This is a genomic window from Kitasatospora sp. NPDC088264, assembly GCF_040685715.1.
In the GTDB taxonomy this organism is placed as follows: domain Bacteria; phylum Actinomycetota; class Actinomycetes; order Streptomycetales; family Streptomycetaceae; genus Kitasatospora.
Map to the genome: position 1 here is coordinate 1 of NZ_JBFBIR010000022.1, position 57671 is coordinate 57671.

Here is a 57671-nt window from a genome sequence, read left to right on the forward strand (position 1 = left end):
GGGGGGGGGGGGGGGGGGCGCGCGGGGGGGGGGGGGGGGGGGGGGGCCGCGGGGGGGGGGGGGGGGGGGGGGGGGGGCGGCCCCATGCCGTCAGGCCGCCGCGAGGGCCGCCCTGACCGCGGCGCCGACCTGCTCGGTGGTGAGGGAGCCGCCGAGGTCCGGCGTGCAGGCGCCCTCGGCCACGGCCGTGCCGACGGCCAGCTGGATCGCCTTCGCCTCGGCGGCCCAGCCCAGGCGCTCCAGCATCAGCGCGGAGCTGAGGATGGCGCCGAAGGGGTTGCCGATGCCCTGGCCGGCGATGTCGGGCGCGCTGCCGTGCACCGGCTCGTAGAGGCCGAACCCGGTGTCCGGGTTGATGTTGGCCGAGGCCGCGTTGCCCAGGCCGCCGGCCAGCATGGCCGCCAGGTCGCTGAGGATGTCGCCGTACGAGTTGTTGGTGACGATCACGTCGAACTGTGACGGGTCGGAGATCAGCTTCATCGCGGCGGCGTCGACGTAGAGGTGGGTGGAGCTGATGGCGGGGTGCTTCGCGGCGGCCTCGCGGAACACCCGCTGCCACACCTGGCCGCCGTGCCGGACGGCGTTGGACTTGTCGACCATGCAGACGCCGCGCTCGGCGATCGAGTACGCGTACTCCATCACCCGCGAGACGCCCATGTAGGTGCTGACGTCCGCGTCGACGGCCATCTCGTGCACGGTGTTCCCGCGCAGCACACCGCCGATGTCGGTGTAGAGGCCCTCGGTGTTCTCCCGGACGATCACGGCGTCGATGGCGCGGGTCCGGGCGTCGCGCAGCGGGCTCAGCCGCTCCTGGAGCAGGGTGGCCGGGCGGTGGTTGACGTACAGGTCGAGGTCGAAGCGCAGGCGCAGCAGGACGCCGCGGCCGTAGTCCGAGGTCTTCACGCGGGGGTCGCCGATGGCGCCGAAGAGCACCGAGTCGCTCGCCTTGATCCGCTCGAAGTCCTCGTCGGACAGGGAGACCCCGGTCCGCAGGTAGGTGTCGGCGTTGACGTGGTCGAGCACGTCGACCGCGAGGTCCAGGCCCAGCGACTCGATGGTCTCCAGGGCCTCCTTGGTCACCTCGGGGCCGATGCCGTCACCGGGGATGACGGTCACTGTCTTGGTCATGGGTCTCTCACCGTTTCTGGGGTGGGGCCGGCCGGTTGTGGGTCGGGTCGGCCGGGCCGGGGGCGTCGGGCAGGGTCACCGCCGCGCGGCCCTGGGAGCTGCGCCGGGGGGTGCGGTCGTCAGGAGGCCCGGCGCTGCTTCGCGGTGTCCGGGGAGGAGAAGGCGCCGCGGGTGATGCTGGTCATCCAGGCCGGGCGGCCCTGCTCGAAGGCGGCGATCGCGTCGGCCTTGCGCAGGGTGACGTCGATGTCGTCGAGGCCGTTGAGCAGCAGCCAGCGGGCGCGGTGGTCGGCCTCGAACTCCCAGGTCCCGAGGTCGGTGCCGACGGTCAGCTGCTCCAGGTCGACGGTGATCTCGAACTTCGGGTCGGCCTGGGCGCGTTCGGCGAGGTCGGCGACGACGGGCACCGGCAGGGCGACGGCCAGCAGGCCGTTCTTCAGCGCGTTGCGCAGGAAGATGTCGCCGAAGCTGGTGGCGATGACGGCCCGGAAACCCCAGTCGCGCAGGGCCCACACGGCGTGCTCGCGGGAGCTGCCGGTGCCGAAGTTGTGGCCCGCCACCAGGACGCTCGCGTCCTGGTGCTGCGGCTGGTTCAGGACGAACCCGGGCTCCTTGCGCCAGTGCCCGAACAGGGTGTCGGCGTAGCCGGTCTTGGTCAGCCGCTTGCAGAACTCGGCCGGGATGATCTGGTCGGTGTCGACGTCGTCCCGGGACAGGGCCACGGCCTGTCCGGTGTGCGCCGTGAGCGGCTCCCTCATGCCTCTGCCCCCTGCTGGTCGGTCTGGCTGCGGTCGGTCGAACGGGTCGAACAGGCCGGTCGGGTGGAACGGGTCGGGCGGGTCGGGCGGGTGTGCCCGGCGGGCGCGGTCACAGCTCGGTCGGCGCGGCCAGGCGGCCGACCACGGCGGTGGCGGCGGCGACGACGGGCGAGACCAGGTGGGTGCGGGCGTGGGTGCCCTGCCGGCCCTCGTAGTTGCGGTTGGAGGTGGACGCGACCCGCTGGATGCCCTGGAGGCGGTCGGCGTTGATGCCCATGCACATCGAGCAGCCGGAGAGCCGCCACTGCGCGCCCGCGTCGAGGAAGACCTGGTCCAGGCCCTCCTCCTCGGCCTGGGCCCGGACGGCCATCGAGCCGGGGACGACGAGCATGGTGATCCGGTCGGAGACCTTGCGGCCGCGCAGCACGTCGGCCGCGGCCCGCAGGTCCTCGATCCGGCCGTTGGTGCAGGAGCCGAGGAAGACCGTGTTGATCTCGACGTCCCGCAGGGCGACGTCCGGTTCGAGGCCCATGTACTCCAGGGCGCGGCGCGCGGCCTGCTGCTCGGCGGGGGTCGCGAAGGTCTCGGGCGCCGGCACCGCGGCGTCCAGCGGGACGGCCTGGCCGGGGTTGGTGCCCCAGGTGACGAAGGGCTTGAGCCCGGTGACGTCCAGTTCGACCACGCGGTCGAAGGCGGCGCCCTCGTCGGTGCGCAGGGACTGCCAGTAGCGGACGGCCTCGTCCCAGTCGGCCTCAGCGGCCGGGTCCCAGCGCTCGCGCAGGTAGGCGAGCGTGGTGTCGTCGGGGGCGATCAGGCCGGCGCGGGCGCCCGCCTCGATGCTCATGTTGCAGACCGTCATCCGCCCCTCCATGGAGAGGTTCTCGACGGCCTTGCCGCGGTACTCGATCGCGTAGCCGTTGGCGCCGTTGGCGCCGATGTGCGCGATCAGCGCGAGGATCAGGTCCTTCGGCGTGACGTCGGCCGGCGGCTCGCCGACGAACTCGACGGACATCGTCCGGGGGCGCTGGAGCGCCAGCGTCTGGGTGGCGAGCACGTGCTCGACGTCGCTGGTGCCGACGCCGAAGGCGAGCGCCCCGAAGGCGCCGTGCGTGGAGGTGTGGCTGTCACCGCACACCACGGTCATGCCGGGGCGCACGAAGCCCAGTTCGGGCGCCACCACGTGCACGATGCCCTGCCGGTCGTCGCCGAGCGAGAACAGCTCGATCCCCTGCTCCTCGCAGTTCTCGCGCAGGCGCTCCAGCTGGGCGCTGCCCATCGCGTCCTTGACCAGCAGCGTGTTGGTGGGCACGTTGTGGTCCTCGAGGGCGAGCGCGAGGTCGGGCCGGCGGACCCGGCGGCCGGCCAGCTGGAGGCCGTCGAAGGCCTGCGGGGAACTCGCCTCGTGGAGCAGGTGCAGGTCGATGTAGAGCAGGTCGGGCTCGCCCGGTGCCTGGTCGACGACGTGGCTCTGCCAGACCTTCTCGATCAGGTTGCGCTCGGTGCCGCCCATCAGCTGGCCACCGCCATCTCGCTGGTGCGCTCCAGGCGCTCGGCGATGATCTCGCGCAGCTCGCCCAGTTCGATGCAGGTGCCGTCGGCGCGGCCCGCGATGTAGGTCTCGTAGATCTCGTCGAGCAGGTCGCGCTCGGCGCCGATTCCCATCTGGTCGAACAGGTTGCGGACCACATTGCGCCCGGAGTGCCGGCCGATGAGAATTCCGCGCTCCCGGCCGAAGCTGTGCGGCTCGACGTATTCGTAGGTCACCGGATTGCGCAGCATTCCGGCCTGGTGGATTCCGGCCTGGGTGGCGAAGGCGTTCTCCCCGAATATCGCCTTGTTGCGCGGCGTCGACATTCCGATGATCCGGGCCAGCAGCTGGTAGGCCTCGTAGAACTTCTCGGTGCGCAGCCGGCTGGTCAGGCCGAGCTGCTCGCCCTTGTAGAGCAGTACCGCCGCCAGTTCCTCCAGCGGGGTGTTGCCCGCGCGCTCGCCGATGCCGGCGATGGTGGCCTGCACCTCGTCCGCGCCCGCCTCGACGCCGGCCAGGGCGTTGGCGAGGGAGAGCCCGAGGTCCTGGTGGCAGTGGGTGGACAGGATGATGTGGTCCGGGATCCAGGAGCGGACCCGCGCCACCTGGGCGCCGAACTCGGCCGGGATCAGGCAGCCGGTGGTGTCGGCGAGCGCCACCGTGCCTGCGCCCTCCTCGATGCCGGCCTCGATCATCGGGCGCAGCAGGTCGTCGCTGCCCCGGCTCGCGTCCTCGATGCCGAGCGTGATGTCGGTGAAGCCCAGCTCGCGGGCGAACCGGATGCTGTCGATGATCTCGTGCAGGCCCTCGGCCCGGGTGAGGCCGCGCTTGTGCTCCAGGTGGACGTCGCTGCCGGTGGCCATGATCTGGACCTGGTGGCGCTCGACGCCGCCGGCCTCGGCGGCCAGCTCGATGTCCGCGCGGACGGCCCGGTTGAGAGTCGCCACCTTGGCGGTGGTGAGCGCGCCCGCGATCAGTCTGGTCGCCTCGAAGTCACGCGGTGAGGAGCTGGGGAAGCCGGCCTCGATGGTGTCCACGCCGGTCGCCTCGATGGCGAGGGCCAGCTCCAGTTTCTGGTCGGGGTTCATCGCGTTGCCCGGGGCCTGTTCGCCGTCGCGCAGTGTCGAGTCGAATACCCGGAGCCGCCGTGCGGTGGGGACGGATTTCGGAGACATGGATTTTCCGCCTCTTTCGGGAACGCCGCCGGACGGGCGACCGGACGGGAGGTCGCGGTGTGCGGCGGCGGAGGATTGTGGCTGGCAGCGGTGACTTTACTGGTCCGGAATCACTGCCCGTCAAGACTTTTCGAACAAATAATCATTCGATGGCGGGCCGATAGCGGGACCCCTGACAATAGGCTTGACGCGCCCTTTTCCCAATGCATCGTGTACTGAGGCAAGGAGTGGTTTTCATGCGAGATATCCCGTCCGAGGAACGTCCGCCGGCCCGGTTACCGCGCCCGGGGCGGGTGGGCTGATGGCGAGGGTCATCGTCGAAGCGCTGGACAGCGTCCACGGGCGCACCGCCGTCGGCCTCGACGCGAGACTGGAGTCGCTGGTCGACAACGAGTGGGTGCCGGTGGTCGAGCGCAGAACGGACGCGAGCGGCCGGATCGAGGAGTGGGGCGGGACGGACGGCGGGCGCGGCCTCTACCGGCTGGTGTTCGACGTCGACCGGTACTTCAGCGGGCTCGGCCTGTTCACCGTGCACCCCGAGGTGGCGGCCACCTTCCGGGTCTCCGACGGCGAGTCGGGGCACCGGGTGAGCCTCACCCTCTCGCTGAACCACTACGCGGTGGCCTTCATCGCCGACTAGGAAGGTGGACCCGGGCCTGCGGGGGGCTCCGGGTCGCCGGCGGCCAGCCGGGCGGAGCGCAGCAGGTCGAGCGTGCGGGCCTCCTCGGCGGGGGTCCGCATGAGGCGGAACACCAGCCGGGCCCGCCGCAGGTGCTGGACCGCCAGGTCGGCCTCCCCGGTGCCGAGCGCCAACTCACCGAGGGTGACGAGGATCCGGCCCATGATCAGCCGCTCGTTGGAGCCCTCCGCGAGGAGCAGGGCGCGGTGCAGGGCGTGGGCGGCCTCGCCGCTCTCGCCGAGCCGGTGGCGGGCCGCCCCGATGCCGTGCAGGGCGTAGATCTCGCCGGTGTGGTCGCCGATCAGCCGGACGACGTCGAGGGCGCGGGAGAAGGCCTCCAGGGCCCGGTCGTAGCCGCCGCGTTCCAGGTGGCTCTGGCCCATCCGGTGCAGCACCTGGGCCTCGACCCGCCGGCCGCGGCCCTCCCGGCTCAGCCGCAACGCCTCGTCGAGGAGCTCTCCGGCGCCCTCCTCGTCGCCCTCGCCCAGTTTGAGCTGGGCCAGGTTGTGCAGCACGTAGGCGACGGCGACGGAGCCGCCGCTCGCCCGCAGGACGGTGAGGGCGGCCTGGTAGTGGGCGGTCGCCTCGTCGATCCGGCCGTCCACCCGGGCGAGGTAGCCGAGGCCGCGGGCGGTGAGGGCGGAGCCGAGGTCGTCGCCGAGGTCGGTGAAGATCCCGGCGGCCTGGCGGAAGCGCTCCTCGGCGGCGGCGAAGTTCTGCCGGGTCAGCGCGAGCGAGCCGAGGGAGTGCAGTGCGGCGGCCTGGCCGAGCCGGTCGCCACCCTTGCGGGCGGCCGCGAGGGCGAGTTCGTGGGTGTCGCGCCAGTCGTCGAGCCGGCCGTGGGTCTCCAGGAACGTCACGGCGGTGACGGCGAGTTCCCAGCAGTGCGCGGTGAGGCCCATCATGGCCGCCTGTCTGACCCGGGGCACGAGCATGGGCCGCTCCCGGGCGAACCACCGCAGCGGCTCGGCCAGCAGCCGGTCCACCGTCCGGGCGGGCAGCGGGTGCAGGGCGGTGCCGCGGCCGCGGATCAGCACGTCGCGGCCGTACTCGCGCTGCCTCGCCTCGATCAGCAGGTAGAGGAAGCAGCCGATCACCCGGGCCAGTGCGGACTCCCGCTCCTCGACGCTCTCCTCGTCGACGAGGCGTTCGCGCGCGAAGACCCGGACCAGGTTGTGCAGCCGGTACTGGGTGTGGCGTCCGGGCGCGGTGCCGACGGCGTCCAGCAGCTGGGCGTCGGAGAGTTCGTCGATCAGGTCCTGGACCTGGTACTCGGGCAGGTCGAGCAGCGCCATGCCGACCCAGGTGGAGAACGGCCCCTCGTCGATCAGGGCGATCCGCCGCAGCAGCCGGCGGGCGTCCTCGCTGACGCTCTCGTAGGTGAGCGAGAGGCCGGCCCTGATGCCGACGTCGGCGTACTTGAGCTCGTCGAGCCGGCGGGTCCCGTCCTCCAGCCGCTCCACCAGTTCGGTGATCTCCCAGTGCGGCCGGGCGGCGAGCCGGGCGCCGGCGATGCGCAGCGCCAGCGGCAGGTGGTCGCAGAGTTCGGCCAGCGCCTTCGCCGCCTCCGGTTCGGCCGCCACCCGCGCGGGGCCGGCGATCCGGCCGAGCAGTTCCGCGGACTGGTCGGGGTCGAAGGTGTCGACGTCCACCCGGACGGCTCCGGCGAGGCTGCCGATGTGCCGCCGGCTGGTGACGATCACGGCCGAGGTGGGCTTGCCCGGCAGCAGCGGGGTGATCTGGCTCTCGGTGGCGACGTTGTCGAGGACGATCAGCACCCGGCGCTCGGCGAGCAGGGCCCGGTACATCTCGGCCCGCTCCTCCAGCCCGTCGGGGATGGCGGTGCCGTTGACGCCGAGGGCGCGCAGGAAGCGCTCCAGCACCTGGGCCGGGCCGACGGTGTCGGGGGCCCCGGCGTGCAGGTCGGCGAAGAGCTGCCCGCCGGGGAACTCGGCGGCGATCTGGTGGGCCGCGTGGACAGCCACGGCGGTCTTGCCGACCCCGGCCTTGCCGACGACGGAGACGATCGGGACGGCGAGCCGGGACTGGTCGTGGGAGGAGAGCAGCAGCCGTTCGCGCAGGCCGGCGAGCAGGTGCTCGCGGCCGGTGAAGTCGGCGAGGTCGGCGGGGAGCATCTCCGGGACGGTGACGGGGGCGGCGGTGGCCACGGGCGGCGCGGCGGCGGACTCGGCGGCCGGGGTGGCGTGGGCGGCGGCCGGACGGCCGTCGGGCAGGTCGAGCCGGGGGTCGCCGGCGAGGATGGAGAGTTCGAGCCGCTGAAGCCGGGGGTCGGGTTCGACACCGAGTTCGTCGATCATCCACTGACGGGTGTCGCGGTAGACCTGGAGCGCCTCGGTCTGGCGCCCGGAGCGGTAGAGCGCCAGCATCAGCTGGCCGCGCAGCCGCTCCCGTAACGGGAACTCGTCGACCAGGCCGATGAGTTCGCCGACGGCCGCGCCGTGCCGGCCGAGTGCGAGTTCGAGCTGGACGCACTCCTCGGTGGCGCCGACCCACTGCTCGGTGAGCTGGCCGGCGGCGGACCGGAGCGCCTCGCTGGGCAGGCCGCCGAGGGGGTCGCCGCGCCACAGTCCGAGCGCCTGCCGGAAGAGGGCGGCGGCCTCCGCCTTGCGGTCGCGGTCCTCCGCCGTCCGGTCGCGGTCCGCCGCCTTCCGGTCGCGCAGCGCCCGCGCCTTCCCGACCAGGTCGCGGGCCTGGAGCAGGTCGAGCTGGGCGTCCGCCGCCTTCACCATGTAGCCCTGCGGGTGGGTGGTGATGACGTCGGAGAGGCCGTGCACGGCGAACAGCCGGCGCAGGGCGGAGACGCTGATCTGCAACTGCGCGCGGGCGGTGGCCGGCGGGGCCTCCTCGTAGAGGGCGCGGACCAGGCGGTCCACGCTGACCACCCGGTTGACGTCGAGGAGCAGCGCGGCGAGCACCGTCTGCTGCCGGATCCCGCCGAGGTTCAGCGGCCTGGCGTCGACGAGCGCTTCGAGCGGGCCGAGAATGCGGTACTCGACCCGGGGCACGGGTGAGGAACTGCCGTCGTGGCGTATGCCGGAACCAGGTCGGTACCCCACCGTTTCCACTCCCCCCAGAGGAATAGGCGCAGGATCGCAAGGCACTCTAAGGACGGCCCGGTCAATGGGTCAACGATATTCAGTTCTCCCCAAAAGACGCCGCCTGACGGACTGCGATCGGCGTCCGCGCCCCCGGGTGACCGACGGGGAATCGGCGCGGAAAAGCCGGTTGGCCGGATCGGCGCGCACCGATCCGGCCAACCGCGGCCCGGGGCGGTTCTCAGGCCTTCATCAGCTCCGCCACCCGGAAGGCGAGGTCGAGGGACTGGCGGTGGTTCAGCCGTGGGTCGCAGGCCGTCTCGTAGCGCTGGTGCAGGTCCTCGGCGCGGACCTGGTCGCCGCCGCCGAGGCACTCCGTGACGTCGTCGCCGGTGAGTTCGACGTGGATGCCGCCGGCGTGCGTGCCCAGCTCCCGGTGCACCTCGAAGAAGCCGGCGACCTCGCCCAGGATGTCGTCGAAGCGGCGGGTCTTGCGGCCGTCGTCGGTCTGGACGGTGTTGCCGTGCATCGGGTCGCAGATCCAGGCGACCCGGGCGCCCTCCGCCGTGACCTTCTCCACCAGCGGCGGCAGCAGTTCGCGCACCCGGCCCGCGCCCATCCGCACCACGAAGGTCAGCCGGCCGGGCCGGCGGTCGGGGTCGAGGCGGTCGACGTAGCCGAGGACCTCGTCCGCGGTGGTCGTGGGGCCGAGCTTGACGGCGATCGGGTTGTGGATCCCGGCGAAGTACGCAATGTGCGCGTCGTCCAGGCCCCTGGTCCGCTCGCCGACCCAGAGCAGGTGCCCGCTGGTGGCGTAGTGCGCCCCGGTGCGCGGGTCGGTGCGGGTGAGGGGCTGCTCGTAGTCCAGCAGCAGTCCCTCGTGGCTGGCGAAGAACTCGGCCTCCAGCAGCCCGGCCGGGTCGCAGCCGCAGGCTTGCAGGAAGCGCAGTGCGCGGTCCACGCCGTCGGCCAGTTCCTCGTAGCGGCGGGCCTCGGCGGAGTCCTCCAGGAAGCCGCGGTTCCACTGGTGGGCCTGGTAGAGGGAGGCGCTGCCGCCGGCCGCGAAGCCGCGGACCAGGTTGAGGGTGACCGCCGACGCCTCGTACATCCGCCGCAGCCGCGCCGGGTCCGGGCGGCGGGCCGCCTCGGTGAACTCCGGGCCGTTGACCGCGTCGCCCCGGTAGGAGGGCAGGCTGAGGCCGTCGCGGGTCTCGTCCGGCTGGGAGCGGGGCTTGGCGTACTGCCCGGCCAGCCGGCCGATCTTCACGACCGGGACGCCGCTCGCGTAGGTCAGGACCACCGCCATCTGCAACAGGGTGCGCAGCTTGGCGGTGACCGCGTCCGCGGTGAGCCCGCCGAAGGTCTCGGCGCAGTCGCCGCCCTGGAGGACGAAGGCCTCGCCGGCGGCGACGGCGGCCATCCGGTCGGTCAGCCGGTCGCACTCCTCGGCGAGGACCAGGGGCGGGGCGGCCGACAGGTCGGCGACCACCTCGCGCAGCGCCGCCTGGTCCGGCCACTGCGGTTGCTGGGCCGCCGGCAGGGAACGCCAGGCGGCAGGTGCTCCGGTCTGCGGAATTCGATTCATCACGGCCCTCGGATGGGAACGGAAATCGCTGGCCCGCTCATTGCAGCCCGGCCGCGGAAAGAAGGTCAAGCGTCCGCGAATTGGCCTGCTCCCGCACCGGAGAACTGGTCTGACCGCCTTCCGGGACGAACGGATTGACTGGAGGCCATTGGTTCACCGGCCGTACCCAGCCGGCCATTCATGATGAGGATTCCGATGCCAGACGCGCCATCGCACCCTCCGTTCGCCGTCCGGCTCGGCACCGAGCCGCTGCCGCCGCACGACCCGCTGGAGCTGTACACGCGGCTGGGCGACCGGCTCGGCGCGGAGCAGGTGTACCTGCTGGAGAGCCTGACCGAGTCCGGCCGGCAGGGCGGGCCCGCGGTGCTCGGCTGCGGCCCGCTCGCCGAGATCCGGCTGTACGGCTCGTACCTGGAGATCGACGGGATCGCGGAGCTCGCCCCGGTGCTGCGGGCGACCGCCGAGGCGGCGGGCCTCACCCCCGCCGCGGACGCCCCCGCGCGGCTGGAGGCCCCCGAGCCGGCCCGCGTCTGGGAGTTCCTGCGGCGCGCGCAGGGCCTGTTCGGCCTGGAGCCGGGCCTGCCCGGCGACCGCTTCCACTTCGGCTTCCTGGCCCGGTTCGGCTACGACGCGGCCTGGCACATGGAGGACCTGCCCGCCCGGGCGCTGCCGCCGGCCCGCCCGGACGCCGTGCTGACGCTGTTCCGCGACAGCGTGCACTACGGCACCGACGGCGCGCCGGTCCTGCGGACCGCCGACAGCCCGGCCTTCGGCGAGCACGGCCGCCACGACCTCGCGGGCGCGGCCCGGGAAGCGGCCGGGCAGGAGCCGCAGGCCGCGTGCCCGCCGGCCGTCCGCCCGCAGTCCGTGCACGACAGCGTGGACCGCGACACCTTCCACGGCTGGGTCCGGCGCTGCCTGGAGCACATCGGGGTCGGCGACATCTACCAGATCCAGGTCGGCCACCGGATCGACGTCCGCACCGCGCTGACGCCGGTCGAGGTCTACCGGCGGCTGCGCTCGCGCAACCCCTCCCCGCACATGTACCTGCTCCCGAACGGCGAGGGCACGCTGATCGGCGCCAGCCCCGAGCTGCTGTTCCGGATCGAGGACGGCCGGATCGTGATGCGCCCGATCGCCGGCACCACCCGTCGCGACCAGGACGAGGAGGAGAACGAGCGGCGGATCAAGGCCCTGCTGGCGAGCACCAAGGAGCAGGCCGAGCACGTCATGCTGGTCGACCTCTCCCGCAACGACATCAGCCGGGTCTGCAAGCCGCACACCCTGACGGCCGACGACCTGATGGTGGTGGAGACCTTCTCGCACGTCTTCCACCTGGTGTCCACGGTCAGCGCCGAGTTGGAGGAGGACGCCGACGTGTGGCGGTCGCTGTGCGCGACCTTCCCGGCCGGCACCATGACCGGCGCGCCGAAGCTGCGCGCCATGGAGATCATCCACGAGATCGAGCGGGAGCCGCGCGGAGCCTACGCCGGTGCCGTCGGCCTGATCGACGTCGGCGGCTGGAGCGAACTGGCGCTGTGCATCCGCACGATCGCGCACGACGGCGCGGTGTACTCCGTGCAGAGTTCCGCGGGGATCGTCGCCGACTCGACCCCCGAGGGCGAGTGGAACGAGACGTTGGCGAAGCTGGGCGCCGCCTACTGGGCGCTGACGGGTGAGGAGTTGACGGCGTGAAGGTTCTGCTGGTGGACGCGCGGGACAGCTTCGTCCACATCATCGACCAGTACCTGCGGGCGCTCGGCGCGGACACCGAGGTGGTCCGCTCGCACACCCGCACCCCCGAGCAGCTGGCCGCGACCGCGCCCGACGCGGTCGTGCTCGGCCCCGGCCCCGGGCACCCGGCGGCCTCCGGCCACGTCGAGCTCGTCCACCACTTCGCCGGGAAGGTCCCGCTGCTCGGCGTGTGCCTGGGCCACCAGGCGATCGGCCTGGCGTTCGGCGGGCGGGTCCAGGTCGCCGACCGGCTGATGCACGGGCGCACCAGCACCGTGACGCACGACGGGCGCGGCCTGTTCGCCGGCCTCGGCAACAGCCTCACCGCGACCAGGTACCACTCCCTGATCGTCACCCAGCCGCTGCCCGAGGACCTCGAACTCACCGCGACCGCCGACGACGACGGCTACGTCATGGGCATGCGGCACCGCAGCCTGCCCATCGAGTCGGTGCAGTTCCACCCCGAGAGCATCACCACCACCGGCGGCATGCAGCTGCTGGAGAACTTCCTCGCGGTCGGCGCCGGGCGCTGACCGCACGCACATCGGAACCGACGAGCGGAAATGGGTGACCAGTGACAGGGAATGGTGAATCGCGCAGCTGGCCGCAGCTGCTCACGGCGCTGATCGGCGGGACGGACCTGAGCACCGCCGACACCGCCTGGGCGATGGACCGGGTGATGCGCGGCGAGGCGGCACCGGCGCAGCTGGCCGGGTTCCTGGTGGCGCTGCGGGCCAAGGGCGAGACCGCCGAGGAGGTCGACGGGCTGGTCCGGGCCGCGCGCGAGCACACGGTGCGGGTCGACGTGCCGGGGCCGACACTGGACATCGTCGGCACCGGCGGGGACGGCGCGAAGACCGTGAACGTGTCCACCATGGCCGCGATCGTGGCGGCGGCCGCCGGGGCCCGGGTGGTCAAGCACGGCAACCGTTCGGCCTCCTCCGCCTCCGGCTCGGCGGACGTGCTGGAGCGGCTCGGCATCGCGCTGGAGCTCTCGGCCGAGGAGGTGGCCCGCTCGGTGCGCGAGGTCGGGATCGGCTTCTGCTTCGCCCCGGCCTTCCACCCGGCGTTCCGCCACGCGGCCGTCGCCCGCAAGGAGTTGGGCGTGCCGACGGCGTTCAACGCGCTGGGCCCGCTGACCAACCCGGCCTCGCCCACGGCCATGGCGGTCGGCGTCGCCGATCCCCGGCTGGGCCCGCTGATCGCCGCCGTGTTCGCCCGCCAGGGCGTGGACGCGCTGGTCTTCCGGGGCGACGACGGCCTCGACGAACTGTCCGTCTCCACCACCTCGACGGTCTGGACGGCGACCACCGGCCGGTTCGTGCAGGAGCGGCTCGACCCGCGCGAGCTCGGGATCGCGACGGCGGCCCCGGACGCGCTGCGCGGCGGCGACGCGGCCCACAACGCGGGCGTGGTCCACGCCGTCCTGGACGGCGAGCAGGGCCCCGTCCGTGACGCCGTCCTGCTGTCCGCGGCGGCCGGCCTGGCGGCGCTGACGCCCTCCGAGCGGCCGGTCGTCGAGCGGCTGGCGGCCGTGCTGCCCCGGGCCGCCGAGGCGGTCGACTCGGGCGCGGCGGCCGCCCTGCTGAAGCGCTGGGCCGAGAGCGGGCCGCCGCGCGCGGGGCGGCCGGACTGAGCCGCCACCGGGCCGCCGTCGTCGGGCGGCGGCACCGGGGCGCGACGCCGACGGGCCGCGCGGACCTCCTCGGGGGGAGGCCCGCGCGGCCCGTCGCGTTGGTACGGGGTGGTCGCACGGCCCGCGTCCGCCCCGTTCGTCCGCCCCCGGCGTCACGGAGGCGGGCGAAGGGGCGGACGGGCGGACGGGCAGCGGTCAGGCGCGGTGGCGCAGCTCCAGCGTGCAGCACTTGACGCTGCCGCCGCCCTTGAGCAGCTCGGACAGGTCGACGCCGATCGGCTCGAAGCCGCGCTCCCGCAGCTTGTCGGCGAGGCCGGTGGCCGCCTCCGGCAGGAACACGTGCAGGCCGTCGCTGACCGCGTTGAGGCCGAACACGGCGGCGTCGCCGGCGTCGGCCAGCACCGCGTCCGGGAACAGCCGGCGCAGCACCTCGCGGCTGCCCGCGGAGAAGGCCTCCGGGTTGTACATGATCTCGTCGCCGTCCAGGACGGCCAGCGCGGTGTCCAGGTGGTAGTAGCGCGGGTCGATCAGCTCCAGGCCGATCACCGGGCGCCCGAAGAACTCCTGGGCCTCGGCGTGGCCGGCCGGCGTGCTGCGGAAGCCCCGCCCGGCGAGCACGTACTCGGCGGTGACCAGGAAGTCGCCCTCGCCCTCGTTGACGTGCTCCGGGTCGTGCAGCTCGGGGTAGCCGTTGGCGCGGAACCACTCCAGGTAGGCGGGGCCCTCGGCGGCGCGTTCGGCGTTGCGGAAGCGGGCGCCGAGCACCTTGCCGTCCACCACGGTGGCGCCGTTGGCGGCGTAGACCATGTCGGGCAGGCCCGGGATCGGGTCGATCAGGTCGACCCGGTGGCCGAGCTCCTGGTAGAGCGCGTACAGCCGCTCCCACTGCGCCACGGCGAGCCCGGTGTCGACCGGCTTCGCCGGGTCCATCCACGGGTTGATCGCGTAGGTGACCTCGAAGTGGCTGGGGCGGCACATCAGGTAGTGCCGGGGCCGGGCCGTGCGCTCGGCGGGGCGCGGGGTGACAGCGTTCATCGGTGACTCCTCGTGAGGGCTTCGGACAACGGGCGGTGCCGCTGCGGTCCGGACGGGCGGCAATCGGGTGCCTGCGGGGCTCCGGGGCCGGCTCGCCGGCGGCGCGGCCGGGCGTGGGGGAAACCCAGGCGCGCCGCACTCGTTCCTGCGGGCCGGCCCCGCGCCCGTCTCTGACATGCTGTCAGTTCACTTGCGGGGGACGGAAGATCCTTAAGCCAGGGCGGAACAGCCCTGATGGACCGGCCGATCGCGCTCAGTCGACGCGGGCGTCCATCGCCTCGGCCAGGCTGCGCGGACGCAGGTCGGTCCAGTTCTTCTCGACGTAGTCCAGGCAGGCCTGCCGGGATTCCTCGCCGAACACGCTGCGCCAACCGGCGGGCACGTCGACGAAGGCGGGCCAGAGCGCGTGCTGGTTCTCCTCGTTCGCCAGGACCAGGAACGCGCCCTGCTCGTCGTCGAAGGGGTTGGTGCTGCTCATCGAGCCCTCACTTCATGGTTGTGGTCGTGCACGTGGGCAAGGTCGTTCAACTCGTCGGCCGGCTCGTCGTCGAGCTCGCCGTTGAGCTCGACGTTGAGCTCGACGTTGACCTCGACGTTGACCTCGTCGTTCGACTCGTTGTTCAACTCGTCACAGAACTCGGTGACCCGCCGTCGGAAGGCGGCCACCACCCGCCGGGCGGTCGGCTCGTCGCAGCCGTCCAGCGCGTGTACCAGGGCGCACTCCAGCCCGCCGGGTGCGCCGTCCGCGGTCCGCCGCTCCACCAGTTGGAGCAGCAGGTCGACGGCGGTGCGGGCCACCGGGACGGGCCGCTCGGCGACCGTCACGGCGTCGGCCCACCGCCCGCCGTCGGCCGGTTCGGCCCGCACCAGATGGGAGAGCGCCACCCCGAACAGCGGCTGGCGGCCCGCCTGCCGGGCCGGGTTGACCAGTTCCACCACCCGGTCGAACGGCAGGTCCTGATGGGTGTGGGCGGCCAGCAGCCGCTCCCGGACCCGCCCGACCAGGGTGCGGGCCGTCGGGGCGCCGGAGGTGTCGACCCGCAGCACCACGGTGTTGACCAGGCAGCCGACCACGCCGTCCAGCACCTCGTCGTCCCGGCCGGCCAGCGGCACCCCGATCGGGAGGTCGTGCCCCGCGCCGAGGTCGCCCAGCGCGGCGGCGAACGCCGCCTGCACTACCATCCCGGTGCCGGCCGAACAGGCCCGGGCGGCGGCGGCCAGCCGGCGGTGCTCCCGCAGGTCCAGGGCGAAGCGGACGGTGCCGGCCGCGCCCGGCCCGGCGCCCGGGGCGCCGGTGGCGTCCGGCAGGCCCCGCCACGGCGGCAGGGCGGCCAACGCGCCCTTCCAGTAGGCGGCCTGCCGGGCGGCCGGGCTCTCCGGGCGGTCCTCGTCGCCGAGCCGCCGCCGCAGCCACAGGGCGTGGTCGGCGTACTGGACGGCGGGCGACGGCCAGCGCGGCGCCCCGCCGGCCGCCCGGGCCCGGTAGGCGGACCGCAGGTCGGCCAGCAGCGGTTCGAGCGCGTGCCCGTCCACCGTCGCGTGGTGCAGCACCAGCAGCAGGGTGTGCCGGTCGGGGCCGCTGCGCAGCAGGGCGGTGCGCAGCGGCGGTTCGGTCAACAGGTCGAAGCCGCGGTCGAGTTCGGCGGCGATCCAGGCGTCCAGCCGCTCCGGCGGGACGTCGAGGAAGCGGGGCGCGGCGGACGGGACGGCGGCGAGGAAGGCCTCGGCGAGGTCGGCGTCGGCGGGCGGGGCATCGGCGGGCGCGAGGATGCGCTGCTCGGGGCCGTCCGGGCCGTACGGCAGGACGGTCCGCAGGGCCTCGTGCCGAGCCACCAGGTCGCCGAGGGCGGCCCGCAGCGCGGCGGGGTCGAGCCCGCCGGTGAGGTCGAGGGCCAGGGTGGTGAGGTAGTCCGGGCGGTGCTCGCCCAGGTAGTTGGCCGTCCACAGGCGCAGTTGGGCGGGGGCGAGCGGCAGCCGGTCGGGCCGGGCCGTCCGGTCGCCGAGCGCCGGGGCGCTGCCGCCGGTGCCGTCGGTACGGGCGGTGCGGTCGAGCCGGTGGTCCAGCCCGGCCACCGTGGGCGCGTCGAACAGCTCGCCGAGCGGCACGTCGACCCCCAGGGTGGACCGGATCCGCCCGGCCAGCCGCATCGCGGCGATCGAGTTGCCGCCGAGCGCGAAGAAGTCGTCCTCCGGCGCGACCGCCGGCACCCGCAGCACCTCCGCGAACAGCGCCGCCAGGACCTCCCGGCGGGGCGAGCGGGTCGGCCCCGGGGCCGACCGCTGCGGCGGGCCCAGGGCGGTCGTGTCGACCTTGCCGTTGGCGTCCAGCGGCAGCGCGTCGACCGGGACGAGCACGGCGGGCACCAGGTGGCGCGGCAGCCGCCCGGCGAGCCGGCGGCGCAGTTCGCCGGCGGCCACCGGCCGGTCGGCGACCACGTACCCGACCAGCGAGCGGCCCGCCGGGCCCGCCCCGTGCGGCACCACCCGGGCGGCGGTGACCTCCGGCTCGGCGCACAGCGCGGCCTCGATCTCGCCCGGCTCGATCCGGAACCCGTTGATCTTCACCTGCCGGTCCGCGCGCCCCAGGAAGTGCAGCCGGCCCTCGGTGTCCCACCGGCCCAGGTCCCCGGTGCGGTACAGCCGGCCGCCCGGCGGGCCGTACGGGTCGGCGACGAAGCGCTCGGCCGTCCGGGCCGGGGCGCCGTGGTAGCCCGCGGCCAGGCCCTCGCCGCCCAGGTGGATCTCGCCGGGGACGCCCGGCGGCACCGGGCGCAGCGCGGCGTCCAGCAGCAGCACCCTCGTCCCCGCGAGCGGGCGGCCGATCGGGACGGCCTCGCCCTCGCGGACCGGGCCCGCCGGGACTTCGTGGCCCAGGGCGAAGGTCGTGCTCTCCACCGGCCCGTACAGGTCCAGCAGCCGCTGCCCGGGCGCGGCACGCCGGGCCCGGGCGAGCGCCGCCGGGGGGACGACGTCGCCGCCGGTGCAGATCAGGCGCAACCGGGCCAGGGCCGCCGGGATCTGCTCGGTCAGCAGGTCGAACAGGCCCGCCGTCAGCCAGGCCGCGGTGGCACCGCCGCGCTCGACGGCCCGGGCGTAGTCCGCCGGGGTCAGCTCTCCCGGCGGGGCCACCACCACCTGACGGCCGGTCAGCAGCGGCATGAGCAGCTCGTACACCATGGCGTCCCAGGCGTGCGGCGAGTGGAACAGCACCCGGTCGTGGTCGGGGCCGTGCCACAGCGGGTCGTCGGCCAGGGCGAGGATGTTGCGGTGGGTGACCGCCACGCCCTTGGGGCGGCCGGTCGAGCCCGAGGTGTACAGCAACTGGGCGACCTGCCCGGGCGGCACCTCCACGCCGGGGTTGCCCGCGCTCCCGCCCGCCCGCCGGACCGCCGCCAACACCTCGGCGTCCAGCAGCAGTTCGGCGCCCGCCTCGGCGGCGAGCGCGCGCAGCCGCTCGGCCGGGAACCCCGGGTGCAGCGGGACGCAGACGGCGCCGAGCTTGGCCAGCGCCAGCATCGCCACCGGCACCTCCGGGCAACGCGGCAGCCGCACGGCGACCCGGGTGCCGGGCCGCACCCCGAGGCCGGCCAGGTGGTGGGCCAGCCGGTTGGCGTCGGCGTTGAGCGCGCCGTACGTGGTGGTGGCGGTACCCGTGGCGTTCGCGGTGGCGCCGTCGACGTGTCGCAGGGCGATCCGGTCCGGGTGGTCGGCCGCCAGCCGCTCGAACCGCGCGCCCACCGACACCGGTTCGGCGTCGGCCGCCGGGCCGGTGCCCCAGGCCCGCAGCCCTGCCCGCTGGACGGGCGGCAGCAGGTCGACCCGGCCGGTGGTCAGCGCGTCCGCGCCAGAGCCGGCCAGGGCGGCGCAGGCGGCCGTCAGCAAGGTGCGCAGCCGGTCCGCGTCGAGGTACCGGTCCAGTTCGGCGGGCCGCAGCTGGAGCCGCACGTCCAGGCCGCCCCGGCGCGGCAGCACCACCAGCGAGAGCGGGTAGTGGGTGCCGTCGAACGGTTCGACGGCACCGATCCGCAGGCCCGGCGCGGGCTCGACGAACCCGGCCTCGTCCAGCGGGTAGTTCTCGAACACCAGTGAGCTGTCGAAGAGCCGCCCGGCACCGGCGGCCTCCTCCACCTCGGTGAGGCCCAGGTGCTCGTGGTCCAGCAACGCGGTGCGCTCCCGCTGGAGCCGGGCGGCGAGCTCGCGCAGCGGCTCGCCCGGGTGCAGCCGGGCCCGGACCGGCACGGTGTTGATCAGCAGGCCCACGAGCCGGTCCGCCTCCGGCAGTTCGGCCGGGCGCTGGGCGACGGTGGTGCCGAACAGGACGTCGTCGCGGCCGGTGAGGTGGGAGAGCACCAGCGCCCACGCCGTCGTCACCAGGGAGCCGAGGGTCACCTCCCACTGCGCGGCGCGCGCCCGCAGCCCGGCGGTGAGCCCGGCGGGCAGGGTGAAGACGCTCGTCGACGGGCCGTCGTCGGCGCCCTCGCCGCCGGCCGGCGCGGGCCGGCCGACCCGGGTGGGCTCGGCCCCGGCGAGGGCGACGCGCCAGGCGCCGCGCGCGGCCGCGTCGTCGCGCCCGGCCAGCCAGTCGAGGTAGCGGCGGTAGGACGGCGCCGGGGGCAGGTCGACGCCCTGGTGCAGCGCGAGCAGCTCGCGCAGCACGATCGGCACCGACCAGCCGTCCAGCAGCAGGTGGTGGTGGGTGAAGACGAGCCGCCACCGGTCGGCGGCCAGCCGCAGCAGGGTGAACCGGATCAGCGGCGGGGTGTCGACCGAGAACGGCCGGCGGTCCTCCGCCACGAGCCGCCGGGCGTCGGCGGACTGCTCCCCCTCCGCCCGCCCGGTGAGGTCCACGGTGCGCCAGGGCAGCGTCACCTCGACCGGCACGACCTGCCGCGGCGGGCCGGACTCGCCGCTGGTGAAGGCCCCGGCGAGCTGCGGATGGCGCGCGAGCAGCCGCCGGGCGGCGTCCTGGAGCCGCTCCGGGTCGATCGCGCCGGTGAGGTCGAGGACGAGCTGCACGAGGTACGGGTCGCGGCGGCCGTCGTGGGCGGCGTAGCGGGAGTGGAACAGCAGTCCGGCCTGGAGCGGCGTGGCGGGCAGCAGGACGGCGGCCTCGGCGGGCGCTTCGACGGGCGCCTCGGCGGGCGCTTCGGGCTGGGCGGCGGCTGCGGGCCCCCCGGCCCGGGGCGGGCCGACGGACGACAGGGTAGTGAGGGCCTGCTCCCAGCGGGCGGCGAGTTCGGCCACCGCGTCGGCGGCCAGCACGCCGGCCGGCCAGGCCCATTCGACCCGCAGCCGCGGGCCGTCCGGGCCGGTCTCCACGAAGGCGTCGACCGAGAGGGTGTGGGCGAGCGGCAGGGTGGGGTCGGCCTCGCCCCGCAGGGTGCCGGGGACGGGCTGCCAGGGGCCGCGTCGGGTGGTGTCGAAGCGGCCCAGGTAGTTGAAGGCGATCGGGGCCGGGCGGTGGGGCAGCGTGCCGGACCGCTGGAGCAGCCCGTACGTCAGGCCCCGGTGGGGGGTGGCGCGCAGGCGCCGCCGCGCGGCCGCGACGGCGCGGGCCAGTTCGTCGGCGGGGGCGAGGTCGTCGACGCGGGCTGGGTCGTCAGCGCGGGCCGCTCCCCCGGTGTCGGGTCCGGCCGGGCCGGTGTCCAGCAGGACGGGGTGGATGACCGTGAACCAGCCCAGCGTCCGGGAGAGGTCGAGGCCGTCGAGGGCCGCGAGTTCCGGGTCGCGGCCGTGGCCCTCGACGTCCACCAGGAGCGGGCCGTCGGCGCCGCGGGCGCGCCAGCCGCGCAGGGCGGCGGCGAGCGCACCGAGGAGGATCTCCGGTACGGCGGCGCCGAGTCGGTCGGGCAGGTCGGTCAGCAGGGCGGCGGTCGGGCCGCCGCCCAGGGTGGTGCGCAGGGTCGCGGCCCCGGCCACGGTGTCCCGGGTGCGGTCCAGCGGCCGGGTACCGATGGTCCCGGTGCCGGCGGTCAGCAGGCCGTGCCAGTGGTCGCGGTCGGCGGCGACCGCCGGGTCGGCCTCGGCGGCCCGCAGCGCGCGGGCCCAGTCGGCGGCCGTGACGGGGACGGCGGCGAGGTCGGCCGGGTGGCCGTCGGCGGCGGCCCGGTGGGCCCGGGCGAGGTCGTCGAGCAGGATCCGCCAGGAGACGCCGTCGACGGCGAGGTGGTGGATCACCATCAGCAGCAGGCCGCCCTGGTCGCCGTCGAACCAGACCGCCCGCAGCAGTTCGCCCCGGTAGGGGTCGAGGCGGCGGCGGGCGTCGTGCCGCTGTTCCGCGACGAGTTCCAGCAGAGCGGGCGCCGGGTCGCGGCCGGGGGCGGTGGCCAGGCCCTCGCGGGCGAGGTCGATCCGGTGCAGCAGCGGGGCCGCCGGGACGGTCCCGGCGGACCGGATCTCGAAGGCGAGCGGCTCGCCCGGGGCCCCGGTCAGGCGGGTCCGCAGCGCGTCGTGGTGGTCGACGAGCTGCTGGAGGGCGGCGCTCAGGGTGTGTTCGGTGGCGCCGGGCGGCACCTCGCACAGCAGGGACTGGGCGTAGCCGTGGATCGGTCCGCCGCGGGCCGCCAGCCAGTCCGCGATCGGGGTGGGCGGCAGCACCCCGCCCGGGGGCGCGGGCACCGCCGGGCGGGCGGCCGGGGCACGGACACCGTCCGGGACGACGGCCGCGGCGGCCGCGAGGGCGCGCGGGGTCTGGTGGGTGAACACGTCCTTCGGCGTGATCAGCACGCCCGCCGACCGGGCCCGGGTGGCCAGTTGGATCGCCAGGATGCTGTCCCCGCCGAGCCGGAAGAACCCCTCCGACGGCCCGGGCCGCGACCGGCCGAGGACGCTGCCGAACAGGGTCCGCAACTGCTCCTCGGCGGGCGAGCCGCCCTCCGGGCGGGTGACAGGCTGCGGGCGGGCGGCGACGGACGCCGGGAGCGGGCGGCCGGCCGGGCCCGGGGTGTCGGACAGGTCGAGGGTGCCGGGCAGGTCGAGGCTGCCGGGCAGGTCGAGGGGGCCAAGGGTGTCGACGGGTGCCGCCGGGTCGGCCAGGGCGGCCGCCAGCAGGCGGCCGAGGCCCTGCGCCAGGCGGTCGGCGGTCTCGGGACGGAAGTGGCCGGTGCTGTACTCCAGGACGCCGCGCACCGTGCCGTCCGGCTGTTCGGCGAACTCGAAGAGCAGCGGGAACTTGGCCATCACCCGCTCGAATCGGTGCGGTGCGCCGGACAGTCCGGGCAGGGTGAGCGCGGGTCGGCGTCCGCCGTGCAGGGTGATCATCACCTGGAACAGCGGGTGGCGGCCGAGTTCCCGGTCGGGTGCGAGGGCGTCCACCACCCGGTCGAAGGGCGCCTGGTCGTGGGCGAAGGCGGTGAGGTCGGCGTGCCGGACGCGGTCGACGAGCTCCGCGAAGCCCGGGCGGCCCGAGAGGTCGGTGCGCAGGGCGAGCGGCTGGGCGAAGTAGCCGACCAGGTCGTCCAGGGCCGGGTCGGCGCGGCCGGCGGTGACCGTGCCGAGGACGAGGTCGGTGCCCGCTCCGGAGCGGGCCAGCAGGCAGGCGACGGCCGCGTGCAGCACCATGAACAGGGTGGCTCCCCGGCCGGCCGCCAATTCGGCCGCTGCGGCGACCAGTTCGGCGTCCCACTGGAACTCGGCGGCGGCCCCGCGCAGGGCCGCGCCGGGCGGCGGCTCATGGTCCACCGGCAGCGCGGTGCGCTCCGGCGCGCCGTGCAAGGTCTGACGCCAGTGCGCCAGTTCGGTGGCCAGCGGGCTGTCGGGCTCGTCGGCCGGGCCGAGTTCCCGACCCTGCCAGAGAGTGAAGTCGGCGTACTGGAGCGGCAGTCGGGGCCACTCGGGGGCCCGGCCGCGGGCCCGGGCGGCGTAGCCGACGGCGAGGTCGCGGGTCAGCGGGCCCAGCGACTGCTCGTCGGCGGTGATGTGGTGCAGGACGATCAGCAGCAGGTGGGTGCCGGGCCCGGCGGTGAACACCACCAGCCGCCAGGGCAGGCCCTGTTCGAGGTCGAAGGGCCGGTGGACCTCCTCGTGCACCGCCGCGTCCAGGCCGGCGGGGTCCAGGTGCCGGACGGTCAGCGGGAGGGGCGGGTCGTCGAGGATCCGCTGGTACGGCTGCCCGTCGGTGGCCGGGAACACGGTGCGCAGGCTCTCGTGCCGCTGCTGGACGTCGCCGGCGGCGGCCCGTAGCGCGGCCAGGTCGAGCGGCCCGGTCAGCCGGGCGGCGAGCGGGATGTGGTAGGTCGACGCCTGCTCGCCGAGCCGGTGCAGGAACCACAGGCCGCGCTGGGCGTGGGAGAGCGGGATGCGCTCCGGCCGGGGACCGGCCTGCGGGCGCTGCGGGAGTTCCCGGCCGGCCGCCGCCTCCCCCCTGCGGGCGGCGCCACGGGCGCCGATCCGGGCGGCCAGGCCGGCCACGGTGGGGGCCGCGAAGACGTCCCGGATGGTCAGTCCGGCGGACAGCTCGGCGGGCAGCTCGGCCCGGGCACGGACCACCAGCCGGTTCGCCGAGAGGGAGTCGCCGCCGAGGGCGAAGAAGCTCTCGTCCGCGCCGAAGCCCTCGGCCCCGAGGAGTTCGCCGAACAGCCGGTGCAGCCGGGTCTCGTGCTCGCCGCTGGGCGCCCGGCCCCGGCCGTCCGCCGCCCTGGCCTCCAGGGCCCGCAGCCGGTGCTCGTCGAGCTTGCCGTTGGCGGTCAGCGGGAAGGCCTCGACGGCGACGAAGGCCGCGGGCACCAGGTGGTCCGGGAGCGACGCGCGGGCGTGGTCGGCGGCCGCGCGGACGGCCTCCTCGGTGCCGAGCAGGTAGGCGGTCAGCGCCTTGTGCCCGGGCTCCCGTTCGGTGGCGAGGACGGCGGCGCCGGAGATGCCGGGCAGCGCGGCGAGCACGGCCTCGATCTCCCCCGGCTCGATGCGGTAGCCGCGGATCTTCACCTGCCGGTCGGTGCGGCCGAGGTGTTCGAGTTCGCCGTCGGGGCGGCGGCGGGCGCGGTCCCCGCTGCGGTACATCCGGCTGCCGGGCGGGCCGTACGGGTCGGCGGTGAAGCGGGCGGCGGTCAGCGCGGGGCGGCCGAGGTAGCCGCGGGCGAGGCCGGGGCCGGCCACGTACAGCTCGCCGGGCAGGCCGTCGGGCACCGGCCGCAGGGCGGCGTCCAGCAGGTACGCCCGCAGGTCGGGCAGCGGGCGGCCGATGGTGGCGGCGCCCGAGGCCACGGCGGCGGCGTCGAGGTCGCCGGCCGTGACGTGCACGGTGGTCTCGGTGATGCCGTACATGTTGACGAGCCGGGGCGCGTCCTGCGGGTGCCGCAGGTACCAGTCCGCGAGCCGCCAGGGTTCGAGCTGCTCACCGCCGAAGATGACGTACCGCAGGGCGAGCCGGGCGCTCGGGCCGGGGTGGGCGGCGTCGGCGGCGGCCAGCTGGGTGAACGCCGAGGGGGTCTGGTTGAGCACCGTGACGCGCTCGTCGGCGAGCAGGCGCAGGAACTCCTCGGGCGAGCGGGCGGTGTCCCGGGGGACGACGACCAGGCGGCCGCCGTGCAGCAGGGCTCCCCACAGCTCCCAGACCGAGAAGTCGAAGGCGTAGGAGTGGAACAGGGTCCAGGTGTCGTCCGGTCCGAAGCCGAACCGGTCGGCGGTGGTGGCGAGCAGCCGGGTGACGTTGCGGTGGGTGACCAGGACGCCCTTGGGGCGGCCGGTGGAACCGGAGGTGTGGATGACGTAGGCGACACCGTCCGGGCCGGGGCGCTGCGGCCGCGTCCGGTCGGCGGGCTCGTCCGCGCCGTCGACGGGCAGGGTCTCGACGCCGTCGGGCAGCGCCGCCCGGGCGGAGTCGTCCGTCACCACGAGCCGGGGCGCGGCGTCCTCGATGGTCGCGCGCAGCCGCTCGACCGGGTAGTCCGGATCCAGCGGCAGGTAGCCGGCGCCGGCCTTCTGGACGCCGAGCAGCGCGACCACCAGGTCCGGCGAGCGGGGCAGGGCGACGCCCACCAGGTCGCCGCGGCGCACGCCCCGGGCGGCGAGCCGGCGGGCCAACCGGTCGGCGCGCAGGTCGAGTTCGCGGTAGGTGAGGACGGTTTCCCCCAGCACCACGGCCGGTGCCCGCGGGCGGGTGGCGGCCTGCTGCTCGAACAGCGAGACCAGGGTGTCGCCGTCCTGGCCGGTCCGGTCCGGTGCCGGCGCGGGGGCGGGCCGCGGCGCGGGCAGGGCGACGGCGCTGCCGGTGCGCAGCCGGCCGACCGGGAGCCCCTCGGGGGCTTCGGCCAGCGCCGTCACGAGGTCGAGCACCCGGTCCAGGTGGGCCCGGACGGTGTCCTCGGGGTAGTCGCCGACCGCGTCGGCGAACACCGGCAGGGTGGCGCGGCCGTTGTCGTAGACGCCGAGCGCGAAGTCCTCGGGCAGGCCCGGCGAGACCTCGTGCACGGTGGCCGGGATCCCGCCGAACCGCAGGCCCAGGTCGAGCGGCAGCAGGTTCAGGGTGGGGCCGATCAGCGGCCGGTCGCCCCGGGCGGCGGCGGTGTCGCGGAGCAGGTCCTCGAAGCGGTACCGCTGGCGGCGCAGCGCGGCCCGGACCCGGTCCGCCGTGGCCGCCACCAGGCCGCCGACGGTGGCGGCCGGGTCGACGGCGAGCCGCAGCGGGACGACGTTCGCCGTCATGCCGAGGGCCCGCCGGGCCAGCGCGGCGTCCCGGCCGCGGACGCCGAGGCCGATCACCGCCGTGCCCTCGCCGGTGTCGGCGTGCAGCGCGACGGCGAGCGCCGCCGGGAACAGCGCCGTCCAGCCCGCGCCGACGCGCTCGCGGACAGCGGCCCAGCGTTCGGCGGACAGCTCCGCCCGGACGGCGACCGGCGGGCGCGGGCCCGAGCCGGTCGGGGCGCTGCGCCCGCCCGCGAGGCGGGGCGGGTCGCCGAGGCCGGCCGACTCCTCGGCCCAGAACGCGGCGTCGGTGCGGAACCGGGCGGAGGCGCGGTAGGCGGCGTCGTCGTCCAGCAGGGCCTGGAGCGGGTCGTGCACGCCGGTGGAGGGCGGCTCGCCCGCGTGCAGCGCCGTGTACTCGGCCGCCACCCGGCGCATCAGCCCGGCCCCGCCCACGCCGTCGCACAGGATGTGGTGGATCCGGAGGTACCAGAGGTACTCGGCCTCGCCGGTCCGCAGCAGGAAGTGGTCGAAGGGCGGGCGGGCGGTCAGGTCGTAGGGGTGGGCGAGTTCGGCGGCGAGGAAGGCGCGGGCGGCGGCGGCCGGGTCTTCGTGGTGGCGCAGGTCCTGCCGGTGCAGCGGCCAGTCGGCGGCGTCCTCGATGATCTGGACGGCGCCGTCGGCGGTCGGCTCGAAGCGCGCCCGCAGGCTCTCGCTGCCGGCCACCACGCCCCGCAGCGCGCGTTCGAACAGCTCCTCGTCGATCGCGCCGTGGAACTGGACGTACTGGCCGGCGGTGAACCGCCGCCGGGTGGGGTCGGCCTCGTGGCCGAACCAGATTCCCGACTGCGGGGCCGTGAGCGGCCGTCGTCGGGCGGGCGTGGCGGGCGTGGCGGACATCCGGTCAGCTCCTCTCCGGCTCGTGCGGCTGGTGCGGCCCCTGCGGACCCTGTGGCCCGGTCGGGTCGCCGAGCCGGTCGAGCAGCGCCGGGGCGAGGTCGACGAGGGCGGCCGGGCCGCCGAGTTCCTGGTGGCCGTGGTCGGTCCGGTGCCGCAGCAGCCGGCCGCCGTCGAGGTGGGGCAGCCAGCTCTCCGGGTCCTGGACGGGCCCGCTGGTCTCGGGGACGGCCTCGATGAGGAGCAGGTCGCCGCGGTACCCGCCGGGGCGGAAGGCCCGGCCGAGCCGGACGTTGTTGTCGTAGACCTCGGCGAGCGCGGTCAGGTGGTGTTCGGAGAAGACGGAGAGCGGCGAGTCGGAGTCCTTGGCGAGGGCGAGGAACTCCTCGGCGGTCGGCGCGGGCGCGTCGGCGGGGCGGTCGACGCCGGTCAGCCGCAGCAGGGCGTTGCGGACGTGGCCCTGCTCGGCGAGCACCTCGGCCTCCGAGCGGGCGGGCAGGTCGGCGAGCACGTAGCTGTCGAGCATCGCGAGCAGGCCCACCTCGGCGCCCTGCTCCTGCAACCGGGCGGCCACGGCGTAGGCGACCAGGCCGCCGAACGACCAGCCGAGCAGGTGGTAGGGCCCGTCGGGCTGGACGGCGCGGATCTCCCGCACGCAGTCCTCGGCCACCTCCTCCAGGCTGACCGGCAGCGGCCCCCGGCCGTCGAGGCCGCGGGACTGCAGGACGTAGAGCGGCCGGTCGCCGAGCGGCCCCAGCAGCGCCGCGTACGTCCAGCCGATCCCGGCGGCCGGGTGCACGCAGAACAGCGGCGCGCCGGTGCCGGTCGAGCGCAGCGGCAGCAGGGTGGCCAGCATGGGCTCCAGGCCGTCCGCGGGCGGGGCGGGCTCGGCGGCGTCGGCGGTGGCGTCGGCGGGGAGCGGGGTGCGGGCGGGCCCGGCGGTCGCGGGCCAGGAGTCGAGCAGGCCGAGGGCGCCGACGGTGGTGTCCGGCTCGGCGACGAGGGTGTCGAGCAGCCCCAGCAGCCGGGCGAGCAGGGCGTCAGCGGCCTCGGCGTCGACGGCGTCCTCCCGGTGCAGGATGTCGAGTTCCAGCCCGCCCTCCCTCGGGATGGCCATCAGCGACAGCGGGTAGTGCGCGGCCGTCTCGCTGCCCGAGCCGGTGATCCGCACCCCCGGGAGCGCGTCGCCCTGGTCGCCGGACTGCGGGAAGTTCTCGTACACCATGACGGTGTCGAAGAGTTCGCCGAGGCCGGTCGCCCGCTGGATCGCGGGGATTCCCAGGTGCTGGTGGGCGATCATCCGGACCTGCTCGCGCTGGACCCGGGTCAGCAGCCCGGCCAGCGGCTCCTCCGGCCGCAGGGTGATCCGCAGCGGCAGGGTGTTGATCAGGAAGCCCATGACGGACTCGGAGCCCGGCAGCTCCGGCGAGCGGCCGTTGACGATGATCCCGAACACGGTGTCGGGGCGGCCGGTCCGCTCGGCCAGCAGCAGCGCCCAGGTGGCCTGGAGCACGGTGTTGAGCGTGATGCCCAGCCCGGCGGCGAGGGCGCCGAGCCGTTCGGTGCGCTCCTCGCCCAGGGGCCGGTAGCGGCGGCCCGGCCACCCGTCGGCGGGCGGCAGCCCGGGCGGCGTCACCAGGGTGGGTTCGATCGGCGCGGCCAGTGCCTCGCGCCACGCCCGGCGGGCGGCCTCGTGGTCCCGGCCGGCCAGCCAGGCCAAGTGGGCGCGCAGCGGCACCGGCTCGGGCAGTCCGGCCGGGTCGCGGTACAGGGCGAACAGCTCCGGCAGGAGGAGCTGGTTGGACCAGCCGTCGATCAGGGTGTGGTGGGCGACCACCTCCAGCCGGTACCGCTGCGCTCCCACGCCCTCTCCGGGGCCCAGCCGGAGCAGGGTGAAGCGGATCAGCGGCGGGTCGGCCGGGTCGAACCGGGTGGTCCTGGCCTCGGCGGCCAACCGCTCGGTCTCCGCCTCCTGTTCGGCCGCCGTGAGGCCGCTGAGGTCCAGCTCCGTGAACGGCGGCAGGCGGTCCGGGACGACCTGGACGGGTCGGCCGTCGGGGAGGCGGACGAACCCGGCCGCCAGGTTCGGGTGGCGGCGGCAGAGCGCCTCGACGGCGCGGCGCAGCGCCACCGGGTCGAGCCGCCCGTCGAAGAGCATCCACAGCCGCATCACGTAGGCCCCGCCGCCGCCCTGGCTGTGCTGGGTGGGGAAGAGCAGCCGCTCCTGGAGCGGTGTCAGCGGCAGCACGTCCCGGTGGCCCGGGAACCGGGCCCGCAACCAGGCGCGTTCGGCGGCGTCCAGCGGGAGCAGTTCGCCGTCGGCGGGCCGGCCGGCGCCTTGGTCGGCGGGGTCGAGCACGGTGGCGACGGCCGCGAGTCCGGCCGGGGTCGGGTGCGCGAACACGTCCTCCGGGGCGAGCGCCAGCCCGGCCCGCCGGGCCCGGCGGAGCAGCTTGATGGAGCGGATGCTGTCGCCGCCGAGGGCGAAGAAGCTGTCGTCCGGGCCGACTTCGGGCAGGCCGAGAACGCCGGCGAAGAGCTCGCGCAGCACCTCGACGGGGCCGGCGGCCGGGACGGCGGGGGGCTCGGGCGTGGTCCCCGGCGCGGCTCCGGCGGCCAGGGCGGCGAGCGCGCCGCGGTCGGTCTTGCCGTTGGCGTTGGTCGGGAGGTCGTCGAGGAAGACCAGGGCGGCCGGGACGACCGGTGCGGGCAGCACCTCGCGCAGCGCCGCCCGGACGGCCTCCGGATCGGCCGGGCGGCCCTCGGCGGCGACCAGGAAGGCCGTCGTGCGGCGGTCGCCCTCGCCGTCGTCGGTGGCGACCACCACTGCCCGCCGGACGCCGTCCAGCTCCGTCAACCGGGCCTCGATCTCGCCGAGTTCGATCCGGTGGCCGCGGATCTTCACCTGGTGGTCGGTGCGGCCGGCGTACTCCAGCTCCCCGGCGGCGGTCCAGCGGGCGAGGTCCCCGGTGCGGTACATCCGGGCGCCGGGCGGGCCGAACGGGTCGGGCAGGAAGCGCTCGGCGGTGGCCCCCGGCCGGTGGGCGTAGCCCCGGGCCAGGTAGTCGCCGGCCAGGTAGAGCTCGCCGGTGACGCCGACCGGCGCGGGCCGCAGGGCCGGGTCGAGGACGTGGGCGCGCACGTTGCCGATCGGCACGCCGATCGACGGCTCGCCGTCCGCGCCGGGCGGGCACGCCCCGGCCGTGGCGTACACGATGGCCTCGGTGGGGCCGTAGAGGTTGAGCACCCGGGCGTCCGGGTTGCGGGCGTGCACCTGGCGGACCAGCGCGGCGGGCAGCGGCTCGCCGCAGAACACGTAGGTCGTCGCCCGCTCGCGCACCCACTCGGCCCGGGCGACCTGCTGGTACACCGACGGGACGGTGTTGACCAGGCTGCCGGACCAGTCCGGGCGTTCCAGCAGCGTGAGCAGGTTGTCCACCAGGTCGACGCTGCCGCCGACGAACAGCGGCACCAGGAGCTCGAAGACCGACAGGTCGAAGGAGAGCGAGGTGGAGCCGAGCACCCGGGAAAGGGCCTCGGGGCCGAGCTCGGCCGCCGCCCAGGCGGCGAGGTTGGCCACGGCCCGGTGGGTGACCACCACGCCCTTCGGCGTCCCGGTGGAGCCGGAGGTGTGGATGACGTACGCCGCGTTGCCGGGCAGCGGGCCGGTGGGCTTCGCCTCGGCGGGCGCGGCGCCAGCGGGCTCGACGGGAGCGGGCTCGACGGGAGCGGGCTCGACGGCGGCGGGCTCGTCCAGCAGGACGACGGACGGGCCGTCGGCGGCCGGCTCCGGAAGCACGGCGGCGGCCAGCTGCGCCGTGGTCAGGACCACCCGGGGGCGGGCGTCCGCCAGCACGAACTCCACCCGGCCGCGCGGGTGGCCCGGGTCGACCGGGAGGTAGGCGGCGCCGGCCTTCAGCACGCCCAGCACGGCCGCGACCAGGGCGGGGGTGCGGGGCAGCAGCACCGCGACGACGTCCTCGCGGCCGACACCGAGGCCTGCGAGCAACCGGGCGATCCGCTCGGAGCGCCCGTCCAGTTCGGCGTAGTCCAGCACCTCGCCCCCGCCGCGCACCGCGACGGCGGACGGGGTCCGCGCCAGCTGGGCGGCGAACGCCGCGGGCACGGTGGTCTCGGGCACCGCGTGTCCGGTGGCGTTGGCCTTCCGCAGCAGGGCGAGCTCGTCCTCGCCGGCGAGGTCGAAGGAGTGGATCGGCTCGTCGGGCCGGGCCGCCAGCTGCGCCAGCAGCCGGACCAGTCGGCGGTGGGCCGCCGGGTCGGCGCCGTGGCCGCCGGCGGCGACCCGCCACGCCCCGTCCGGGTCCGCCGGGCCGGGGGTGGGGTCGGCGCGCAGGAACAGGCCGGGCAGCGGCTCGCCCCAGGCGCGGGCCAGGACGGCGACCGTACCGGGGCCGTACGCCACCCGCTCGGCGCTGTCGGCGATCCCGGTGACCAGGCCGTACCCGGAGGACGGGCCCCAGGGCAGGTCGAGGTCCGGCCGGTGGCCGTGGCGGCGGGCCGCGCGCTGGGCGCGGCCCGCCTGCCGGAGGACGGCGGTGAAGCTGAGCCCGGGGGCCGGGGCGAGGCGCACCGGGACGACCAGGCCGCGGCCGCCCGGGCCGGGCGCGGGACGCCAGTGTCCGAGCAGCAGCTCCCGGGTGCCGGTCAGCCGGTGCGCGTGGACGGCGGCGGCGGCGAGCAGTACCGCGGCGGGGCCCGCGCCGCCGGCCCGGGCGACCCGGGCCAGTGCGGCCGGGTCGGCCACCGGCAACCAGGGCAGTTCGGCCGGCGGCGCGACGGCACCGGCCGGGCGGGCGGCGGCGGGCTCGGGGCCGGCGGCCCCCAGGACCTCCCGCCAGTACGCCCGGTCGGCGGGCCGGTCGGCGTCCGGGTCCGGGGCGGGGGCCGGGGTGCCGAGGGAGGCGGGGGCCGTCCCGCCGTCCTCGGCGTACAGCGCGCCGGCCCGGCGGACGAGCGCGGCCAGCCCGGCGTCGTCGTCGACCAGCCGGTGGTGGCGCAGGAACCAGCTGAGCCCGCCGTCGGAGCGGCGGATCAGCACGTGGCGCAGCAGCGGCCCGCCGAGCAGGTCGAGCGGGCGGACGAGCTCGGCGGCGAGCCAGCCGTCCAGTTCCTCCGGGTCGAGGTCGATCACCGCGACGGCGGGCGGCTGGGCCGGGTCGGCCGGGCGGAGCAAACCGGGGCCGCCCCCGGCGGCGGCGCGGTAGCCGGTGTGCAGGTCCGGGCGCTCGGCCAGGGCCCGGGCCACGGCGCGGCGCAGCCGGTCCGACCCGACCGGGCCCTCGAAGCGGACCAGGCGCGCCACGCAGTCGGCGGGCAGGGACGGGGTGTCCCGCAGGACGGCACGCCGGGCGGCGTCGAGCGGGGTGGCGGTGAAGCTGCTCACAGGGCCCTCACGGTGTCGTCGTCGGAGTGCGGGGTCACGGTCTCGGGCGCGTCGCCGTGGTCGGCGTGGTCCGCGCAGTCGGCCTGGCCCGCGTAGTCGGCGTAGTCGGCCGCCACGTCGTGGACCGGGCGGTCGGGCTCGGCGAGCAGGCCGCGCAGCAGCTCGCGCAGGCCGGTGGCGAAGCCGGTCGCGGTCGGCGGATCGAAGAGTTCGGGGGCGTAGTGCACGGTCAGCGCCGTGGGGGCGGCGCCGTTCTCCGCCCGCCACCCCAGGTCGAGTTCGGCCCCGCGCGGGCCGACGCCGTGGCCACCGCCACCGCCACCGCCACCGCCGTCGCTGTCGCCCCGGGAGCGGACCGGGGGCTCGGCTCCGGGGCCGGCCGTCCCGTCGGGGGTGGTCCGTCCGAGCAGGTCGGTGAAGGCGGGTTCGTCGGCGAGGTCGGCCCGCAGCAGGGCGCCGCCGGGCAGGCCGACCGCCACCTCGTCCTGGCCGGAGATCCACGAGAGCAGCACCAGCCAGCCGGCCCGCAGCACCCGGTCGGGGTGCGGGCCGGACCGGGCGATCGCGCCGCGCAGCGACTCGTCGACCGGGACGGTGACGCTGCGCTCGGTGTAGTCGGGGCGGCCCGGGCGGGGGCGGTCGGTGGGGACGTCGAGCCGGACGGGCCCGGGCGGGCCGGCCGTCGGCACCTCGGCGGGGGCGGCCGGGACCGCGGCGGCGGAGACGGCCGCCGGCGCCCCGACCCACAGCCGGGAGATCGGCAACTCGCCATCGGCGGCGGCGAGTTCACGGAGCAGCTCGGTGTACTCCTCGACGAACGCGGCCGCCGTCTCGCTCGTGAACAACTGGGTGCTGAACTCCAGGCAGGCGGTCATGGCGTCGTCGCCGACCCGGTCGGAGGTGATCAGGGTGAGGTCGAACTTGGCGGTGCCCGCCGGCAGGCCGCCGAACAGGTTGCCGGCGCTGTGGCCGATGTCGAAGTACCCGGTCGAGGTGCCCTCGATCTGCTGGATCGGCGGCAGCTCCTGGTGCACGTAGAACACGTCGAACAGCGGGCTCCGGCCCGGATCGCGCTCGTCCGTCAGCGCCTGGACGACCCGGTCGAAGGGGATCTCCTGGTGCTCCAGGGCCTCCAGCACCACGGCGCGCACCCGGTGCAGGAAGGCGGTCACCGACGGGGCGCCGGACAGGTCGGCGCGCAGCGCCACGGTGCTGTTGAAGAAGCCGATCAGGCCTTCGAGTTCGGGCCGGTTGCGCCCGGTGGTCGGGATGCCGACGACCAGGTCGTCCTGCTCGCTGCGGCGGGCCAGCAGCAGGTAGAGGCCGGCGAGCAGGACCACGAAGAGGGTGACGGAGCGGTCGGCCGCGAGCCGCCGCAGCTCCCGCATCAGGGCGGCGTCCACGGTGAACACCGCGAGGTCGCCGGCGTGGTCCTTGCGGGCCGGGCGTGGGTGGTCGGTGGGCAGCCGCAGCACCGGCGCGTCCCGCAGGGTCTCGCACCAGTAGGCGAGTTCGCGGTCCAGGGCCGGGCCGGCCACCAGTTCGCGCTGCCAGGCCGCGTAGTCGGCGAACTGGACCGGCAGCGGTGCGAGCCGGTGCGGGCGGCCCTCGCGGCGGGCGGCGTACAGCTCGGGCAGCTCGCGTTCGAAGATCCGCGGTGAGGCGCCGTCGTTGACGGCGTGGTGCATGGTCACCTGGAGCACGTGCTGCTCGGGGGCCGTCCGGACCACGAGCACCCGCACCAGGGGGTCGTGGGCGAGGTCGAAGCGGTGCTCGGCGGCCTGCCGGACGAGTTCGCGGGCGGCGGCGAGCGGGTCCGGATCCGCGGAGACGTCATGGAAGGTGAAGAAGTCGCCGGGCTCCGGGCGGATGCGCAGCACCGGCTCGTCGTCCTCCTCGGCGAAGTTGGAGCGCAGCACCTCGTGGCGCAGCATCAGGTCGTGCCACATGCCGCGGACGGCGTCGACGTCGAGCGGGCCGCTGATCAGGCTGACCATCGGGAGGTTGTAGAGCGTGGTGCCGGGGTCGAGCTGGTGGTGGAACCAGATCCGGTCCTGGCCGAAGGAGGTGACCGGGGGCGTGTCGCGCGGGGTGATCGGCGGCAGGGCGGGGGCCGCGGGGGCGCCGGCCCGGCGGCGGATGAGGTCGGCGAACGCGCCGACGGCGGGGTGTTCGTAGACGTCGAGCAGCCGGGGGCGGAAGCCGAAGCGGGTCTGGATCCGGTCGGCGAGCTGGAGGGCGATGATCGAGTTGCCGCCGAGTTCGAAGTAGTCGGCCTCCGGGCCGGGCGGCTGCTCGCTGTGCAGGAGTTCTCCCAGGACTTCGGCGAGCCAGCGTTCGGGGTCCTCGGCGGGGCCGGTCCCGGTGCGCTCGACGGCGGGTGCCGCGGACGCGACGGGCGCGGTGGGCACGGCGGGCAGCGCGGGGGCCGCCGGTGCGGGCCGGATCCAGCAGGGGGTGGCGGCCAGCGGGTGTCCGGGCAGGCGCAGCCGGCGGGCGGTGCCGGGCTCGGGGCCGAGCGCCGTCCAGTCCAGGTCCAGGCCGCATTCGTACAGCCGGCCGAGCAGCGCGGCGAACCCGTCGTCGGCGGCCGTGACCAGCCGGGCGCCGTCCTGCCCCTCCGGGCCGAACCGCTCGGCGAGCAGCCGGCCGAGGACCCCGCCGGGGCCGGGGTCGAGGAACACCACCGGTCCGGCGGCGGCGAGCCGTTCGGCCGCCGCGACGAGCCGGTCCCGGTCGGGCGGCGCGGCCTCGGCACCGGCACCGGTGCCGGTGGCGGTGGCGAGTTCGCGGGTGTCCTCGGCGGTGAGGGTGCCGAGCAGGTACCGGGCGGCGTACCGGGAGACGCCGCTGCTCAGCACGGTCTCCACGGGCACGCCGCAGCGCGACAGCTCGCGGTGGAGGGCGAGTTGGCCGGCGAGCAGCCGGGCCGCCGGGCCGGTGGCGGGCAGCGTGTCGGGCAGCTCCGCCGGGCCGGGGGCGTCGGGCGCGGCGTCCGGGGAGAGCAGCAGGCAGACGGCGGGCGGCCTGGTCCGGCCGCCGCGCGGGGCGCCGCCGGCCGGTGCCGAGGCGTCGAGCCGGGCCGCCCGTTCGAGCAGGGCCCGGCCGAGCTCGGCGGTGTCGCGGGCCCGCACCGCCACCCGGTGTCCGTAGTGGGTGCGCCCGGAGTTGAGGGTGAGGGCGACGTCGTCGAGGTCGGTGTCGCGGGCGGCCGGGCCGGTCAGCGCGGCGCCGAGGTCGGCGCAGAGCCGGGCGAGCGCGGTGCGGCTGCGCGCGGAGACACCGACGAGCCGGGGGGTGCCCGGCCGGTCGGCGCGCGGGGGCACGGGCGGCCGCTGGACCACGCAGTGGGCGTTGATGCCGCCGAGGCTGTACGAGCTGACGCCGGCGATCCGCTCCTCGCCCTCCCAGGGGCGCAGCGCGGTGACCACCTCGACGGGTTCGAGGGCGGCCTCGTCGACGGGCCGGCGGAAGTGCAGGGACGGGTACAGCTCGCCGTGGCCGACCGCGAGGACGGCCTTGACCAGGCCGGCGATCCCGGCCGCGTGGTCGAGGTGGCCGACGTTGGTCTTCACCGAGCCGATCGGCAGCCGCCGGCCCCGCGCCCCGAACCCGCGCGGCCCGAACACCTGGGCCAGGCCCTCCAGTTCGACGGCGTCGCCGAGCCGGGTGCCGGAGCCGTGCGCCTCCAGGTAGCCGGCCAGGGCGGGGTCGAGCCCGGCGGCGCGCCAGGCCGCGCCGATCACCGCCGCGTGCGCGGGTGCGCTCGGGGTGCTGATGGTGGCGGCCGCGCGGCCGTTGTGCCGGACGGCGCTGCCGCGGATCACGGCGTGGACGGGCGTGCCGTCGGCGCGGGCCCGGCCGAGGGTGGTGAGCAGCAGGACGGCGCCGCCCTCGCCGCTGGCGGTGCCGTCGGCGTCGGCGTCGAAGGCCCGGCAGCGGCCGCTCGGGGAGACGAGTTCGGTCATGCCTTCGGTCTGCCGGGCCGGCAGGCCGCCGGGGCGCAGGCTGAAGCCGCCGGCGAGCGCGTACTCGGCCTCGCCGTCGCGCAGTTCGCGGCAGGCCTGGTGGACGGCGACGAGCGAGCCGTTGCAGCCGGTGTCGACGGCGTAGCAGGGGCCTTCGAAGCCGAGCACGTGGGCGATCCGGGCGGGCAGCGCGAAGGGCACGTTGCCGAGGGCGCTGAGCGGGCCGGGCTCGGTGGCGGCGCCGAGGTAGCCGGAGGCGGCGGCGCTGAGCACCACGGCGACCTGGCGTCCGCGCAGGGCGCTCGCGGCGTAGCCGGCGTCCTCGACGGCCTGGTGGGCGAGGACCAGCGCGATCCGCTGCTGGGGGTCCATCAGGGCGGCCTCGCGCCGGGAGAGGCCGAAGAAGGCGTGGTCGAAGGTGTGGACGTCGGCGAGGTGGCCCATCGGCAGGTAGCCCGCGTCCGGGTCGAGTCCGGTGGCAGCGGCCCGGGCGGCGGGCATGTCCCCGACGGAGTCCCGGCCGGCGGCGAGGTTGGCCCGGAAGGCCGCCAGGTCGTCGGCGTCGGGGAAGCGGGCGCCGATGCCGACGACGGCGATGTCGGTGTCGGCGGGGGCCGTCGCTGAGGTCCTGGTCACTGCTGCTCTCTCCCGTTCGTCAGACTTCGTACGCGGCGTCGGGCCGGGCGCCGCCCGTGGGCGCTCCGGCCGCCGGGGCGACGGGCTCCGGGGTGGCGGGCTCCGGGGCGACGGCCGCGGCCTGCTCGGCGACGGTGCGCAGGTCGAAGAGCCGGCCGACGCGGACGGCGCCGGGCCAGCGGCCTTCGAGGCGCAGGTGGAGTTCGACGATCCGGTGCGAGTTGCCGCCGACGGCGAAGAAGTCGTCGTCCGGTCCGAAGTCGCCGTGCCCGAGGACCTCGGTCCAGTAGCGCGTCACGAGCCGCGGGGCGCCGTCCGCCTCGGCGGGCTCGTCGCGTCCGCCGAGACCGTCCGGCCCGCCGGGGTCGCCGGTCTCGCCGGTCTCGCCGTGGTCTTCGGCGAGTAGGGCGCGCAGCACCTGGAGGTCGGTCTTGCCGGACGGCGCGAGCGGGAAGCCGGCCACCCGGACGAAGCGCTCCGGCCGGGCCTGGCCGCCGAGCAGGGCGGTGCAGTGCGCCAGGAGTTCGGCGGTGTCCGGCGCGGGGGCGGCGGGGTCGGCGGGGAGCCAGCACGCGGCCAGCGCGGTGGCGCCGTCGGGGCCGGTCACGGCGAGGACGGCGGCCTGCCGGACGGCGGGGTGGCGTTCCAGCGCCGCTTCGACGGCCTCGCGTTCGACCCGGACGCCGCGCACCTTGAGCTGCCCGTCGGCCCGGCCGCGGAACACCAGCGCCCCGGTGGGGTCGGCGGAGGCGAGGTCCCCGGTGCGGTACATCCGGGCGCCGGGGGTGGTGGCGAAGGGGTCGGGGAGGAAGCGCAGCGCGGTCTCGGCCGGGCGCCCGGCGTAGCCCTCGGCAACCTGCGGCCCGGCCACGTACAGCTCGCCGGTCCGCCCGGGCCCGACCGGGGCGAGCCGCTCGTCCAGCAGGTGGATCCGGTTGCCCGGGGTGGACCGCCCGATCGGGACGGGGTCGAGCGGCGCGGACGCGACCGGCTGGGCGAGCACGGTGACGGTGGTCTCGGTGGCGCCGTACTCGTTGACCAGCCGGGTGCCGGGCAGGACGGCCCGGTGCCGCTCGGCCTGCGCGGCCGACAGCGCCTCCCCGCCGACGATCCACTGCCGCAGGTGGGCGTCGGCGCCGGCCAGGTGAGGCAGCACCAGCACGTGGAACGAGGGCGGGCTGACCGCCACCTCGACCCGGTGGCGGCGGATCAGCGCGGCGGCGGCCTCCGGGTCGGGCAGGGCCCGTTCGTCGGGCAGCACCGCCGTGCCGCCGCCGCAGAGCGTGTGGAACAGCATCAGCAGCGGCGCGTCCCAGGAGAGCCGGGAGGCGGTGAAGGTGGTCGCGGCGGGGTCCTCGGCGCGGGAGGCGACCAGGTGGGCGAGCGCGCCGCGGGAGACCAGGACGGCCTTGGGCTCCCCGGTGGTCCCGGAGGTGGTGACGGCGTAGGCCGGTGCGGTCGGGGGCACCACGGCGTCCGACCGGCCGGCGGCCGGAGACACGGCCGGGGCCGATCCGCTCTCGGCCACCGCCGTGACGGGCTGCCCGCAGCCGGCCGTCAACTCCCGTACGGCGGCGGGCGGGGTGGCCGGGTCGCCGTCGTCGTACACCAGGACGGCGCAGCCGCTGTCGCGCAGCAGGGCGCGCACCATCGCGGCGGGGCGCTCGGGTTCCAGGACGCACCAGGCGGCGCCCAGCCGCAGCGCGGCCAGCATGCCGACGACGGTGCGCACGCCCTGGCGGCGGTGGATCAGGACGAGCCGACCGGGGGCGACCCCGGCGGCGGCCAGCCGGTCCGCCAACACACTTGTTTCGAGATTGAGTTGACGATACGTCAGATTCTGATCGCCGACCGCCACGGCGGTCCGGTCGGGCAGCGTACGGAACCGCTCGCGCATCAGGTCGAGCACGTCGGGGGCAGGGCGGCCGGCGGTCACGGGCGGGTCCCGTAGGCGTAGAAGCCCAGCCCGGTCTTGCGGCCGAAGTGTCCTCGCCGCACCAGGTCGAGCAGCAGGTCGCAGGGCCGGAACCGCTCGTCGCCGGTGGTCTCCAGCAGGACGTCGAGGGTGTCGACGATGGTGTCGAGCCCGATCAGGTCCGCCGTGCGCAGCGGGCCCATGGCGTGGCCGAAGCACTCCTGGAAGATCAGGTCGACGGTCTCCGCGTCGGCCACGCCCTCCTGCACCCGGGCGGCCGCGTCGTTGACCATCGGCATCAGCACCCGGTTGGAGACGAAACCCGGCGAGTCGCGGACGACGTGGGCGCGGCGGCCGACCCCGGCGAGCAGGGCGAGGGTGGTCTCCAGCGTCCGGGCGGTGGTGGCCGGGCCGCGCACCACCTCGACGGTTTCCTTGAGGTACGCGGGGTTCATGAAGTGCGTGGCGAGCACCCGGTCGGCCCGGTCGGTGTAGGAGGCGAGCCGCTCGACCGGGATCGCCGAGGTGCAGGAGGCGAACACCGTGGCGGGGGCGCAGACCCGGTCGAGCTCCCGGAGCACCCGCTCCTTGACGGCCAGCCGCTCGGAGGCGCACTCCACCACGAAGCCGGCCACCGCGAGGCGCCCGAACTCGTCCGTCCAGTCGACCAGTTCGACGGTCTCCGCCGCCGAGGGGCGGGCCTCGCCGGGGGTCTCGGCACGAGCCTCCCCGGGGGCCGGGCGGCGGCCGAGCAGCCGCGCGGCGCGCAGCCCGTCCCGCAGCCGGCCGGGGCCGGCGTCGAGGGCGGCCCGCTGCCGGTCGACCACCACCACGGGGTGCCCGGCCGCGGCGAAGACCTGGGCGACGGCGGTGCCCATCGTGCCGGCGCCGACGAGCCCGACCGGGATCCGGTCGGTGCGGGCCGCCCGGGCCTCGCCTGCCTCGCGGTTCTGGGTGTCTTGCGGGTGCACGGTGTCCTTCCTGGTCACGACGGATTCCGGCCCGGTCACGGCCGGCTCCGGGCGTCGGGGGCGTCGGGGGCCTCGAGGGCGACAGGGGCGTTGGACGCCGCGGGGGCCTCGGGGGTGATCAGCCGCAGGTGGCCCGGCGGCGGGGGCGGCGGAGCGGCGGGCGGGTAGCCGAGCAGCAGCCGACCCTCCCCCTCCTGGCCCACCACGGTGAACCCGGCGAACCGGAGGTTCACCAGCATCACCCGGTTGACGTCGGTGGGCACGAACTCGGCCAGCGGGCGGCGCCCTTCGGCGAGGGCCGCGCGCACGACGTGCCCGATCAGCGCCGGCCCGATGCCCCGGGACATCACCCGGCAGGACAGCAGGAGCAGCCGCAGCACCTCGGCCGGCCCGGCCGGGCCGTCGCCCTCCCGGTGCCCGGTCCGCTCGCTCAGCGCGAGGCCGATGGTGCCGTAGTCGCCGAACCGGTCGGTCAGTTCGGCGACCAGCACCCGGTGGTCGGGCGAGTCGCACAGCGCGCGCAGCTCCGGCAGGCCGTAGGTCCGGCCGGTGGTGTTGAGCTGGTGGGTGCGGACGGTGAGTTCGTGGGCGCGGGCGAGGTCGTCCGACCCGGCCCGACGGACCGTCAGCTCCAGTCCCAGTGAGGCGAGGAACTCCTCGGGGGTGCCCTGGTGATCCTCCCGGGCCTGGGTGCGGAGCGCCTCGCCGCGGTAACGCAACCGGCGTTCACGGGCGTCGGAGGTGACGAACTCGGGCCGGAACTCCGGCAGTTCGGCCAGTGCGGCGACCTGCTCGGCCGGGTAGCAGCGCACCACGGGGTGGGCGGCGGCCACTTCGGCGCGCTCGACCGGGTCGTTGTCGACGAAGGCCACGGTGTCCAGCCCGATGCCGATGGTCTCGGCGATCCGGCGCACCGCGCCCGACTTGGGCCCCCAGCCGATCTCCAGCACGGTGAACAGCTCGTGCAGTCCGAGCCGTTCCAGGTGCGCGGTGGCGACGGCCCGGTCGCTCCGGCTGGCGACGGCGTGCAGGACGCCGCGCTCGTCCAGCGCCCGCAGGGCGGCAGTCGCGGCGGGGAACGGCACCGGATCGTCGCCCTCCAGCACGGTGCCGTCCCAGAGCGTGTCGTCGAGATCCCAGACCAGGACCTTGACGGTCGGCTCCGCCCTACTCTGCTCCGCCCCGCTCTGCTGCGGCCCGGTCATCGGCGCACCCCCTGGCGCAACAGGCGGTCGGCGATGTGCAGTTCGGCGACCTGCGGGCTGCCCTCGATGATCTCCATCACCTTGGCGTCCCGGTAGAACCGGCCGGCCCGGACGCCGGGCTCGCAGCCCGCCGACCCGAGGATCTGGACGGCCCGGTCGGCGACCGCCTTCGCCGCCCCGGCCGCCGCGTACTTGGCGACCACGGTCTCGGTGGCGGCGCCCAGCGGCGAGCCGACCCGGGCCTCGGCGGCCCGCTCGGCCAGCGCCCGGGCGGCCGCCGTGTCGACGGCGGAGCGGGCGAGCAGCGAGCGCACCAGCTGGTGCCCGGCCAGCGGCACGCCGCCCTGGACCCGGCGCGCGGCGTGCTCGGCGGCGTCGGCCAGGCAGGCCTCCGCCATGCCGACGCAGCCCCAGGCCACCGTGAACCGGCCGTGGTCCAGCGCCACGGCGGAGGTGTGGGTCAGGCCCAGCCCGGGCGGCGCCACCAGGTTCTCCCGGGGCACCCGCACCCGGTCGAAGGTGAGGTGGGCGATCCGCGCGGCGCGCAGGCCGAGTTGGCCGCTGACGGGCTCGCGGACGATCCCGGGCCGGTCGGCCTCCACCAGGACGGCCGTCGGGCCGGCGTCGGTGCGCCCCAGCACCAGGAACACGTCGGCGCTCTGCCCGAAGGTCACCCAGCGCTTGGCGCCGGTGACGACCAGCCGTTCGCCGTCGTCCTCGATCCGCGTCCCGACCTCGGCGAGCGCGCTGCCGGCCTCCCGTTCGGTGGCGGCGAAGCCGGCGAGGCGTTCGCCGGAGGCCAGTGCGGGCAGCCACCGCGCGCGCTGCTCCTCGCCGCCCCAGCGCAGCAGCGCCGCGGCCGTCATGCCCTGGACGGTGAGCAGCGCGCGCAGGGCGCCACAGACGCCGCCCAGGTGCGCGACGGCCTCGCCCAGCTGGGCCGGGGTGGCGCCGGCGCCGCCGTGGCGGGCGGGCAGGTCGAGGCCGAGCAGCCCGGCGGCGGCCACCGCGCGGACGGCCTCGTCGGGCAGCGCGCCCTGCTCGTCCCAGCGGGCGGCATCGTCGCGGACGGCGGCGGCCAGCTCGGCGGCGGCGTCGACCACCGAAGCCCCCAGGTCGGACGGGGCGGACGGACGGGTCTCGCTAGCCGTGGGCGGCACAGCCGGCCCCCGTCTCCCCGCCCGCGCCCAGGCCGGCCCGCTTGCGCTCGACCAGCGCGGCGATCCGCTCGGCGGTGCGGAAGGAGTCCAGGTCGAGGTCGTCCACCTCGATCCGGATGTCGAACCGCTCCTCGACGAAGACCACCAGCTCCAGCGCGAACAGCGAGTCCGCGAGCCCCAGTGCGAAGTAGTCCTCGTCCGGCGCCACCGGCCGGCGCAGTGCGACGGTCAGGAACTCCCGTATCTCGATTGCCGTGTCGGTCACGCGGTGCTCTCCCAGGGTCCGATTTCCACCAGCAGCAGGTTCCAGGCCGCCACCGGGCTGACGTTGACCAGGACGACCCGGTCGCCCTCGGCCAGCCGCCCGTTCGCCAGCGCCGTCCAGAGGTTGAGGAAGACGTCGTTCGGCCCCAGGTGGCCGTACCGGGACAGGTTCTCCTTGCACTCCGGCAGGAGTTCGACACCCAGCGACTCCGCCAGGAAGCGCAGTCCGCCCGCCGAGAGGTTCTGGCTGGCGTAGCCGGCGACGTCGGCGCGGTCGAGGCCGTGCCGCTTGAGCAGCCGCTCCAGGAGCGCGGTGAGCCGGTTCCTGGTCTCCACCGCGAGCCGGAAGGAGTAGCCGGGCAGGTCCCGGCACTCCTCCTGCCAGCGCTCCCAGGGGCGGTCCCGGTAGTCCACCCGGAAGAGGTCCCAGTACGCGCCGTTGGTCTCCTGGACCAGGTCGAGCACCCGCACCGGGCCGGTGCGGGCGAGCAGCAGGGCCTGCCCGGCGTCCCCGTTGACGGTGACGGGGTGCCGGTAGCGGCCGGGAGTGGCCGGGGTGGAGGCGTGCGCGACCAGGACGTGCCGGACGTCCGGGTCGGCGGCGAGCAGTCCGCGGGCGGCGAGCAGGGCCGGGCCGAGCGAGACGCAGCCGAGGCCGCCGACGCCGAAGGTGACGGCCTGGTCGGCGCCGAGCCGGGCCTGGAGCCTGGTCGCCTCGGAGCTGAGCAGGGTCTCGGGGGCCCGGGAGTCGACGACGATCAGGGCGTCCAGGTCCTGGGCGGCGAGCCCGGCGCCGGCGAGCGCGCTGCGGGCCGCCCGCTCGGCCAGCCCGGTCGGGCCGAGTTCGCGGTCGACGGCCACGGTGTCGATCCCCAGGCCGGCCAGCGTGGTTCGGCGTTCGCCGTCCAGGCCCGCCAGTTCGGGCAGTTCGCCGACCAGCACCCGCTGCTCCGGCAGATGCCAGGCCGCCTCGCGCACCGCGAGCGGCGCGGGGGCGCCGCCCGTCCTCGTCGTCACCATGCCGTGTCCTCGACTCTCCACTGTCCGTCCGGGCGTCTCTCGGTGTCGTACGGTCGCGTTCCGGGCCGAGCCGGGGCGCGGCTCAGGCACTGCGCAGGCAGCCGTCCGCCGCCGACTCGGCGTAGGCCTCGCCCAGTTCCCGCACCGCCTCGGCGACGCCGCTGCGGGGCACCCCGGCGTACCCCACCACCAGGGCCGGCCCGGACTGCCAGGACCGGTGGTGGTACGAGCGGCCGCCGCGCACCAGCACCGAGCGGCGCAGCGCCCGGGCGACCAGCGCGGCCTCGTCCACCCGGTGCGGGAGCTGGACGTAGGCGTGCAGCCCGGCGAAGGCGCCCACGATCCGGGCCCCCGGCAGCCGGCGCCGCACGGCCTCGTGGAAGACCTCGCGGCGGGCCCGCAGCCGTTCGCGCTGGCGCCGCAGGTGGCGGTCGAGTTCGCCGCCGTCCAGCAGTTCGGCGAACGCGTGCTGGGTGAACACGTCGCAGCCGAGGTCCCGTTGGGAGCGGACCTCCTCCAGGCGGCGGCGCAGCCGGGGCGGGGCGACCAGCCAGCCCAGCCGCATCCCGGAGGCCAGCGACTTGCTCGCGGTGCCCGCGTAGAGCACCCGGGAGGGGGACAGCCGTTGCAGCGCGGTGGGCCGGCGGCCGTGGTCCAGCCAGAGGTCGCCGTCGTAGTCGTCCTCGATGATCCAGCCGTCCACGTCCTCCGCCCAGCGGACCAGGGCGGCCCGCCGCTCGGCGCTGAGCACGGCGCCGGTGGGGAACTGGTGGGCGGGGGTGACCAGCACCGCGCGGGCGCCGGTGCGGGCCAGCGCGGCCACGTCGATGCCCTGCTCGTCGACCGGGACGGACGGGCAGTCCAGGCCCGACTCGACGATGAACTGGCGCTGCTGCGGGTGGCACGGGTCCTCGACGGCGAGCGCGCCGAGGCCGGTGCGGGGCAGCGTGGCGCAGACCAGGCCGAGCGTCTGGGCGAACCCGGACACCACCATGACGTGCTCGGGGGTGGTGTGCACGCCGCGCGCCCGCCCGAGGTAGCGGGCGAGTTCGGCGCGCAGCGCCGGGACGCCGGACACCGGCGGGTACCCGAGGTCGCGCGGGCCGAGCCGGCGCGCGGCCCGCTGGTAGGCGGCCAGCCACTCGCGCTGGGGGAAGGCGGAGGCGTCGGCGCCGCCGGCCCGCAGGTCCCAGCGGATCACCGGGGCGGGGCGGGCGTCGCCGAGCAGGGTCGGCATCCGGGTGCCCCGGTCCAGGTGGGTGGCGACCCGGGTGCCCGACCCCCGGGTCGCCTCCAGGTAGCCGCCGGCGACGAGTTGCCCGTAGGCCTCGACGACGACGCTGCGGGACACCCGGAGGTCCTCGGCGAGCTGACGGCTCGACGGCAGCCGGGTGCCGGGGTGCAGCGCCCCCTCGGCGATCTCCCGCTTGATGCCGTCCCGGATCTGGGCGGTCAGCGGGAGCACGTCCTCCCGTGCCACGTCGATCAAGGTGTTCCAGGGCATGCTTGGTTCCTCCCTCCCCCGCCCACGGCGGCCCTGTCAAAGCCCTCCGGACCTGTTCAGCCCGTCGGCCCGGCCCTGCCCGGCCCGTCAGCCCGGTGGCCCTAGCGGGCCTCGGACAGACCGGACCGCTCGGTGTCCAGCAGCGCCCGCAGGGACGCGGCCCGGACGGCCCGGCCGACGGCCTCGCCCTCCTCCTCAGCGATGCCGACTCCCCAGTAGGAGTGGGAGTCCACGACGATCTCGAAGGCGGCGGTGACCGCGTTCAGCGGTGCGCCGGCCCGCTCCACGACGAGGCCCTGGACGACGGCGTCGAGCCCGTAGCCGGCCACCGCCTCGGCGGTGGCCCCGCTCCAGCGGGTGTCGCCGGGCTCCGCCACCAGCGGCTCCGGCTCCGGCAGGCCGGGCACGGTCTCGGTGCCCAGCGCCACGTACCGCTCGACGAAGTGCTCCCACAGCTGGTCGCCGGTGATCTCGCCGCCGATCTCCTCGCAGACCGCCTGCATCTCGGCGGCGAAGTCGATCTGGAGGCGGCGCGGCAGCTCGATGCCGTACTCGGTGCGCAGCAGGTGGGCGATGCCGCCCTTGCCGGACTGGGTGTTGATCCGGATCAGCGCCTGGTAGTCGCGGCCGATGTCGCGCGGGTCGATCGGCAGGTACGGCACGTCCCAGACCTCCTGCCCGGACTCCTCGCGGGCGCGCAGGCCCTTGGCGATGGCGTCCTGGTGGGAGCCTGCGAAGGAGGTGTAGACGAAGTCGCCGGCCCACGGGTGGCGGGCGTGGACGGGCATCTGGTTGCAGCTCTCGACGATGCGGCGGATGCCGTCGATGTCGCTCAGGTCCAGCATCGGGTCGACGCCCTGGGAGAACAGGTTCATGGCCAGGGTGACCAGACAGACGTTGCCGGAGCGCTCGCCGTTGCCGAACAGGGTGCCCTCGACCCGGTCCGCCCCGGCGAGGACGGCGAGTTCGGCGGCGGCGACGCCGCTGCCGCGGTCGTTGTGCGGGTGCACGCCGAGGATGGTGCGCTCGCGGTGGAGCAGGTTGCGGTGGGTGTACTCGATCCGGTCGGCGAACTCCTGCGGCGGGAACACCTCGACGGTGGAGGGCAGGTTGATCCGCAGCGTGTGCGCGGCCCGCGGGGCCCAGAAGTCGAGGACGGCGTTGCAGAGTTCGAGCGCGTAGTCCGGCTCGGTCTGGGTGTAGGACTCCGGCGCGTACTGGAGGTAGATCTCCGTGCCGGGGATCGAGTCCTGGAGTTTGAGGGCCTGTTCGGCCCCGTCGAGCGCCATGGCGGTGGTCTGCCGGCGGTCCTTGCGGAAGACCAGGCGGCGCTGGACCTCCGAGGTCGGGTTGAAGATCTGGAGGACGGCGCGCGGCACGCCCTCCAGGGCCTTGACGGTGCGTTCGATGAAGTCGCCGCGGATCGGCGTCATGACCTGGACGACGACGTCGTCCGGGATCGCGCCGGTGTCGACGAGGTGGCGGAGGAAGGCGTGGTCGTCCTGCGAGGAGGTGGGGAAGCCGACCTCGATCTCCTTGAACCCCATGGCGACCAGCAGGTCGAACATCCGCCGCTTGCGGGTGATGTCCATGGGGTCGGTCAGGGCCTGGTTGCCGTCCCTCAGGTCGACGCTGCACCACAGCGGGGCCTGCTCCGCGCGGCGGCCCGGCCAGCCGCGGTCGGGCAGCCCGACCGCCTGGTACGGCTGGTACTTCCGGACCGGCATCGCGCTGTGGCGCTGGATGCCCTGGTCGCGGGCGGGTGTGCCCTGCGGCGTGTCCGCGTCGGTGGGTTGAGCGGTCATCTCTCCTCCACAACGGTGGTCTGGGCGTCTTGTGGGGACGCTCTGCTAGCTCTGCTAGGCGGGCCAGGTGCTGAACTGTCTCCTCCCGTAGAGCAGCGGCGACGCGTCGCTGAGCTCGGTGATCCGGATGACCTCGCCGAAGACCATCCGCTGGCCGCCGACGGGGACCAGCTGGCTGACCCGGCAGTCGGCCACCGCGTGGGCGTCGTGGACGAGGTGGGGTCCGCCGGCGCCGGGGGGCAGCCGCCAGGTGGTCGCGTCGAACCGGTCCGGGTCGCCGGAGGCGAACAGTTCGGCGGTGCCGCGGCCCTCGGCGTGCAGCAGGTTCACCGCGAACTGGCCGCTGCGCAGCACGGCCTTCAGGGTCGGGCTCTCCGCCCGCATGCCGACCAGCAGGGTGGGCGGTTCGACGGTGACGCTGCACAGGGCGGAGCAGGTCATGCCCCAGGGCCGGCCCGCGTCGTCCAGCGAGGTGACGATGGCGACGCCGCTCGGGAAGCCGGACATGAAGGTCCGGAAATCGGAGGGGGTTGAGGTGACGAGTTCCACGTGATTCACCGCTCGACTGGGTAGGGGACCGGCTCCGCGGTCCGGGGCGCGTCCACGCTCGCCGTGCGCCGGTCGATGACCCACAGCAGCGGACCGCTGAGCACCGTCGTGAACAGGGCCATCACGACGAGGGCGAGGAAGAGCGCCGGGGTGAGGATCCCGGCCTGGTAACCCGTCTGGAGGACGGCGAGCTCCGTCAGGCCGCGGGCGTTGAGGAACACCGCGATCCGCATGGACTCGACCGGAGGCCGGCCGGCCGCCCGGGCGCCGTAGTAGCTGCCGACCAGCTTGCCGAAGATCGCGAGCACCACGGACAGGACGACGGCCTGCCAGGAGAACACGCTGAGCGGCGCCGAGGCGAGGCCCATGCCGGTCACCGTGAACAGCAGCGGCAGCACGATCCGGCCCCAGCCGCCGACGGTGTGGGCGGCCCTGGTCCAGGGGCCGGCGCCGTCGTCGCCCGGCAGCGCCAGGGCGACCAGGACGGCGCCGAGCACGTCGGTGAGGCCCAGCCGCGAGGTGGTCAGGGCGGCGGCCACGGCCGCGGCGGCGGTCAGCCCGATCGGCACCGCCACCGGGATCCGCTCGGCCCAGGCCCGGGGCCCGGGCAGGGCTCCGGCCCGGCGGAGCAGCCAGGCTCCCAGCAGGCCGACGACGAACACCAGGTACGGGGTGATCTTCCCGCCGCCGTGCGCCAGGCCGACCGCGATCGCCAGCAGCGACCAGGTGACGGCGTCGATGGAGACCGCGACCGCCATGCAGAGCCGGCCGATCGCGGTGTTGAGCATGCCGCGGTCGTCCAGGATGCCGGCCAGCACCGGTACGGCGGTGACCGCCAGCGCGATCGCCAGCATCAGGACCAGCACCCCGGCCGGGGCGCCGCCGCGCAGGGCCGGGGAGCCGTCGGCCAGCACCCACGCGGCGAACGCGACGCCGCAGCCGAGCGGCAGCAGCAGCGAACCGGTGGCGGTCATCGCGATGGTGCGCCCGCCCAGCCGGCTGCCGCCGGCCCGGATCTCGTGGACGGCGCCCACCAGGAAGAGCGCGAGGCCGAGGTGGCCCGCCTTCTCCAGGACGGCCCCGCCGTCCATGGTGGCCGGCTTCCAGTGCCACTGGCTCGCCAGCAGCGCCCCGAGCAGGAGGCAGGCCATGATCTCGCCGACGATCTCCGGCTGCCGCAGCAGCTTCGCCAGCCGGCGTCCGAGCAGTGCCACGGGGACGAGCAGAGCGAGCGTCACCGCGGCCGGTACGTACGGAAGACTGTCCATGGTGCCTCCTTTCTCGGGGCGCCGAAGGGTCAGTGCATCTGGGCGAGGTACTCGTACTGGCTGGGCAGGCGCTTCAGGAGCTCGGCGGACTGGTCGCTCAGCAGCTGGAACTCCTTCTCCGCGCGGCTGCCGTCCTGAAGGGCGAGCGCGGGCGGGGCCTTGAGCTCGATGCCGCCGAGGCCGAGCAGCATGGCCAGGTAGGAGTAGGACTCGAACCCGTGGAAGTGCGGGAAGATGGTGGCCTCCGTCGGAGGCTTGGCCTTCCACAGCTCGATCCGCTCGGCCAGGCCGTCGGGCATCACCCGGGTCTTGGCGTCCCGCCAGTAGGCGTTGTCCTCGCGGGCCGCGGCCTTGTAGTGCAGGACGAGGAACTCCCGTACGCCGTCGATGGTGTTGCCGACGATGCGGTTGTAGGAGCGGCGCAGCCCCGGGTCCCAGTCGGCGTCCGGGAAGTGCTTGACCAGTTCCTCGATGCCCTGCTGGATGAAGAAGATGCCGGTCGACTCCAGGGGCTCGACGAAGCCGCTGGACAGGCCGATGGCGACGCAGTTGTTGACCCAGGCGTTGCGGGTGCGGCCGATCCGCATCCTGATGTGGTTGGCCTCCAGGCCCTCCGCCTCCGGGCCGACCTTGGCCCGCAGCGTGGCCTCGGCCTCCTCGGGCGTCGCGTACTCGTCGGAGTAGACGTAGCCGGTGCCGATGCGGCCGAACAGCGGGATGGTCCAGATCCAGCCGGCGTCCGAGGCGGTGGCGGTGGTGCAGGGGCGCAGGCCGCGCTTCTCCATGTCGACCGGGACGCGCAGCGCCACCGCGCGGTTGTTGGGCAGGGTGTCCTGGAAGGAGGTGAACGGCTCCTCCAGGGTCTGGTTGATCAGCAGGCCGCGGAAGCCGGTGCAGTCGATGAAGAGGTCGCCCTCGATCAGGCCGTGTTCCTTGGTGCGCACGCCGCTGATCCAGCCGCGCTCGTCCTGGACGACCTCGACGACGTCGTCCTCGATGTGCTTGGCGCCGCGCTCGGTGGCGTACCCGGAGAGGAAGTCGGCCAGCAGCGAGGCGTCGAACTGGTAGGCGTACGGGAACTGGGTGTCCTGCTCCGTGAGGGTGTCGCGCTCGGTCGTGTTGCCGCCCTCCTTGAAGTCCTGCTCGAAGAGGGTGCCGTCGAGGTAGCGCGGGGACTTCTCGGCGTCGCAGATCGCGGCCATCAGGAACACGTCCTGGTCGAAGCGGTCGCCGGAGCGGCTGTTCAGCCACCAGTCGGTGAGCGGCAGGCCGTCGACGACCCGGAGGCGCTCGAAGGGGTGGTAGAAGTAGTGGCCCTTGCGCCGCCAGTTCTCGAATCGGATGCCGAGCTTGTAGGTGGCATTGCACTTGGGCATCCAGACGTGCTCCGGCAGGCCCAGGTAGTTGAAGAAATGCCGGACGGTGCTGAAGGTCGCCTCGCCGACCCCGATGGACTTGATTCGCTTGGATTCCACCAGCGTGACGGAAATGCGATCGCCGAATGCGGCGCGCAGGTACGAGGCGGCCATCCAACCGGATGTCCCACCACCGACGATGACGACGTTGCCCAGCATTCCTGACCCTCTCAGCCGGTCGTTCAACCCGGAGCCCCGGGCTGTCCCATGGCTCGAAATCCTGCGGCAGCGGAGCCTCCGGAAAACAGGCTTTTAAGCCTCAGCGGAAACACGCACTCCAGCGCGTCCCGGCGTTCGCCGGGGGTTTTCCGACATGCCGAACAGATGGCACCCGATGGTTGGGGGTGCCATCTGTTCGGCGGAACTCGCCGGAATTCGGCGGGGGTTCGACGGGCGTTCGGCGGGGGTTCGCGGCCCGGCCGGGCCGGCTCAGTCCCCGTCCAGCAGGTAGTCGTGCAGCAAGGAGATGACCCGGGCCCGCTGCGCGGTCAGGTAGAAGTGCCCGCCGGGCAGCACGTGGAACGCGAACTCCTTGCCGGCCAGCGCCTCCCAGCCGCGGGCCCGCTCGACGCTCACCGTGACGTCGGAGTCCCCGGTGAGCACCACGACCCCGCAGTCCACCGGGCGCAGCGCGGTGGGCCGGTAGGAGTCGATCAGCAGGTAGTCGTTGCGCAGGATCGGCAGCACCATCTCCCGGATGTCCGGGTCGTCGAAGATCGACATCTGGGTCCCGCCGTGGCCCGCGACCGTGGCGAGGAGCTCGTCGTCGCCGCGGGGCCGGGCCGGCGCCCGCCCGACCGGTCCGTCGCCGGAGCCGGCCGGCGCCTGCGGCGGCGGGTAGCCGGAGAGCACCAGCCGGGCCACCGGCAGGCCCTGCGCGTGCAGCGACTGCACGGTCTCGTACGCGAGCAGCGCGCCCATGCTGTGGCCGAAGACGACCGTCTCGACGCCGGGACGGTCGGTCTCCAGCAGCGCCCGCGTCAGCTGGGCCACCAGGGTCGCGGCGTCCTGGACGAAGGGGTCCTCGATCCGCTCCTCCCGCCCCGGGTACTGGACGAGCTGGAGTTCGACGGCCGCCGAGAGGTGGTTGGCCCAGGGCCGGTAGAAGCCCGCGCTGCCGCCGGCGTGCGGCAGGCAGACCAGCCGACGGGTCGCCTCCGGGCGCGGCCGGGGGATCACCAGCCAGGGTTGGTCGTCGTTCAAACGGTCACTTCCTTCCGTCGGCCCCGCGGGGCCGTGTCCGTACCGGCCCGGCCGGTCATCCGCAGGCCCGGACGATCTCGCGCAGGGCCTCGTGCATGCGCTGGAGCAGGGCGGTGGCCGCCGCCTCGTCGAACCGGCCGCCCGCGTACACGCAGGACAGCTCCATCCGGCCGCCCTCGACCGCGGCGGCGACGTCCAGCTCGTAGGTGCGGGTCTCGCCCGGCTCGTGGTCGCCGCCGCCGTGGTCCAGGTGGCGCAGGATCAGCCGGTCCCCCTCGGGCAGCTGGTTGTCCCACTGGCCGAGGTAGTTGAAGCCGATCCGGGCCCTGGGCACCGGGACCAGCAGGTCCTCCCGGGCCTCGACGGCCGCCGCCAGCCGCAGGACGCCGTGGCCGATGCCGCGGCGCGGGACGGCCCGCAGCCGGCGCTTGGCCACCCGGACGGCGGCGGTCGGCGCCAGGTCCGCGGGCACGTCGAGCAGCACCGGGTAGATCGTGGTGAACCAGCCGACGGTGCGGGACAGGTCGACGCCGTCCAGGATCTCCTCGCGGCCGTGCCCCTCCAGGTCGATCACGGTGCCGCCGTCGCCGGCGTGGCCCTGGGCGGCGAGCGCCTGGGCGAGGGCGGTCAGCAGCACCTCGTGGACCTGCGCGCGCAGCACGCCGGGCACCCGGCGCAACAGCGCCTCCGTCTCGTCCCCGGTCAGGGTGTGCCGCGCGGTGCGGCGGTCACCGAACCGGCCGGTGTCCAGGTGCTCCCCGGCGGGCTCGGGCAGCGACCGCCAGTGCGCCAGCTCGTCGTCGAAGCCGCCGGTCAGGGCGTGCTCGCGCAGTCGGCGGGACCACTGGCCGAAGGAGGTGGAGCGCGGGGCGGGCCGCACGGGCCGGCCGGCCGCCAGGTCGGCGTAGGCGGAGCGCAGGTCGTCGAGCAGGATGCGCCAGGAGACGCCGTCGACCACCAGGTGGTGCGCGGTGAGGAACAGCCGGGCCGGGCGGTCCGGTCCCAGGTCGGCCAGGACGGCGCGCAGCAACGGCCCGTCGGCCAGCCGCAGGCCGCTCTGGGCCTGCCGGAACGCCTCGGTGGCGCGCTCCTCGGCGTCCGGCGCCCCGGCGAGGTCGAGCCGCTGGAAGTCCCAGCAGCCGTCGGCCTCGACCGCCACCTCCTGGGACCAGGCGCCCCCGGCGTCGCGGGTGTAGCGGGCGCGCAGCATGTCGTGCTGCCCGACCAGCGCGGCCAGGGCTGCGCGCAGGGCCTCGGCGTCGGTGCCCGGGACGAGTTCGAACAGCAGCGACTGGTTGAAGTGGCCCGGGTTGACGGTGTGGTGCTCGAAGAACCACTGCTGCACGGCGGTCAGCGGCACGGGCCCGGTGCGGTACGGGTCCTCCTCGGTCGGCCCGCTCTCCCCCGTCCCGGCGGCCTTGGCGAGCGCGGCGACGGTCTTGTGCTGGAAGAGGTCCCGGGCGGTGAAGTGCAGGCCCTCCTGGCGAGCCCGGGCGACCACCTGGGTGGAGAGGATGGAGTCGCCGCCGAGCAGGAAGAAGTCGTCCTCGGCGCCGACGTCCTCGATGCCCAGCACCGAGCGGAACACCTCGGCCAGCGCGGTCTCCACCGGGCCGGTCGGCGGGGTGGAGACCCTGGTCAGGGCCTCCCGGGCGTCCGGCAGGGCGTCCCGGTCGACCTTGCCGTTGGTGGTGAGCGGCATCGCGTCCATCGGGATCAGCGCGGCCGGCACCATGAAGGCGGGCAGTTCCTCGGTCAGGGCCTCGCGGACCTCGCGGACCGCCTCGCCCCGGTCGCGGCCGGGCGCGGCGACCAGGTAGCCGACGAGCTGCTTGCCGCGGTCGCTCTCGCGGACCACCACGGCGGCCTGGTCGATCGCGGGGTGGCGCTGCATCGCCGACTCGATCTCGCCGGGCTCGACCCGGAAGCCGCGGATCTTGACCTGGTCGTCGGCGCGGCCGCGGAAGTCGATCCGCCCGTCGGGCAGCCAGGCGCCGAGGTCACCGGTGCGGTAGAGCCGGGCCCCGGGGTCGTCCGCGAAGGGGTGCGGGACGAACCTCTGCTCGGTCAGCTCCGGGCGGCCCAGGTAGCCCTGGGCGACGCCGCGACCGCCGAGGTGGATCTCGCCGGTGACGGCGGGCGGAACCGGGTTGCCGTGCGGGTCCAGCAGGTAGACCTCGGTGTTGGGCAGCGGCCGGCCGATCGACAGCCGGCTGCCGGCCTCCTCGTCCTGGACCTCGAACATGGTGGCGCCGACGGTGTTCTCGGTCGGGCCGTAGCCGTTGATGAAGCGGTGGACCCGCGACCACTTGCGGGCCAGGCCGACCGGGCAGCGGTCGCCGACGGCGAGCACCACCGAGCCGGCGGGCAGTGCCTCGGGCTCGACCGCCGCGAGGGCCGCGGGCGGCAGCGCGAGGACGGTGGGCCGGCCTCCCGCCATGGCGCGCAGTTGCTCGCTGCCCAGCGCCTCGGACTCGTTCGCCGGGAGGGCGAGCGCCGCGCCGGAGACGAGGGCGAGGAAGGTCTCCCAGACCGCGCCGTCGAAGCTGGGCGAGGAGAGCTGGGTCACCGTGTTCTCGGGGCCGGTGCCGACGATCAGCCGGGAGGCGTTGACCACGTTGGTCAGGCCGCCGTGGCCCAGCAGCACGCCCTTGGGCGTCCCGGTGGAGCCGGAGGTGTAGACGATGTAGGCGAGCGCGTCCGGCCCCACCCGGTCGCCCTCGGGCACCGGTCCGGTGTGCGCGTCGAGCTGCGGGCGCAGGTCCTCCAGGATCAGCGGCTCGGCGGCGGACTCGCCCGCGTCGGCGGCCAGCGCGCGTTCGGTGAAGACGAACCCGGCGCCGGTCTCGGCCAGCATCAGCTCCCGGCGGGCGGCCGGGAAGCGCGGGTTCAGCGGCAGGAAGGCGGCGCCGGCCTTGAGCACCGCGAGGGTGGCGGCCACCTGGTCGGGACCGCGCTCGCAGCAGACGCCGACGACGTCGCCGGGGCGGGTGCCGCGGGAGCGCAGCACCTCGGCCAACAGCCCGGCCCGGCGGTCGAGTTCGGCGTAGCTGAGCCGCTCGTCGCCGCGCACCACCGCGAGGCCGTCGGGGCGTTCGGCGGCCCGCTTGGCCACCAGCAGGTGCACCGGGTCCTGTTCGGGGAAGGCCACCGGGTTGCGGGCCCAGTCCACGGTGAGCCGGTTGTGCTGCTTCGGGTCGAGCAGGTCGAGCCGGCCCAGCTCCTGGTCGGGGTCGGCGGCGATCGAGCCGAGCAGGGTGGTCAGGTGGCCGGCGAAGCGGCGCACCGTGGCCTCGTCGTACAGGTCGGTGCTGTACTCCAGGGCGGACCAGAGGCTGCCGTCGGGGCGCTCCTCGAAGGCCACCACGAGGTCGAAGCCGGTGCTCGCCTGCGGCAGGGCCAGCTGCTCCATGGTCAGCCCGGGCAGGTCGAGGACCGCCTCGGGGGCGTTCTGCAGGACGATGAGCACCTGGGCGAGCGGCATCCGGCTGGGGTCGCGCTCGGGCTGGACGGCGTCCACCACCCGCTCGAACGGGACCTCCGCGTGGTCGAAGCCGGCCAGCACGGTGTCGCGGACCTGGCCCAGGAAGTCCCGGAAGCCCAGGCCCGGCTCGGTCCGGGCGCGCAGCACCAGGGTGTTGAGGAACAGGCCGACCAGGTCGGCGAGTTCGGGCTCGTCGCGGCCGGCCACCGGGGTGCCGATCGCGACGTCCTCCTGCCGGGAGAGCCGGGCCAGCAGCAGCTGGGTGGCCGCGGTGAGCGTCATGAACAGCGTCGCCGCGGCGGACTCGGTGAGCTCGCGCAGCCCGGCGACGGTCTCCGCCGGGACGCTGAACTCGTGGAAGGCGCCCGCCCCGGTGGGCACGGCGGGGCGCTGCCGGTCGGTCGGCAGCTCCAGCACGGGGACGCCGTCGAGCTGCTCGCGCCAGTAGTCGAGCTGCTCGTCGAGCCGCCCGCCGGAGGCCCGCTCGCGCTGCCACACCGAGTAGTCCGCGTACTGCGGCCCCGGCGCGGGCAGGTCGGGTTCGCGCCCCTGGAGCGCGGCCGCGTAGTACTGGCCCAGCTCGCGGGTGACGATCGACAGCGACCAGCCGTCGTGCGCGATGTGGTGGATGCTCAGGACGAGCACGTGCTCGCGGTCGGAGAGCCGGACGAGGAGGGTCCGCAGCACCGGGCCGGTGCGCAGGTCGAAGGGCCGGCCGGCCTCCTCGCGGACCAGCCGCAGCAGTTCCTCCTCCCGCTCCTCGGGCGTCCCGCCGCCGGCCTCCACGACCGGCAGCGGGATGTCCACGCTCGGGTGCGGGACCTGCACCGGGACGCCGTCCACCTGGTCGTAGGTGGTGCGCAGCGCCTCGTGCCGGTCGACGACGGCGGCCAGCGCGCCGTGCAGCGCCGCGCGGTCGAGGTCGCCGCGCAGCCGCAGTGCGAAGGAGGAGTTGTAGCCGACCGACTCCGGGTCGAACTCGTACAGGAACCACATCCGCTGCTGGGCGAAGGACATCGGCAGCGGGCGGGAACGGTCGGCGGGGCGCAGCACGGTGCTCGCGGCGGCCTCGGGGGCGGGCGCCTCGGCGCCCGCCAGGCGGTCCCGCAGCAGGGCCCGCAGGTGCTCGGGCAGGGCCGCGATGCGGTCCTCGCGGGACGTGGACGTCTGGGTCTCACTCATGTCGGTTGCCCCTACTCCGCCGCCGGCGCCGACTGGCGCGCGGCCTCTCGCTCCAGTTCCTCCAGCAGCGCGTCCTCGACGAGTCGCGCCACCCCCGCCACGGTGGGGTTCTCCAGGAGGCTGCGGAAGGCGATCCGGATGCCGAAGGTCTGCTTGATCCTGGTGATCGCCTGCACGCTGGTCAGGGACTGCCCGCCGAGGGCGAAGAAGCTGTCGTGCGCGCCGACCCGCTCCACGTGCAGGGTCTCGGACCAGATCCCGGCGATCAGCTTCTCGGTCTCGTCGCGCGGCTCCACCCACTCCTCGGCGGCCTCGACGACCGTCTCGGCGGGGTCGGGCAGCGCGGCCCGGTCGATCTTGCCGTGCCGGGTGAGCGGGAAGGACTCCACCTCGACGAAGGCGGCCGGCACCAGGTGGGCCGGGAGCCGCTCGGCGAGGTAGCCGGCGAGCTCGGCGGCGCCGGGGACGCCGCCCGCGGCCGGCCGCAGGTAGGCGACCAGGCGGGCGTGCTCGGCCTCGCCGCGGACCAGGACGACGGACTCGGCGACGCCCGGGTGGGCGTCCAGGGCCGCGGTGATCTCGCCCGGCTCGATCCGGTAGCCGCGCAGCTTGACCTGGTCGTCGAGCCGGCCGAGGAACTCCAGCCGGCCGTCGGACAGCCGGCGGACCCGGTCGCCGGTGCGGTACAGCCGCTCCTTGGGGTCGAACGGCGCGGCCAGGAAGGCCTGTTCGGTCAGGTCGGGGCGGCCCAGGTAGCCGCGGGCGAGGCCGTCGCCGGCCAGGTACAGCTCGCCGGGCGCGCCGACCGGGGCGAGGTTGCGCTCCGGGTCCAGGACGTAGGCCCGGACGTTCTGGACGGGCAGGCCGAGGACGGGCCGGGGGCTGTCGGCGACCCGGCAGACCAGCGCGTCCACGGTGGCCTCGGTGGGCCCGTAGAAGTTGTAGGCGATCAGGTCGGACTGGGCGCGCAGCCGGTCCCACTGGGCCTGGCCGATCGCCTCGCCGCCGAGTGCCGCGCCGCGCAGCGGGTGGGTGCCGGGGGCGAGCAGTCCGGCGTCGTCGAGCTGGCGGAACCAGGACGGGGTGGTCTGCAGGAAGTCGATCCGCTGCTCGGCGCGGTAGGCGACCAGGGCGTGCGCGTCGCGCCGCACCTCGTCGTCGACCAGGTGCAGCTCGTGGCCGGCGACCATCCACAGCACCGGGTTCCAGGAGGCGTCGAAGGACGCGGGCGCCAGGTGGGCGACCCGGACCTGGCGGTCGCCGCAGGCCTCGCGCAGCGGCTCGAAGACCGTCCGCAGGTGGCTGTCGAGCAGGTTCGCCAGGCTGCCGTGCTCGACCAGCACGCCCTTGGGCTTGCCGGTGGAGCCGGAGGTGTGGATGACGTAGGCGGCGTGCTCCGGGGCGAGGTCCGGGTCGGGGGCGGTGGCGGGCCGGGCCGCGATCGCGTCCCGCTCGCGCTCCGGGACGACCAGGGCGACGTCGGCGGGCAGCGCCAGTGTGGTGCTCGCGGCCTCGTCGGCGATCACCACCCGGGGCTTGACGTCCTCGACCAGCAGCCGCAGGCGCTCGGCCGGGGCGGCCGGGTCCAGCGGGGTGTAGACGCCGCCCGCCTTGAGCACCGCGAGCAGCGCGGTGATCAGGCCGGGGCCGCGCCGCAGGCAGACCGCGACCGGCACCTCGGGGCCGACACCCTGGTCGGCGAGGTGGTGGGCGAGCCGGTTGGCCCGCTCGTCCAGCTCGGCGAAGGTGATCCGCTCGCCGCCGTGGACCAGGGCGACGGCCTGCGGGGTGGCGGCGGCCTGGCGGGCGAACCGCTCGGGCACCAGGGCGTCGGTGGTGAGCGCGGTGGCGGTCTCGTTGTGGCCGGTGAGCAGCCGCTCCCGGTGGGCGGGGGCCAGCGCGCGCAGCTCGGCGAGGGTGCGCTCGGGCTCGGCCGCGATCTCCTCCAGCAGGGCGCGCAGGTCGCCGGTGACCCGGTCGGCGGTGTCGGCGTCGAAGAGCCCGGGGTCGTAGGCGAGCCGGAAGGAGAGCTGCTCGCCGGCGAAGACCGCGAGCACCATGGCGTAGCTGGTGGGCTCCTGGGAGCGCACGTCGCGGATCCGGATGCCCTGGTCGGAGCCCAGTTCGCCGTCGAAGGGGTAGTTCTCGACGACCACGTAGCTGTCGAACAGGTCGACCCCGGCGGGCAGCCCGGTCCAGCCGCGGATCTGGGCCAGCGAGACGTACTCGTAGCTGCGGGCCTGGACCTGGTCGCGCTGGAGGTCGCCCAGCCAGTCGAGGACGGGCTGCTCGGGGCGGACCTCGACCCGCACCGGCAGGTTGTTGATGAACAGGCCGATCATCGACTCGACGTCGGGCAGGTCGGCGGGGCGGCCGGAGACGGCCGAGCCGAAGCAGACCTCCCGCTCCCCCGCGTAGCGCGAGAGCGTCAGCGCCCAGGCGCCCTGGGCGAGCGTGTTGGTGGTGAGCCGGTGGCGCCGGGCGACCTCGGCGAGCCGCTCGGTGACCTCGGGCTCCAGCTGGAAGACGCTGGTCGCCTCGCTGCCCTGGCGGGCCGCCTCCTCGCCGGCCCGGTCGGCCGGCAGCGCGGTCGGGGCGGTGAAGCCGTCGAGCAGTTCGCGCCAGTAGCGCTCGGCGTCGGCCAGGTCCTGCTCGCCGAGCCAGGCGACGTAGTCGCGGAACGGGCGGCGGGCGGCCGGGCCGGGCCGGTCGTGGCCGGTGAGCCGGAGGTAGTCGTCGACCACCTCGGAGACCAGTTCGGCGCTGCTCCAGCCGTCCAGGAGCAGGTGGTGCGAGGTCCAGACGACCCGCAGGGCGCCGTCCGGCTCGTCGATCAGGGCCAGGCGCATCAGCGGCGCCACGGCCAGGTCGATGCCGCGGGTGCGGT

Annotated in this window: 29 protein-coding genes (1 of these 29 running past the window's edge); 4 read left to right on the forward strand and 25 right to left on the reverse strand. The window is 75.5% G+C overall.

The window, feature by feature from the left end; genetic code table 11:
• Positions 1-90: 90 nt before the first annotated feature.
• From AB0O82_RS19125 to AB0O82_RS19140, 4 genes are all read right to left on the reverse strand, one after another.
• A complete protein-coding gene (locus AB0O82_RS19125) occupies positions 91-1128 on the reverse strand; it encodes an isocitrate/isopropylmalate family dehydrogenase (RefSeq protein WP_363585077.1) in 1038 nt (345 codons plus the stop codon).
• Positions 1129-1247: 119 nt separating this feature from the next.
• Positions 1248-1886 carry a 3-isopropylmalate dehydratase small subunit gene (leuD, locus tag AB0O82_RS19130; RefSeq protein ID WP_363585079.1) on the reverse strand — a complete coding sequence of 213 codons (639 nt, stop codon included), beginning with the start codon at positions 1884-1886 and terminating at the stop codon, positions 1248-1250.
• Between the two features lie 109 nt (positions 1887-1995).
• Complete coding sequence (gene leuC / locus AB0O82_RS19135; RefSeq protein WP_363585081.1) at positions 1996-3396, reverse strand: 3-isopropylmalate dehydratase large subunit; 1401 nt, start codon at positions 3394-3396, stop codon at positions 1996-1998.
• Positions 3396-4589: a pyruvate carboxyltransferase gene (locus AB0O82_RS19140; RefSeq protein ID WP_363585082.1), complete on the reverse strand. Its 1194-nt coding sequence runs from the start codon at positions 4587-4589 to the stop codon at positions 3396-3398. The genes leuC and AB0O82_RS19140 overlap by 1 nt, the downstream gene beginning before the upstream one ends.
• Before the next feature lie 301 nt (positions 4590-4890).
• On the opposite strand from AB0O82_RS19140, the gene AB0O82_RS19145 reads away from it, so the two are divergent.
• Positions 4891-5229, forward strand: a complete 339-nt coding sequence (locus AB0O82_RS19145) for a hydroxyisourate hydrolase (RefSeq protein ID WP_363585084.1) — start codon at positions 4891-4893, stop codon at positions 5227-5229.
• Here AB0O82_RS19145 and AB0O82_RS19150 read toward each other — a convergent pair.
• Together AB0O82_RS19150 and AB0O82_RS19155 are read right to left on the reverse strand one after the other, a co-directional pair.
• Complete coding sequence (locus tag AB0O82_RS19150; RefSeq protein WP_363585086.1) at positions 5226-8345, reverse strand: BTAD domain-containing putative transcriptional regulator; 3120 nt, start codon at positions 8343-8345, stop codon at positions 5226-5228. The genes AB0O82_RS19145 and AB0O82_RS19150 overlap by 4 nt on opposite strands.
• A 220-nt stretch (positions 8346-8565) precedes the next feature.
• Positions 8566-9909 carry a class II 3-deoxy-7-phosphoheptulonate synthase gene (locus AB0O82_RS19155; protein ID WP_063351485.1) on the reverse strand — a complete coding sequence of 448 codons (1344 nt, stop codon included), beginning with the start codon at positions 9907-9909 and terminating at the stop codon, positions 8566-8568.
• A gap of 195 nt (positions 9910-10104) precedes the next feature.
• On the opposite strand from AB0O82_RS19155, the gene AB0O82_RS19160 reads away from it, so the two are divergent.
• The 3 genes from AB0O82_RS19160 to trpD are packed head-to-tail and all read left to right on the forward strand — an operon-like array spanning position 10105 to position 13279.
• Positions 10105-11604 (forward strand): anthranilate synthase component I family protein, encoded by a 1500-nt coding sequence (locus tag AB0O82_RS19160; RefSeq protein ID WP_363585088.1) that lies wholly within the window; start codon positions 10105-10107, stop codon positions 11602-11604.
• Positions 11601-12176: an aminodeoxychorismate/anthranilate synthase component II gene (locus AB0O82_RS19165; RefSeq protein ID WP_063349726.1), complete on the forward strand. Its 576-nt coding sequence runs from the start codon at positions 11601-11603 to the stop codon at positions 12174-12176. Before AB0O82_RS19160 ends, AB0O82_RS19165 begins: the two co-directional genes overlap by 4 nt.
• 41 nt (positions 12177-12217) lie before the next feature.
• Positions 12218-13279 (forward strand): anthranilate phosphoribosyltransferase, encoded by a 1062-nt coding sequence (trpD, locus tag AB0O82_RS19170; protein ID WP_363585090.1) that lies wholly within the window; start codon positions 12218-12220, stop codon positions 13277-13279.
• A 195-nt stretch (positions 13280-13474) separates the two neighbouring features.
• Here the strand turns inward: trpD and ddaH are convergent, their stop codons facing one another.
• From ddaH to AB0O82_RS19265, 19 genes are all read right to left on the reverse strand, one after another.
• Positions 13475-14314, reverse strand: coding sequence for a dimethylargininase (ddaH, locus tag AB0O82_RS19175; RefSeq protein ID WP_363585092.1), 840 nt, complete (start codon positions 14312-14314; stop codon positions 13475-13477).
• A gap of 253 nt (positions 14315-14567) precedes the next feature.
• Positions 14568-14792 (reverse strand): MbtH family protein, encoded by a 225-nt coding sequence (locus tag AB0O82_RS19180; protein ID WP_063349723.1) that lies wholly within the window; start codon positions 14790-14792, stop codon positions 14568-14570.
• Entirely contained in the window at positions 14789-25834 is an 11046-nt protein-coding gene (locus tag AB0O82_RS19185) for an amino acid adenylation domain-containing protein (RefSeq protein WP_363585094.1), read from the reverse strand. The genes AB0O82_RS19180 and AB0O82_RS19185 overlap by 4 nt, the downstream gene beginning before the upstream one ends.
• Positions 25835-25838: 4 nt before the next feature.
• Complete coding sequence (locus AB0O82_RS19190) at positions 25839-31235, reverse strand: amino acid adenylation domain-containing protein (RefSeq protein ID WP_363585096.1); 5397 nt, start codon at positions 31233-31235, stop codon at positions 25839-25841.
• Complete coding sequence (locus AB0O82_RS19195) at positions 31232-35839, reverse strand: condensation domain-containing protein (protein WP_363585098.1); 4608 nt, start codon at positions 35837-35839, stop codon at positions 31232-31234. The genes AB0O82_RS19190 and AB0O82_RS19195 overlap by 4 nt, the downstream gene beginning before the upstream one ends.
• A 19-nt stretch (positions 35840-35858) precedes the next feature.
• Positions 35859-37775 (reverse strand): non-ribosomal peptide synthetase, encoded by a 1917-nt coding sequence (locus tag AB0O82_RS19200; RefSeq protein ID WP_363585100.1) that lies wholly within the window; start codon positions 37773-37775, stop codon positions 35859-35861.
• The gene (locus AB0O82_RS19205) at positions 37772-38743 is read right to left on the reverse strand and encodes a 3-hydroxyacyl-CoA dehydrogenase family protein (RefSeq protein WP_363585102.1); all 972 of its coding nucleotides are present in this window, start codon (positions 38741-38743) and stop codon (positions 37772-37774) included. The genes AB0O82_RS19200 and AB0O82_RS19205 overlap by 4 nt, the downstream gene beginning before the upstream one ends.
• A gap of 17 nt (positions 38744-38760) precedes the next feature.
• Complete coding sequence (locus tag AB0O82_RS19210) at positions 38761-39930, reverse strand: HAD-IIIC family phosphatase (RefSeq protein WP_363585104.1); 1170 nt, start codon at positions 39928-39930, stop codon at positions 38761-38763.
• Positions 39927-41090, reverse strand: a complete 1164-nt coding sequence (locus AB0O82_RS19215) for an acyl-CoA dehydrogenase family protein (protein WP_363585106.1) — start codon at positions 41088-41090, stop codon at positions 39927-39929. Before AB0O82_RS19215 ends, AB0O82_RS19210 begins: the two co-directional genes overlap by 4 nt.
• Positions 41074-41355: a phosphopantetheine-binding protein gene (locus AB0O82_RS19220; RefSeq protein ID WP_363585108.1), complete on the reverse strand. Its 282-nt coding sequence runs from the start codon at positions 41353-41355 to the stop codon at positions 41074-41076. Before AB0O82_RS19220 ends, AB0O82_RS19215 begins: the two co-directional genes overlap by 17 nt.
• A complete protein-coding gene (locus AB0O82_RS19225; RefSeq protein ID WP_363585110.1) occupies positions 41352-42374 on the reverse strand; it encodes a 3-oxoacyl-ACP synthase in 1023 nt (340 codons plus the stop codon). The genes AB0O82_RS19220 and AB0O82_RS19225 overlap by 4 nt, the downstream gene beginning before the upstream one ends.
• Positions 42375-42456: 82 nt before the next feature.
• A complete protein-coding gene (locus tag AB0O82_RS19230; RefSeq protein ID WP_363585112.1) occupies positions 42457-43878 on the reverse strand; it encodes a PLP-dependent aminotransferase family protein in 1422 nt (473 codons plus the stop codon).
• Between the two features lie 101 nt (positions 43879-43979).
• Positions 43980-45683: a 2-isopropylmalate synthase gene (locus tag AB0O82_RS19235; protein ID WP_363585114.1), complete on the reverse strand. Its 1704-nt coding sequence runs from the start codon at positions 45681-45683 to the stop codon at positions 43980-43982.
• A 54-nt stretch (positions 45684-45737) separates the two neighbouring features.
• Positions 45738-46190, reverse strand: coding sequence for a flavin reductase family protein (locus AB0O82_RS19240; RefSeq protein ID WP_363585116.1), 453 nt, complete (start codon positions 46188-46190; stop codon positions 45738-45740).
• 47 nt (positions 46191-46237) lie between these two features.
• Positions 46238-47500, reverse strand: coding sequence for a cation:proton antiporter (locus AB0O82_RS19245; protein WP_363585118.1), 1263 nt, complete (start codon positions 47498-47500; stop codon positions 46238-46240).
• Positions 47501-47529: 29 nt separating this feature from the next.
• A complete protein-coding gene (locus AB0O82_RS19250; RefSeq protein WP_363585120.1) occupies positions 47530-49074 on the reverse strand; it encodes a tryptophan halogenase family protein in 1545 nt (514 codons plus the stop codon).
• Positions 49075-49344: 270 nt separating this feature from the next.
• A complete protein-coding gene (locus AB0O82_RS19255) occupies positions 49345-50118 on the reverse strand; it encodes an alpha/beta fold hydrolase (protein WP_363585122.1) in 774 nt (257 codons plus the stop codon).
• A gap of 55 nt (positions 50119-50173) precedes the next feature.
• Positions 50174-54784 (reverse strand): amino acid adenylation domain-containing protein, encoded by a 4611-nt coding sequence (locus tag AB0O82_RS19260; RefSeq protein ID WP_363585124.1) that lies wholly within the window; start codon positions 54782-54784, stop codon positions 50174-50176.
• A gap of 11 nt (positions 54785-54795) precedes the next feature.
• Positions 54796-57671, reverse strand: partial view of an amino acid adenylation domain-containing protein gene (locus AB0O82_RS19265; protein WP_363585126.1) — the 3' end only. It continues 9595 nt past the right edge of the window; the window shows 2876 of its 12471 coding nt (coding positions 9596-12471); the start codon falls outside the window, past its right edge — the gene reads right to left on this strand; the stop codon is at positions 54796-54798.

Coding starts and splice junctions, on each gene's coding strand:
- leuD (WP_363585079.1), bottom strand. CDS start 1,886: ATGAGGGAGCCGCTCACGGCGCACACCGGACAGGCCGTGGCCCTGTCC.
- AB0O82_RS19160 (WP_363585088.1), top strand. CDS start 10,105: ATGCCAGACGCGCCATCGCACCCTCCGTTCGCCGTCCGGCTCGGCACC.
- AB0O82_RS19145 (WP_363585084.1), top strand. CDS start 4,891: ATGGCGAGGGTCATCGTCGAAGCGCTGGACAGCGTCCACGGGCGCACC.
- AB0O82_RS19125 (WP_363585077.1), bottom strand. CDS start 1,128: ATGACCAAGACAGTGACCGTCATCCCCGGTGACGGCATCGGCCCCGAG.
- AB0O82_RS19155 (WP_063351485.1), bottom strand. CDS start 9,909: ATGAATCGAATTCCGCAGACCGGAGCACCTGCCGCCTGGCGTTCCCTG.
- AB0O82_RS19235 (WP_363585114.1), bottom strand. CDS start 45,683: ATGACCGCTCAACCCACCGACGCGGACACGCCGCAGGGCACACCCGCC.
- leuC (WP_363585081.1), bottom strand. CDS start 3,396: ATGGGCGGCACCGAGCGCAACCTGATCGAGAAGGTCTGGCAGAGCCAC.
- AB0O82_RS19250 (WP_363585120.1), bottom strand. CDS start 49,074: ATGCTGGGCAACGTCGTCATCGTCGGTGGTGGGACATCCGGTTGGATG.
- AB0O82_RS19240 (WP_363585116.1), bottom strand. CDS start 46,190: ATGTCCGGCTTCCCGAGCGGCGTCGCCATCGTCACCTCGCTGGACGAC.
- AB0O82_RS19210 (WP_363585104.1), bottom strand. CDS start 39,930: ATGACCGGGCCGCAGCAGAGCGGGGCGGAGCAGAGTAGGGCGGAGCCG.
- AB0O82_RS19245 (WP_363585118.1), bottom strand. CDS start 47,500: ATGGACAGTCTTCCGTACGTACCGGCCGCGGTGACGCTCGCTCTGCTC.
- AB0O82_RS19260 (WP_363585124.1), bottom strand. CDS start 54,784: ATGAGTGAGACCCAGACGTCCACGTCCCGCGAGGACCGCATCGCGGCC.
- AB0O82_RS19225 (WP_363585110.1), bottom strand. CDS start 42,374: ATGGTGACGACGAGGACGGGCGGCGCCCCCGCGCCGCTCGCGGTGCGC.
- AB0O82_RS19180 (WP_063349723.1), bottom strand. CDS start 14,792: ATGAGCAGCACCAACCCCTTCGACGACGAGCAGGGCGCGTTCCTGGTC.
- AB0O82_RS19140 (WP_363585082.1), bottom strand. CDS start 4,589: ATGTCTCCGAAATCCGTCCCCACCGCACGGCGGCTCCGGGTATTCGAC.
- AB0O82_RS19230 (WP_363585112.1), bottom strand. CDS start 43,878: ATGCCCTGGAACACCTTGATCGACGTGGCACGGGAGGACGTGCTCCCG.
- AB0O82_RS19185 (WP_363585094.1), bottom strand. CDS start 25,834: ATGTCCGCCACGCCCGCCACGCCCGCCCGACGACGGCCGCTCACGGCC.
- ddaH (WP_363585092.1), bottom strand. CDS start 14,314: ATGAACGCTGTCACCCCGCGCCCCGCCGAGCGCACGGCCCGGCCCCGG.